The organism is Prosthecobacter sp. (genome assembly GCF_046154365.1).
In the GTDB taxonomy this organism is placed as follows: Bacteria; Verrucomicrobiota; Verrucomicrobiia; order Verrucomicrobiales; family Verrucomicrobiaceae; genus Prosthecobacter.
In genome coordinates this window covers 1-57,671 of sequence record NZ_JBJXFV010000028.1, presented here as the reverse complement: position 1 = coordinate 57,671, position 57,671 = coordinate 1, and the positions used below count along the sequence as shown (strand labels likewise).

Below are 57,671 nucleotides of genomic sequence, written 5' to 3'. Positions count from 1 at the left end.
GTAAAGTCCACTGGGACTACTATCCCTACTACGGACTTGTGAAGACCAAAGGCTGGTCGGTGGACCCGAAACCGAAAGGTCTGAAATGATGACGAACCCCCACCGACCCCGGGCCTTCAGCGGGCCAGTGATGCCGCGCTCACGACAACCTAACCAAGAACGAACCGATGAGACCCATACGCCACTTACTCACAGCAGTCATCGCTGCCCTGACACTCGCAGGAGTTTCCGCGCTGGCCGAGCAGCGCCCCAATGTTGCCTTCATCGACGATCCCCTCACCGACCCCGCAGGCGACTGGGCGACGTGGGTCACCCCGCGCGTCGTGCTGCGCTAAGATCGACGCCGCGCGTTCAGCCCCACTCCATTTGATTCAACCATGAAATCCACCTTTCGGCACCTCTTCGCCCTGCCGCTCGCGCCGCTGGCCGCATCAGCATGATCTTGGAGTCAAAACACAGCCCAAATATCCCGGACCGGTTGCCATGGCGCTTGCAGGAACTCCGGGCAGCGATGGGTTTGAGGAACGTCCACCCTGGCTGGTGAGCGTGACATCAGCCGGGAATCCATCGGCAGGATCAAAGGAGGATTCATCCGGTTGAGCATGATGTAGGCGGCTATGGCCTCGTCTTAGGCGGCGAGGTGCGGGGCCACGGTGCCGTGGAAGAGCACGTCGCACTCAGCCATGTGCTCGCGGAACTAGCTCTCCATCACGCAGGAGTCTATGAGGGCTGAAATCATATCAAAAGCGCATGAATGAAAACTTCGAGGCCTTGATGTCTCCGAGAAGATCGTGACCATTCCCTCGCAGTTCGGCTACTGTCCAAACTTGATAAATCAGAAGCCAAAATGCGTCCTGATCTCTCGGCTCCAGACCTTTGAGGTTGTTGGCCCGTTTAGTAACTGCCTGAGCGAGTTTCTTCAACTTTCTCCGCTTCGCGTATTCGAGGAGCAAGACATCACAGATACAGTCGTCGATGGTCACCACTCGTTTGAGCAATGCTTCCGGTATTGGGAGGGTCAGATCGTGCTGTATGGCGTAAAATAGCGCATGTGCGATTGCGTCGGGATAAATTCGACGAATGCCGATCTGGAGAAGCTCTGTGGAAAAGGTGTTGATGTAAGACTCAATGCCCTCGTGCTTGTGCTTCGTGAAAACGTGCTTTCCGAGCAGTGGTGCGAGATAGGGATAGGAAAGAGCGAGATTCACGGCTTCGGCTACGAAGAGCCGTTTTGCGCGTTCATTGAGCCTCGCCGGAACCATTTTGATCGCGTAGTTGAGTGTGGCCGAAGTTCCGCCTCGTTGGGCGAGGTCGAGTGCGAGATCGAGAAAAGACCGGACGGCTGAAAAACGGACAGGACCGGGAGGAAACTGGAAATCGTTCAGTTCGCGCACCCAGTTTTCCACCTGCGGACGAGGGAGTGGCAGAATCTTGGTCTTCTTCTCGTTCAGGGAAAGTTCATATTCGCGTAGCGCCATGCCCAGATCGCGAATGAAATTCTCCGCCTGCTCGTGGGTGCGGGCATAGAATCGGTAGTCGTCGATGTGCCTCGTCAGTCTTGTGTGGCCGCGCTTCAGCAGAGCGGAATCCACGGAAGTCAGCACCAATTCGGCGATGATATTTGAAGCGTGTGGCCCAATCAGCAGCCCGTTGGTCTGACCATCCCGCAGCGCCTGAGTTGCTTTATCCAGAATGTTCCCTTCCAATGACAGGTCGCCACGAGCCTTCTTCGCTTTTCTCCGGCCGTGTAAAGCCCAGGGAATAGAATGGGTGTAAATGCTTGGGAAACAGGTCGAGATGTCCGCGTGAACGACATAGCAGGCACCTGTGGCGAAGTTAATCTCCTGCTCCTCTACTTCAAAGCGCTCCTGCCCTTTGTAGTTCATGACGAACACCCGGTCGGTTCCGGTGTCTCGGACAAAGATTCGGCTGATTGGCTGCGCAGGCTTCGCACAATGTTTCTTGATGCTTTCCCAGCATCGCCAGATTGCATTGCACTGGGCGAAGTAGCTCTGCGGGTGGGGTATTCCAAGTTGCCGTGGGATATTGGTGTCGCGAAGCGTCTGATAGCGGATGTATCCCCGCGTCTGCTTAGCGATGAGCTTCCCAAGCTTTTCGGAATCCTGTTCATAGGCGACCTTTTCCATCGCGGCAGGCAAGCTGGCGGCGAGCCCCTCGGATGTGAAGCAAGGCGGGACTTTCTCCGCAAAAAGACCGAAATCCACCAAACCTACAAACGCTGAATCGGCATCTAATCCAGCACCGGTAGTTTCCCGGCGGCTCATTTGGCGGTGCCCTCCACGATGGCGATTTCCTCCGGCGTCAGGCCGTAGAGGGCGTAAACCTGTTGGTCGATCTCGCGCTCCAAGGCGCTCGTGTCGGCGGCGGGGTTCGCATGCTTGGCGGCGATGATGCGCTCCACCGCAGCGATAAGGCTTGTTTCATATGGCGCGAAGGAACGGGGTATCGGGAATATCGCCAGTTCATTGATTTTGAATTGGGGGAAAATGCCGCGCTGCATTTTGCCGAACTTGTGAACGAACCAATAAGTCATGACCCGTGAGTTAAGGACCGCCAGCACCAACTGCGGTTTGATCGCAATTTTGATGATGTTCATCGAATTGCGGTCGTTGAGAAATGTCTCCGCCGTAAAACACGCATTTATACAATAAGGCGGCGGCGAGGGGATTTGGCGGACCAGAATCCGTGGCGTGGAAAACAATTTCCAATCGTTGCGCGGCTCGCGGAGGTGTCTTCCCCATTTGAGATACTCTTCACGCAGCCATCCAAGGGCGTAGCGTTTCACGTCAACGCCTTCGACATACTTGAACCATTCTTCGCTAACTTGTGTCTTCGAGTGATAGACGCGCGATTTAATCATCTCATCAGTTTGCGGAGGGATTCCGTCGCCGCGGCCGTAAGCACCCAAGCCGCATTTCACGCTAGCGATTTCCTTCAATGGGCGTGTTCCTTTCTCGATTTTGGTCATCAAGTCGCCAGTATCCCCAGACTTTAGAGCCTCAATGTTAATGATGGCATCAGGTTGCGACAGGAACTGCGACTTTGGCGCATCGACGATTAGTTCGGGTTCCGTCGTCCACTCAAAAAGGCGGACGCTTTCAGTTTTCGACTGGGGGGTTCCAGATTGAAAAAGCACGATAGCGGCGTCCACGTCGGCGCTTGCGAAGACACGGGCGTAAAAGTTGAGAATCGAAACCTTGGACTGCGCTAATACAAACTGCCGGAGCTTGCGGTTGGTATTGATGGTGAGCCAATTGTTGGGGGTGATGAAGCAGAGGACTCCCTCTTTGGTCAAAGCGCGGCTGCCAGCTTCAATGAAAATGGGGTAGAGATTCACTTGATACTCGGCCAGCGAGTAGTTCGCGTAGTAGTAGTCTTTGGCGGCCTGAGTAATGCCTTTGGCAGCACTGTCCCGTGCGAAGACATAGGGCGGGTTGCCAATCACGATGTCGAAGCCCTCCGCGAGCGAACGACCGAACATCCAGTGTGGGTCGAAGAAGTCGGCTGAGGATTGCGGATCGAAGGGATCCCATTCGGCGATGTGCTCGGACTTTTTCCGAGACATGAGGCTCTGGGCAAGGAGGTCTGCCATTTCCTTGCGAAGGGCTTTTACTTTGCCCTGAACGGCGAGCTTCTGGTCGCGGCGCTGGATGGAGAAGTGGCTGTGGTAGAGGGTTTCGATGTCCGCTTCGATTTTGTAAACGCGAGGATCGACCAGCTCCATTTGATCCATCTCGGGCAGGCCAATCAGCGTGTTCGCGGCGACGAACTTGGTTTCCAGATTGGGCAGCGGGCGGATGCCGTGGTTGTCCTTTTTGTTGCGGTTGGTCTTCTGGTCGCAGACGAGGGAGATGAAGAAACGGAGTTTGGTGATCTGGATGGCGATGGGCTGGATGTCCACGCCGTAGAGACAGTTTTCGATGAGGTAGAGCTTGCGGCCGTAGTCGTCGTTGTTGTCGGCGAAGTTGCTCGCGATCTCAGAGAGTTTCCTCCGTCGCTCTTCGGTGTCGGTGATTTCCTGAACCTTTGCGATTTGCAGTTTCTCCCATTCGACGTTCTCGGGATCGAGTTTGCTGAGAAGATAGACGAGCTTGTGGAGGACGCCCATGGGAAAGGCACCGGAGCCGCAGGCGGGGTCGAGGATTTTCAGGGCGTCGATGGTGGCGATGAGGGTGTGTCTGGCTTCTTCAGGCAAGCCTAGGTCCTCGAAACGTTTTTCATTGTAGGCGAAGAGGAGGTCGAGGCCAGCGCGCGCGTCGGGTTCCTTCATGCGGGCCTTTTCCACAAGGACGCGGGTGAGGTGGGCTTTGAGGGACTCGTCCACCATGTAGTCCACGATGGGGCGCGGGGTGTAGAAGGAGCCGGTCTGCTTGCGGGCGGTGGTCTTGGTTTCTTCGTTGTAGGAGGCGAGGAGGTTTTCGAAGACTTTGCCGAGCAGTTCGGGGTCGAGGGCGATTTCCTGATCGATGGGGGTGTTTTCGACAATGGTGAACTTGTAGCGGTTCAGGATGGTGATGAGGCCGGTGACGCGCTCGGCCTTGCGCTTGGTGTCGCCGTAAGCGGTGGAGAGGTCGGCGGTTTCTCCACTGTCGAAGAAGAGGCGGTCGGGAACGTGGGGACGCTTTTTGGCGTTGCGGGAGAAGCCGTCGAGGTAGCGCTTTTTCTCGGTGCCGTCCTCGGTGCGGTCGAGGCACTCGAAGAGGCCGCCATTGAGGAAGGGGATGTCGGCGAAGTGGGCTAGCGCGGCGTCGGACTCTTCGTGGAAGAGGGCTTCGTAGCGGTAGAGGTTGTTGACGTCGTAGGTGGCCTTGTTTTTTGGAAAGCCTTCGTCCTTGGCGAAGACGCGGTAGGGTTTGCCGTTGCCGTCCTTGCCCATGCGCTGATTCAGCGTGGCGAAGAAGAGGTTTTGCAGGATGGCCTGATAGTAGGTGGAGCTGGTCTCGCTCTCGGGATCGAAGCCTTTGAGGAGTTTGGCGAGGTCGGCGGGATGGAAGAGCTTCTCGGGGATGAGGCCCTTTTCCTTGAGGAACCAGCAGAAGATGAGGCGGGTGAGCAGCCGGATGAGGCCGGTGGCGCGGCGTTTCTCTTCGTCGGGTTCGAGGTCGGCGGGGAACTCGACCTGCGGGAGGGCCCAGAAATACCAGTTGGCCAGCTCGCGGTAGAAGCGTTCGTTGAGCAGCTCGACGTTGAAGATTTGCTCCCACGCGGCGTGGAGGGTGTCGAAGTCGGTGATGGACTTCTTTTGTGGGTGGACGAGAGCGGGCAGCGCGAGCGAGGCTAGGATGTCGAGGTGGCCGCGGTGGGGCTGGGCGAAGGTGATGTCCCGGATGAGCGTGGCTTTTTCGAGGACGTCCTTGCTGTCGTCGAGTTTGTTCCGTCGCCGGTTGATGACGGCGATGGTGAGCCGCTCCCCGTGTTTGAAGATCACCATGACAGGCATGGGGAAGAGGCGGTTGATCTGCCGGGCGATGGCGGAGAATTTGCCACGGGCGTAGTCGGTGCCTTTCAACTCGATGGCGATGAAGATGTAAGACTTGAGCAGGCCGCGCTGGACGGAGTCGTCGGTGAAGAGGCTGGATTCGCGGCTGAGTTCCTGATCGGTAAGCTGGAAGAGGAGATCAGCGGATTTCCACTCAGGGACGAGGGCCTTGGCTTGGTCGAACGCGTGGCCAGTGGCGAAGTCGCCGAGGAAGTCCTGCGGCTTGGAGCCTGCGCCGACGAGGAACTTGTCGCTCTTGTAGCCGAGCTTCGCGAGAAGCTGGCGGGCGGCGTCCTTCAGCGGGAGGGTTTGAAAGTTGGCGAGGGCGGATTTCATGGTGCTTTGATGACGAGCCAGGTGACGAGTTCGAGGTCGGTCTTTTCGTGGACCTGTTCCTTGGCATTCGGAAGGACGAAGCCGCGACCGGATTGGAGCCCGGAGGCGGCGCGTTTGCGGAAAGTGACAGCGAGGGAGTCCACAGCTTTTTGCAGGAGGGTGTCGTAAGCCTTCATGTCACTGCCGTGATTGGTCTCTTGATCGAAGAGATTGCAGAGCTGGCCGTGGGCTTCCGCTTTGCCGGAGCAAAGGATGCGGTAGATGTCGAGAATCTGCTTCGGGTGGGCGAAACTGAACCGGACATTGCCGTCGTCGAGGACGTAAACGAGGAAGTAGGGATGGAGGGGGTTGATGGACTGCGGAGCAGGCATTCCTGTCTGCTTGCCGGAATCACTGACAGGAATGTCTGTGCCACCTTGACGAAAACAGAAGATGACGCCGGGGCCGATGACCTTGTAATCGGGGTGCGGGGGGACGCAGGTGTAGAGGCCGAAGGGGGCGTCTTCGAGGGCGGCTTTGTTGGCCTCGATGTATTTCAGGAGTTCGAGGCGAAAGTCGTCGAGGGTGAACTCGGTGAGGGAGACGCTGCCTTCGTTGAGTTCATCCATATCGAGCACTTCTTGCTGGAGTCGCTTGAGCTGGCGGTCGCGATAAGTGAGGTCGCCTTCGACAAGTTCTGCGAGCGATTCATCGCCGAGAATGCCGTCATTAGCAGCGGCGGTGATGTCCACCAAGGCCATGCGCGCTTCGACGCGGTGCTTGAGGTTGATGTATTTGTTGAGGTCGGGCGTGGGCCAGAAGTTGATGAGGCGGACTTCGGTGTTGGGGCTTTTCAAACGATCAACGCGCCCGAAACGCTGGATGATGCGGACGGGGTTCCAATGGATGTCGTAGTTGATTACGGTGTCGCAATCCTGGAGGTTCTGGCCTTCGGAGATGCAATCGGTGGCGATGAGTAGCTCGATTTGCTCGGTCTGCGGCATGTTGGGGATGCGGGCGCGGTTCTTTGCTTCCGGCGAAAAGTTGGTGAGGATTTGATTGAATTCCGCACTGCCGAGGGAGGCTTGGTTGGGGCCGCTGCCGGTGACGAGGGCGAGGTGGATTTTGAGTTCGTCGCGCACCCAGTTTTGCAAGGCATCGTGCAGGTAGGTGGCGGTATCGGAGAAGGCGGTAAAGACGATGAGCTTGCGATTGGGCAGGCCATCTTTGCGGCTGCTGGGCTGGCTGACTTTTTCGCGGATCAATTGTTTCAGCTTTGCCAGCTTGCCATCGCGTTGGACGCCGATGTCTTTGGCGGCGAGATAGATGGCATGGAGTTGTTTGCGGTCTTCATGCAGCGCGGCGATCCATTTATCCAAGTCGATATGGGCGAGTTTGAAGGTGAGCTTTTTGCCCACTTCGAGGGCGTCGCGCATGTCTTCATCTTCGAGGTCTTCGGGGGCGATGGAGGCGAGGTCGATGTCGGGATTGTCGCCTTGGAATTGGCGGAATTTTTCGAGGCGTTCCTCCAGTGATTTGATTTTTTCGAGGGTGCGCTGGAGCGTGAGGGTGAAGGAATGGACTGAGCTTTCGAGGCGCTTGAGGAAACCGACCTTCATCATGCCGATGAGGAAGCCTTCCCGTTGCAACTGGTTAAAATTGCCCACCTTGCGCTCGTATTCAGCGCGGTGCTCGGGCTTGAGAAACTGCGATGGCGTGTAGAGCGAGAGCTTGTAGGCGCTGATCTCTGTGTTCAGTTTGTCATAGGACATGAAGAGGTTCTCCGTGTCCAATTCGGGGTAAATGGAGATGGGCTTGGCGCGTTTTGGAAAGCCGCCCATGGCGGCAAGACTGGACTTGTAATAGCGCTCGATGTGGCGGCGCGACCGCGAGATGGTGAGCGCATCGAGGAGCTTGAAGAAGTCGGCCCCGAGGTCTTCGAGCAGCTTGGCGACGGTGCGCTCGTCGGGCTTTTTTTTGGCCCAGCTCGCAAAGTGGGTTTGGGCTTGGCGCAGGGTTTCCTTCAAGCTCGCGATGCCGAGGCTGTGCTGGAAGGTGGCATTGGCGGCCTCGTTCTGCACGACATCGCCGCCCGCGATGATGGAGATTTGGTTGCGAATGTCGGAGAGGGTGTTGTTGACGGGCGTGGCGGAAAGCAGCAGCACCTTGGTGCGCACGCCGGACTGGATGATGTCCTGCATGAGGCGTTCGTAGCGGCTGAGGCGGACGACTTCACCGCTATCATCTCGCTTGCCCTTGGTGTTGTTGCGAAAGTTGTGGGACTCATCAATGACGACGAGATCGTAAGCGCCCCAATTGAAGTTCTGGAGGTTGATGCCATTGGCGTCTCCCCTGTCTCGACTGAGGTCGCTGTGGTGCAGCAATGAATAGGCGAAACGATCCTCTGGAAATGGGTTGAGAGTGTTGTTGGCGTGAGCCTGATAAACGGCCCAATTCTCGCGCAATTTTTTCGGGCACAGGACAAGGACGCGCTCGTTGCGAGTTTCAAAAAACTTGATGACGGCGAGGGCCTCGTAAGTCTTCCCCAAGCCCACGCTGTCGGCGAGAATGCAGCCGTTGTGGGCGAGGATTTTGTTGATGACGCCTTTGGCTCCATCCTTTTGAAAATCAAAGAGGGTCTTCCAAACTTGGCTTTCGAAGAGGCTGGTCTTGCCCAATTCGTCATCGGTTTTTCCCAGCTCGCCGAGGAACTTTTCGAAGATGTGGAAGAGCGTCTTGTAATAGATGAACTCGGGGCTGTGGTTCTCGTAGAGTTGCTTGAGGTAGGCGAGAACGTCCTGCTTCACGTCCTTCACGAGTTCGTTGTTGCCCCAAAGCTCGTCGAACCATTGCTTGAGTTCCTGACGGTCGCGGTTGCCGTCCACGATGAGGTTCAGCTCGATGTTGTTGCCCGCGCTGCCAAGACCAAGGCCGCGCACGGTGAAGTTGGAACTGCCAAGGATGGCGTCCTCCACGCCAGCGGTGGCGACGTGATACATCTTCCCGTGGAGAAGATTGGACTGCTTGATGGTCTTGATGTCCACCTTGCGGTCGATCCAATCCGCACACTCCCTGGCAACGCGTTTTTGCTGGAGCTTGTTTGAGAGTTCCAACCCGGCGGCATCAATGAGGAACGCTTTTTTCTCGGTCTTGCTCGGGTCGAGCCGGTTCACGAATGACGGCTCACCGAAGAGGAAGTCGAGGTGTTCAATGCGTTCGAGTTCCTCCTTGAGCGCGTCGAAGGCGTAAATGGTGAAGTAGGCCGAGACGATCGAGAGGTTCGAGCCGCTCTGCGTTTTCGCCCGTAGGAAGTCGGCGACCGTTCCCCGTGTGTGGTTGTCGCGCAGGCCGGAGTTGTTGGTTGGCGTGGGCATTTAGTTGAGGGGGGCGATGTAAGTGCCGATGAAGCCGCATTCCCGGACCACCAAAGCGGGAGCGTCGGAGGGCATGGCGTAGGTGATCTGGGACGGAGGCATCCCGCAACGTGAAGCACTTCTGAGCCGCTGTCACAATTTTTACCTTCGTAAGTGCGCATCCCCCGAAAAAAACCATTGCCAAAAACGGGGGTGATCATGCAAAATCCAGCCCCATGCCGCAATCATTGTCATACGACTCTGGGTTGGCGTGGGATGACCTCACGCCGGGGATCGCATGGGATGGTTTCGTCACAACACCTCAACCGAAACGACCTATGGCCTCAGACAACCGCATCTCATTGGAAATCACGGCAGCCCAAAAAGCTGCCATCGTCAGCGCCGTCGGCGCGCTGAAGACTGCCCTCGAAGGCATCACCATCAACCTGACGGTGGATGAAAAACAAAGCCTGCCCCGCATCTCGGATGGCACTCTGGCCTTTGATGAAAAGTGCGCGGCCTACATGGCCTCCCGCGCTGATCTGGTGCCGAGCTTCCTCGATGTGGCTGAGATGGCGAAGGACCGCAAGCTGGTGGCGGACCTGCTGCCCTGCCTGCGTGAGATCGCCCCGATCTGCGAAGGCCTGGAAGACACCATCATGCTGGCGAACTCCGACAACTATGTCGGCGACCTAGCCTTTTACCAAAACGTGCGCCAAGCGGCCAAGCGCGGCGTCTCTGGCGCGGACACGATCTACAACGACCTCAAAACCCGTTTCCCAGGCCGCCCGAAGAAGGACACGCCAACCCCACCGACCCCCTAAACTGAGCCAAAAGTGCCATTTTCCATAAAAAAGGGCGCTTTCTGGACGAAAAAACACTCTCGGGCATGGAAAAAGGTCGGTTTGACCCATTAAAAGGTCCCTCGGACTGACCTTTTTCCTCCCCGGAGATACTTTGAAAGTATCCGCAACCCACCTTTTAGACGGTCCAACCCCCTAAAAGGTGCCTCTGAGGGACAAAAAGGTCCGGCTGACCCACTAAAAGGTGCCTGAGAGGGAGATTCAAAGTGCGGCTGACCCAGTTAAAAGTCCCTCTGACCGTCTAAAAATACCCTCCGACCGTGTAAAAGGTGCCTCTGACCGAGATTCACGAACCTGTCACCGAGCAAGCCGAGCCTCCGACCGAGCTTTTTCCACCTCTCAAGGAGAACCAAGAACCCCGACCAAGGAACTAGGAACCCAGAACCCAACCTGCCATGCCCTTCGACCCCTCACTCCCACTGCCGAACTCGCCGCTGGAATCCCAAGTGATCCGCGACCAGCTCCAGGCGCTCTTTGTGCTCATCAACAACATCGTGACCGTGACCGCTGCGCAGGTGGACAGCACGAACACGCTGCCCCAGGGCAGCCCGGCGAACGTGAATGTGAGCGTGAGCGGTGGCACCCTGCATTTCAGCTTCGACATCCCGCAGGGGCAGGAAGGACTCGTCGGCCCCGCAGGTCCACCCTTTGCACAAGCGGTGGTGGATAGCGTGAACACCGTGGAGCCGGGCACACCTTCCGCCGTGAATGTGGGCTTCGATGGAACGAACGTGCGCTTCACCTTCGACATCCCGCGTGGCAACGACGGCAACCAAGGGCCGCAAGGCAATGACGGCGGGCAGGGCCCACCCGGCAATGACGGTGCGCAAGGCCCACCCTTTGCCCAAGCCGTGGTGGATGGCGTGACCACGCTCGATCCCGGCCAGCAAGCCACGGTGCAGACCAGCTTCGACGGCAGCAACGTGCGCTTCACCTTCGGCATCCCACGCGGCAATGATGGCACCAACGGCAGCGACGGCTCCCAAGGCCCACCCTTTGCCCAAGCCGTGGTGGACAGCGTCACCACGCTCGATCCCGGCCAGCAAGCCACGGTGCAGACCAGCTTCGACGGCAGCAACGTGCGCTTCACCTTCGGCATCCCACGCGGCAGTGATGGCAGCAACGGCAGCGATGGCTCCCAAGGCCCACCCGGCGAGATCAGCCAAGCTCAACTCGATAGCGCCATCAGCGGAACCAGTGCGAACACGAACGGCGTGAGCACGCTGGACACTGGCTTTGCCGATCCCGACATGGAGGCGCTGCGGCAGAAGGTGAATGAGATGATTCTGAACGGGCGGAGGTAGATTCTGAGAATCTTAGGCGTAAAGAATCGTCACTCACGACGATTGCTGCCTTCCATGCTGAAACACTCCCTGCTCACTACTCTGCTCCTCACGCCGCTGGCTGCTTTACACGGCCAAGAGCCTTCCTCATTGCCACCACGCGAGCGGCCAGATTTGAAGTTTAGCTTCGATGCGCCTGCTGGCCCGCAGTTCACCGACGCGGAGAAGCAAGCCCAGCATGGGCGCGGCAAAGAAGTGATGCCGATGGTGCGGAAGGCTTTCGAGGCGGGCGCGGAGTCGGTGACGATTCCGCCGGGGGATTATCGCTTTGGCAAGGGAACGTGGGACAAGGACGGGCCGGTGTATGCGCTGGATTTTCGCGACCTTAAGCGAGAGGCGGCGAAGCCGTTCCGCATTCTAGCACAGGGCGTCACGTTTTGGTTCGAGCTGCCGCCGGATCAGGCCCCGAGCGCGCATTTCGTGCTGGGGTTTGTGAATTGCAGTAACCTTTCGCTGGAGGGAGCCACGCTGGATCGTGATCCGCGGGGTTGTATGGAGGGCCGGATCACGCAGCTCGATGAAGCAGGGAATCGCATCGAGATCGAGGCGACGAAGGGCACGCTGATCCTCACGAGCTTCAACGGCAAACTGGAGGAGCGACTCGTGCCCTTCAATGCGGACGGCACCTTCTGCTCGGCGTTGTATGCCTTGCAGCTTCGTGGACCGGCGCGGCTGGCTTTTCGAAGCGTGGAACCCGGCACGCAGCCGGGGCGTTACTGGGTTCATCTGACGGAGAAATCGGAACTGCTGAGCATGAATCGCGACCCCGCGTGGATTCGCGCGTATGGCGATGCGGGCACGCTGCAAGTCGGTGACGGCCTGTGCCTGCTGCACACGACGACGATTGCCATCGGCGTGATCCAGTGCACCGGCATGAAGTTCATCGGCGTGCGCAACTACATCACGAAAGGCGGCCTGGTCGAAGCCCATGGCGGAGGCGGCCACCTTTGGAAGAACTGCTACTTTGGCCCAAGGCCGGGCACCTGTCACTGGCAGGGCTCCGATGGCTTCCTCAGCGGCTGCATGGAGCGCGGCAGCACGCTCGATGGCTGCACGATGCTGCACACCACCGATGACCTGATCAATTTCAACGGCCTGTGGGGTTACGTCGAGAAGGTCTCGGGTCGGAACATCACGCTGCATCCCGATTCGCACATGCCCGCGCAGCCGGGCGATACGCTAAACTTCTTAGACAAGCAAACCGGCGCACCACTCGGCACCGCGAAGGTCGAGTCCGCGAATAAACTGTCGATCACGCTGGATCGCGACGCGGCCCCGTTGGCGAATGCCGTGGCGGAGAATCCACGCTGGCAGAACGACGGCTGGGAAATCCGAAATTGCGACTTCCGCGACAGCTACCAGCGCTTGCTCATCCAGGGCGGCAATGGCGGCACCTTGCGCGGCTGCCGATTCACCCGCATCGGCTCGGGCATCTGCCTCGACAGCAACTTCTTCACCCACAACGAAGGTGGTATCTGCCGTCGCATCCGCATTGAGAACAATGTTTTCGAAGACATGGCCATTCATCCCGATGGCGTGACCTTGTATGCTGGTTTTCAATCGCTCAACCATGCGGCCAGCACGCCGCTGCTGAGCGACCTCACGGTGCGTGGCAACCGCTTCATCAACTCTGGCCGACGCGCCATCGAGTTCAGCCTCGTGTCCGGCGGAGCAATCTCCGGCAACACCTTCGTCAACTCCGGCCAGCCTCGCATTCTCTCTGGCAAGGGATCGACTCAGGATGATCAACAGGCAGTGCAACTCAAACAGTGCACAGACATCACTGTGAAGGACAATCGGCCATGAGGGGACTTATGGCCCTGCACCTGGGCGGGGCCAAACCGCGGACAGCAGCTACAACCAGAGTCAGATACAGGACCTCATCAACAAGGTGGATGAGCTGATCAATGCGCTGAGGCGGTAAGAAGTGACAGATTTTCGCGAGTCGCGTCAACACGCTGGACACTGGCTTTGCCGATCCCGACATGGAGGCCCTGCGCCAGAAGATGAATGAGATGATCCTGAACGGGCGGCGGTAGTTTCCGAACCTCGGGTGGCATGGCAGGATGATGACAACTTTTGGCAGACCTAGGCCATGTATTCCCGAATGGTGGGGCGTTCTACTTTCACCATGAAATGCCGCCGTTTGTTCTGCCTCCTCTCTTTGCTGCTCGCGCCGCTCGGCGTTCAGACTTCATCACTCGCTGCCGAGCAGCGCCCCAACGTCATCTTCATCGTCGTTGACGATCTCGGTTACGGCGAACTCGGCTGCTACGGCGGGAAAGACATCCCGACACCGCAGATCGATGCACTCGCGGCGAGTGGGGCGCGATTCACGAGCGGCTATGTCACCGCACCGTTTTGCGCGGCCTCGCGTGCGGCGTTGCTGACGGGGCGTTTCCAGACGCGCTTCGGTTTTGAGTTCAATCCCATCGGCGCGAAGAACGCTGCGCCAGGCATTGGCTTGCCAGTCGCGGAGAAAACCATCGCAGATCGTCTGCGTGACTCGGGCTATGCGACGGGATTGGTGGGCAAGTGGCATCTCGGAGGCACGGCCGAGTTTCATCCGCAGCGGCGTGGCTTTGATGAATTCTTCGGCTTTTTGCACGAGGGTCATTTCTACGTGCCTCCGCCGTGGCAGGGCGTCACGACCTGGCTGCGCCGAAAGACACTGCCCGATAACGGAAAGGGCCGCTGGACGTCACCCGATGGCCGCATGGTATGGAGCACGCATCTCGGCTCAAACGAACCCGAATACGACACCGACAACCCGCTGTTGCGCAGCAGCCAGCCGACCGATGAGAAGGCGAACCTCACCGACGCCTTCACGCGCGAAGCCTGCGATTTCATCGGCCGGCATCGCGCGCAGCCGTTCTTCCTCTACCTCGCCTACAATGCCGTCCACAGCCCCATGCAGGGCGCGGACGACTACATGAAGAAGTTCGCACACATCGGGGACATCCATCGTCGCATCTTCGCCGCGATGCTCGCCCATCTCGATGACAGCGTGGGCAAGGTGCTCGCTCAACTCCGTGACAGCGGCATCGAAGAGAACACGCTCATCGTTTTCCTGAGCGACAACGGCGGCCCCACCAAAGAACTCACCTCAAGCAATGCTCCGTTGCGCGGTGGCAAAGGCGAACTCTGGGATGGCGGCATTCGCGTGCCCTTCATTGCGTCGTGGAAGAATCACATCAACACCGGTCAGGTGGTGGATGCACCTGTGGCTTCCATCGACGCCACCGCGACCGCGCTGAAAGTGGCTGGTGCTTTAGCTCCAGAGCATTCGACTCAAGCCGAAGCCACGTTGGACGGCATCAACCTCATGCCCCTGCTCACGGGCAAGACCACGCAACTGCCCGAGCGTCCACTGTTTTGGCGCGTTGGCAAAAAGAACGCCCTGCGTCTTGGCGACTGGAAACTCATTCGCGATGGCAAGCAGTGGCAACTCTACGATCTCACGCAAGACATCAGCGAGACCCGGAATCTCGCCACCCAGGAACCCGCCCGCGTGCAGCAAATGTCAGCGCTATGGGATAAGTGGAACGCCGAACAAATCGACCCCCTGTGGAAATAAGGAGCCCTATTCAATGAAGCTCACACTCAAAATCCTCACCACCCTGCTGCTCGCGCCGCTGGCATACTCGATTGCTGAATGCGACACAACTGTTGCCGAGTGATCTCGCGCCCACATGCGTTTATCTTTCTGTTACCCCCCCCCAACCACAATGCTCCAACACTTCTTCTCTCTACTCGTCCTCGCCTCCATCGCAGGCGCTGCTGAACGCAAACTCGAAATCAACGATGGCGACCGGGTGTTGCTCATTGGCGACGTGCTCGTCGAGCGCGAGAACAACTACGGCTACATCGAATCAAAGATGCGGCGGGAGTTTGCGGGTAAGAGTTTTGCGGTGCGAAATCTTGGTTATAGCGGTGACAGTCCGCTGGGGGCTTCACGAGCGAGTTTTGATCCGGTGGAAAAGGGTCTGGATGCACTGAAGGAGCAGCTCGCGGTGGTGAAGCCGACGGTGGCGATCCTGGGCTACGGCATGGCGGCGAGCCTCGATGAACTGACGTATCGGAAGAATGATCCGGTGCTGAATCCCGACCCGGTGCGCTATGGCGTGGAGCACAGCCCGGCGAAGTTTCGGCGCGAAGTGCTCGCTCTGATGGATCTGATCACGGCGGCGAGCCCGGATGGCAAGGTGCGCTTTGTTTTCGTGGGGCCGATCAAGCACGAGGATCTGCGCGCGACACGGCCCGGGCTGCCGGATCCAGCGGAGCACAATGCGCTGCTGGCAGAGTATGAGAAGGTGATGGAGCAGCTCGCGGCGGAGAAGAGTTCGCCCTTTGTGCGGGGCGAGTGGCAGAAGTCGGCGGGCGTTGATCTGGCGCAGGGCACGGACAATGGCATCCACCTTACGCCGCGCGGATTCCGCGCACTGTCGGAGAGTTTTGCGGCACAGCTCGGCTGGAAGACGGATGCGGCGAAGTGGGACGGCGAGACGACGGAGCAGCGCACGCTGCGTGAGGCGATCCTGCGGAAGAACTCGCTATTTTTCCACCGCAGCCGGCCGGCGAACTACACCTACATCTTCGGCTTTCGGAAACACGAGCAGGGGCGCAATGCGGTGGAGATCCCGAAGTTCGACCCGCTCGTGGAAAAGGCCGAGGCGAATGTGATCGGCATCGCGGCCGGCAAGCCGAGCACGCTGCCACCCGAGCCGCCGAGCGAGACGAAGCTCACCGCGCTGCCCTCTTTGCCCCGGCCTGAGTTCACCTTGGACAGCGGCCTTAAGATGACGCTCTTCGCCGAGAATCCGCTGCTCGAAAAACCCGTCGGCATGAACTGGGACACGTCGGGCCGCCTGTGGGTCGCGACGTCGAACACCTATCCGCAGGTGAACCCCGACGACCTCGGCGCGCAGATGGAGGGCAACAGCGCGAAGTTCGGCCCCTCGACTGGCAATGACCGCATCATCCTTCTCGAAGACACGAACCGTGATGGCGTGGCCGATGTCTCGCGCATCGTCGCGGACAGGCTGCTCATCCCCTGCGGTGTCGCCCCGGACAATCACGGCGGCTGCTTCGTCGGCGCGAGCACGGAACTGCTCCAACTCAGCAACCCCGGCGCGGATGGCCTGCTCGGCGAGCGCCGCATCGTGCTCAGTGGTTTCGGCACGGAAGACACGCATCACATCATCCACGGGCTGCATTGGGGCATCGATGGCCGGCTGTATTTCCAGCAGACGATCTACATCCACTCGCACATCGAGACGCCGTGGGGACTCGTGCGCGCGAACAGCGGTGTGGCCTTCGCGTATGACCCGAACACCGAGCGGCTCGAAGTCCACTCGAAGGGTCTCGTGAACTGCTGGGGTCAGCAGGAGGACCTCAAGGGCCAGACCTTCCTCACCTCCGGCGCGGATGGAAATGGCATCACCTGGAGCTTCCCCGGCGCGGTGCTGCCGCCGAGCGAAGGCGCGCGCCGCACGATCACGAGCATCAGCCCCGGCTCGTATCCGAAGTTCGCCGGACTCGAACTCGTGAACAGCCCGCTCTTCGGCCCGGAGTGGCAGGGCAATGCAATCACCAACGACTTCCGCGCGCATCGCATCGTGCGCTTCAGCTTCACCGATTTCACGCAGTCCGAGCGCAAAGACGGCTCCGACGTGAAGTCTGGCTACGTCACACAGACGCAGGCCGACGTCGTACGCACGAGTGACGCGGCCTTCCGCCCAATCGCGCTGAAAATGGGACCTGACGGCGGCCTGTATGTCGCCGACTGGACGAATCCGATCATCAATCACGGCGAGGTGGATTTCCGCGATCCGCGTCGCGACAAGCAGCACGGTCGCATCTGGCGAATCGCGCCGCAGGACAGCAAGCCCATCGCGTGGGAGCCGGTTGCGGGCAAGCCGGTTGATGTCTTGCTTGCAAAACTGCTCTCGCCGAGCCGCTGGGAGTTCGAGCAGGCGCGCCGCGAACTTGCGAAGGCGCCGGTCGCCGAATTGCAGAAGGCGCTCGCGGGATGGGTGAGGGATGAAGTCACTCGCCGCCACGCCGCGTGGCTGCTGAGTGGCCGCAGCGCGGATGTCTCTCATCTCGTCGCCATGCTGAAGGCCAGCCCTTGGGACGACACGAGCGTGCAGGTCGCGCTGCGCGAGATCGGCAAGGCATATGGCAATCGCGGCATCACCGACATCAGCACCATCGCGCCGTGGGTCGAGGCTGGCCGCAATCCTCGCACGCGCCTGGAGGCCTACCGCGCGCTCGGTCGCATCAGCACATTTGAGAGCGCCGATACGGTCCTGAGCAACATGCCCGCCGATGCGAGCGACAGCTTCCTCGACTTCGCCGCATGGACCACGGTGAACGAACTCGCGCGCCCGTGGCTGGAGGAACTTGCCGCGCATCCGGGAAAAATCGCGGGCCGCGAAAACCAACTCACAACGCTTGCAAACATAGCCGATCCCGTAATCGCCGCCCCATACATGCAGCGCCTCTTTGTGGGGCGCACCATCGACGCCGCAGGCAGCGGCCCGTGGATCGAACTCATCGGCAAATCCGGCGGCCAGGCCGAGGTGGATTCGCTCTTCAAAGTCTTCGTCGCCGAGGGTGGGCTGCAACCCGCAGCGCGCCTCCGCGCCGCGAAGGCTCTCGGCGATGCCGCGAAAATGCGGCGCATCCGTCCGCAGGGCGACCTCGGCGCGATTGCGCCAATTTTGAAGACGAGCGACCGGCCGCTACTCCTCGCCGGCATCCGCCTCGCGGGCGAATGGCAGCAGGGCAAACTCGTGCCGGAACTCGCAGCATTTGCTGGCAATGAGAAGGACGGCGCGCTGCGCTTTGAGGCGCTCACCGCGCTGCGCAACATCGGTGGTGGCGCGACGCTGGAAGCGCTGAAGAAACTCGTCGCCGAAGATCGCCCGGTCGAGGTTCGCCGCGCGGCGCTCATCCCCCTCGCCGTGCATGGACGCGACGCCGCACTCGCCGCGTTGCCTTCCATCCTGAAGCAAACTCCGTCGCAGCCGGAAGCGCGCGCGCTTTGGCAGCAGTTGTTCCAGCTAGCGCCGTTCGCCGCCCACTTTGCGAAACAGATGCCGAAAGATCTCCCCGCATCGGCGTACTCCGATGCGCTGCAAGTCGCCCGCGGCATGGGACGCAGCGGCACCGCACTCGTCACCGCGCTCTCGCCGCTGGCCGGTGCAAAGCCAGCGCAGCGCGACTTCGCCGCAGAGATTGCGGACTTTGTGAGATCCGTCCCTGAAGGCGGCAACAGCGCCGATGGCGAAGTCGTCTATCGCCGCGCAGGTTGTGTCGCGTGCCACGCCATCGGCGGCATCGGTGGGAATTTTGGCCCCGACTTTTCCAGCATCGGTGCGAGCGCGCCGCTCGACTACATCATCGAGAGCACCGTCAACCCCGCCGCGAAAGTGAAGGAAGGCTACCACGGTTTCGCATTAACGATGAAGGACGGCAGCGTGATGAACGGCATCCCGGTGCGCGAGACCGCCACCGAGGCCATCATCCGCCCCGGCCCAGGCGTCGAGATGCCGCTCGTGAAGGCCAACATCGTGAAGAAGGAAATCATCGGCAGCCTGATGCCTGCCGGCCTCGTGGACGCATTGAGCCCCGGCGAGAAGCGCAACCTGTACGCCTTCCTGAGCCAGATCGGCCGCCCCGGCCCGTTCGATGCGAGCAAGCTGAACGTTGCACGCAGTTGGAGCTTCCATGTCAACGCCCCCGGCGAGCCGCCGGCGCAGGAAGCTGCCGTCATTGCCATGACGCTCGTTAGCGGCGACCTGCGCGCCGAGGACCGTCCCGACAAACCATTCGCCACCGCGAGCTTCACCGCCGCCAAGTCCACCACGCAGCCCCTCATCCTCACCGGCATCGAAACCGCCTGGCTCGACGGCAAGCCGCTCGAACTCAAGGACGGCCGCTGCACCACATCCATCCCCGCTGGTGACCACCAACTCACCGTGCGCCCGGATCCCAAGGCGCCGCTCATGAAGGCGCAATGCGATGACGTTTCGTTTGTTTCCGGCACGAAGTGACAACGCACGGCCCCTCATCACTCCCGCGCCCCTGAATCTGAGCAAACGAATCACAGTCGGAAACCGATGAATCGAATCGCGCCAACCTCGACTACATCCTCGCACAGATCCTCAACCCCAGCGAGGTCATGCAGGAGAGCTATCAACTCGTCATCGTCACCACTCGCGATGGCCGCACCCTCTCCGGCATGGTCGCCGCCGAAGACAACCAACAGCTCACTCTCCGCCTTGTGGGCCAAGACAGCATCGTTACCCAATCCGAGATCCTCTCTCGCGAGAAATCCCCCATCTTCATGATGCCTGAAGGCTTGCTCAAAACCCTCAAAGACGACGAAGTCCGCGACCTCATCGCCTACCTCCGCACCACCGCGCAGGTGTCCTTGCCGAAACACTGAATCCCCCAAGGCCGAAGAGGCACTCGACGTGATCCCCGACATCTCATTCGATGCCGCTGATCACCGAAACGAGGTCAGGTGAAAAATCCAACAAACGACCCTCATTGCGGCGTGAACGGTGAGGATCGCAGTCACGCTCGCCTTCGATCATCCGCTGTGTTGCAATGCGGCACTAGCAGCAGCGTTGGAAGATATGCCGCATCCAATAGCCCCTACGAGATCGCCATCAATCCCGCCGGCACCGTGTTGGAAAGCGACCACGGCAAGGACGGCAAAGGCGTGAAGTGGACCTCCGGCGCACAGTTCGCCGTGCATCGCGGCGACAAGGAATGGAGCATCGAAATGCGCCTCCCCATCACCGGCGAAGGCTCCCGCATGATCGACCCGCTCAAAGGCAGCGACGGCGCCATGCCGAAGGATTTGTTCCCCTGGCACTTCAACGTCTGCCGCCAACGCGTGCGTCGCACGAGCATCGAACGCACCGCGTATTCACCCACGGGAAAGGACGACTTCTATGTGCCGGAGAAGTTCGCGAAGCTTTGGGGGAAGTAGTGGGAGCAGGTCATCGCGCACGATTCACCTTTAGGCTTTCAATCCTCTGCAGCGTCGCGCTGCTGCATTGTGCGGAGATGTTTAATTGGCCTTCTGCGGAGGGAGAATGCCTTCGAGCTTTGAATCGAAAGGGTTGGGCGAGGGGATGGCCAGGTCGCGTTTGAGGAATTGGAAGAACTCAATCATGCGGTCGAATTTGGCTTTGAGGATCTTGTCGGTTTGCAACTTGGCCAGGAACGGCTGGTCGCCACGCCCTTCATCGGCGACCCGCGCCGTCATCATGCGACCGAAGAGCGTGGCTCGGTCGTCGGTGGCGATGTTCATGCCGTAGGGTTCGGCAAAGCCCTGCCACTTCGTGTTGTCCTTGTAGAACGTCGTTTGGTTGGGAGCATTCGGGCTACCAGGCGCGTTGCCAGTCAGTGCATTGATCCGGCCTATCTTATAGGCGAATCCCTTTTCGTTGAGGCTGTCCCAGTTCGCTCCGAAGATGGGGCCTCCTTCCTTCGAGAACTCTTTGTCGATCAGGTGCAGCACTTCGTGATGAATGGTGCGCCGGTAGAAATCCCGCGATGTCACTTTCGCCGGATCAAAGGTGCGGAGGCCATAGGCGAACGACACCTGCGGCAACCAGCTCATCCCTTGCCCGGCCACGCCGGAGCCGCGAAAGGTGAAGTCATTGAGGATGTAGAGATTCTTCACCTGGAGCCGCTTCGTGATCTGCTCGGGATAAATCTCCAACTCCTCGCGGACCATGCGAATGAACTCCTTGAACTCATGCAGCTTCTTGTCGGTGAAATAGGAGTATTCCAGCCGCACTTTCGCCGGCATGGGCGGGACGGGCGAGCCGGGTTCCCAGAGCACCTTGAAGCCCCATTGTTTCTCCAGCATGCGGATGTCGTCTTGAATCTCGGCGTCGGCCTTGATCTGGTCCGCGCTGTGCGGGTCGATGGGATCGTTCAGGCAAATGGTCCGCTGATGCTCGGGAATGATCGCGAGAGTTTTCCAAAAGGCATCGTCAAACCGCGGCTCGAGCGTGCGCAGATAGGACTGCACGATTTCGATGCGCTGCTTCAGCTTGGCGTCCGTCTTTGCGAGCGTGGTCAGTTCGCCAAACTCGAACGGCTCCCACAGCATCTTGTAAAGCCCCTCCCTCCCGTTGCTCGCCTTGGTGAGCCTCTTGTCGCTCTCCGTCTCGCGGGTCGCGTCATCCGACTCCAGCGTCTTCCAATGCGCCGGCGCGAGGGGCGAATCGGGCGACTTCACGTCCGCGAGCAGGTAGGAGAAGAGCGTGTAATGGAGGTAGCCCCGGCCGAGGACCTCGATCGTCGGAGTCATGGTGCCCGGCACCGTCACGAGGATCGAATCGCCCGCCCGCTCCGCGATGAACGTCGGCGAGTAAGCCGGCGTGGTGCTTTTCGCTGCCTTGGCCGCCTTGGAAACATAGGCATTCGCGAGCACGAGATTCTTCGCGCCATGCTTCTTCACAAATCCCGCCGGGTATCGCTTCAACTCCGCCTCCACCCAAGCGAGCACCGAGAGCGCGTTCGCCAAGTGTTCCGCCTTCAAGGTGGTCACGTCATAGTTCTTGGCCGTCACCGCCTCGTCGGCCCGCGCCAGCGTGATGGTGACTCCGAAGTCCGTTTGGAACCGTTGCCCCACCGCACTGAATTCCGGATTCTGCTCGATGGGAGCACCCTCAGACGCTTGTCCGCCCTTCTCTGCGGTCTTCGGGATTTCGGGCGTCTGCGCAAATGCCGAAGCCGCGAGCGTCAGCGCAGTGACGAGTGCGAGGGGGGTCTTGAAGCGGTGCATGCGAAGTCGAACGTAACCGGGTCGTCGCGCCATGCGACGGCATTCTCGGGCAACTTCGCGCATCCCAGCGGCGGAAACGCGCTGCTGCCATCGCCAATCGCAGAACATTAGATGGGATTGGCCGCGCCACACTCGAACTCGCCGCTGCATTCCATCACCGGGCTACTGCCGAGCGGATGAGAAGCCTGCAGGGGTTTTCTAGTCGGTCAGTTTTCCTGAAACGCACCGCTTGCGACGATGTCGCCGATCATTTCCCGGAGACCGCAGCCGGGGGCGCGCATGTCTTTGGCAATGGCGTGCACATCGGCGCGGTCGGTGATGCTCGGTTCGCCGGCGACGACGGGGTGTGGCGTGTGTTCAGCGGATGGAAGGAGTCTGTTCAGTGTTCGCCCTTTTTTTGGCATCGGCCCTTCGGTCGGGGTCACGGGCAGCGGGAGGAAGTCGCGCTGGTGGATCATCCACTCCTGCATCGCTGCCTTGAGTTCGCGTTCGTAGCTCACAGGGAGTTCCCGCAGTTCTGACTATTCGGCGCCCTTTTTCTTGCCGGCTTTGCGCATGGCTTTTTTGTCATCCTTGTTGGTGGGTGAGTCCGGCTCGTTGTGCGCAGGCAGGAGTGCTTTGAACTTGGCCATGATTTCCTTGGATTCGGGATTCGCGGCCAGATTCTTGTGCTCCAGCGGGTCGGTGCTGTGGTCGTAGAGTTCCTCGGCGCCATTCGCTTTGCCGCCATACCAGGTGTAGCGGTAACGGCCATCGGTTAGGGAATGGTTGCTGAACTGGTAGGTGGTCAGGGTTGGGTGATTCCACACCCTTTTCGGGTCTTTCAGCAAAGGCACAAAGCTGCGTCCTTCGTTCTCCGCATTGGGCGGGAGGCCGCACAGTTCCACCAGCGTGGGATACATATCGAGCAGGTTGACGACTCCATCACATTGGAAATCGGCGGGAGTCATGCCGGGCACGCGAACCATGAACGGCATGCGGTCCGACTCTTCCCATAGGTCGGTTTTGCCGTATTTCGTTTTCTCGCCCAGATGCCAGCCGTGATCGCCCCAGAGCATGAGGACGGTGTTGTCAGCATGCTGGCTTTTCTTCAATGCATCGAACAGCAGACCCAGGCAGTGGTCCACGTAACTGATGTTGGCGAGGTAGGCGCGTTGCGCTTGCCTGTGCATGTTGGCTTTGTCGATCGCGTCAAACGAGCCAATCGAAGACTTGAACAGGCGTTTTCCATTCGCGTCCACGATGTCATCGAGATCGTCACGGAAGATTTCGACAGGCTTGATTGTTTCCAGCGGATAGAGGTCAAAAAACTGCTGTGGGACGAACCACGGCAGATGCGGTTTGGAGATGCCCAGGGCCATGAAGAACGGCTTGCCGTCGAAGTCGCGCTTGAGCTGATCTGCCGCCCATTGGCAGGCGACGTAGTCCTTGGTCTCTTCGACCGAGGCCTTGCACGCCCCCCACTTCGCCACTTCCTTTTCCTCGCCTTTCTCTTGGCCCTTTTCGTCGGCTTTTTCTTCGGATTTTTCGCCTAAAGCGGATGACGGGGATTCCTCCCAGAGCATGCCTTTGTTGCGCCCTCCGCCTTCAGCGAACTCTTGGAACGCCCATTGGCCCTCATCCATGCCCTCAGACGTCGGATGCTTGTGGAAGATCTTTCCCGTGGAGAGCGTGTGGTAGCCGTTCTTGGCGAAGTATTGAGGAAGGGTGACGACATCCTTGGCTTTGGGGGCCTTTTTCAGGTCTTGAGTGTTGCCGTAAATGCCCGTCGTGGAAGGGCGTTTGCCGGTCAGGATCGCCGAGCGGCTCGGGCAGCAGACCGTGGACGCGCAATAGGCTTTGTTCATCACCATGGCCTGCTCTTTGGCGAGCCGGTCAAGGTTAGGCGTGATCGCCTGCGAGTTGCCGCCGAAACATCCGATCCAGTCGTTCAGGTCGTCAACGGCGATGAACAAGACATTGTAGGGCTTAGTGGGTTGGTCAGGTTTGTCAGGGCTCGTTTGTGCGAACGCTGCTGTCGACAGCGAGAGTGTGGCGAGGAGGAGGATTGTTTTCATGAGTCGTCGTTACTTAGATTGTTGGGAGAATGGGTCACATCAGTCAGCTGCCTGAAATCACATGACCTCAAGGCCGCTGCTCACCACGGTGTCGGGTTTGTCTTTGCCGGCTTTGACGGTGTATTTACCCGGAGCATAGACGCGGGGTTTGAAGGACTCGGTTTGCGAGCGCACGGTGTAGAGGATCTCCCCCGTGGACTCGGCGATGACTTGGACGACGGGTTTGGTTACGCCATCGAGTTTCACGGCGGGGAGTTCGGCGTGGACTTTGCGGCCGTCGTTGGAGTCTTGAGTGATGGTGATGGGCCAACCGGGGAACTGGGCTTGGTTGCCATCGGCGACTTTGGCAAAGCGGGGCCAGCACTCGAAGGTGATCTTGCGGGTTTTCTTGTCGAAACGAATGAGGCCGTAGCCGTCGGCGCGTTTCTTCTCATCCTGGATGTCATCAGGGTTCGCGTAGGCGAGCATCGAGATGAGGTTCCCGAGGCCGTCTTTGAAATCGCCTGTCCACGGCAGCGGGCTGTTCGGCACAGGATTGGGGCCGGCCTTTTCGTCGAGCGGATGCCACCAGCGGCCGTAGATGGTATTCACGAGCGCGGGACTGGTGAAACTGAAGGGGCCATCGTGGAACTGCTCGATACCATGCTGCACGACGACGGCGAGATGCTGGTCGCCGCAGAGATGCGGAGCCCAGGCGCGGCGGATTTCAAGCAATGCCCGATTGCGCCCCGTCTGCGGCCAGCCATTGCAGTCGAGATCGGCGAGCAGGCGCTTATCCACGCCACCATGCATGTGCACGGCTCCGCAGAAGGCGGTGGCGGACAGAACACACTTCATCTCAGCACCGCCGCTGTAGTCCTGGCTCCACTCGCGGAGAAACTTTTCCTGGCGTTTGCCTAACAGCTCCAAACCGGGCAAATCGATGCTCTTCGGGTCATACGCGGGATCGTTGATGTGGTCGGGGCGCGGGCCCATCTGCGGGATTTTCCCGGCGGGACCACTCTTGAACTTCCGGTCTTCCAGAATGGCAAAATCAACGCCGCTGACGATCATGCGGGTGAAATAGACTTTCACATCGCGATCCACGTCGGCGGGATCAACGGGGTCCGGCAGGTGCCACGACTGCTGGCGCTGCACCTGATTCACATACGCCACGGGATAGCGGAAGCCGCCGTCCGCGTCGCCTTCAACGCTGGATTGCTTGCCGCTCTCGCCCCAAAGATTGCCATGGCCGACGTCATGATCATCGGGAATGCACACGCAGGGGCGATCACGAATGATGTCGCGGAACTGAAGGCCGAACTCGATCCAGCCGGCGGTGTGCTCCGTGTGGCGATACGTCTGATCGCCGCCGAAGAAAAGCACATCGGGGTCTTGTGCACGAAGGTTCTCGATGATCTCCGTGCGCGGACCAATCGTGCGGCTGGAGTTGCAGCTCATATTCGCGATCACGATCTCGCTCTTCTCCACCGGATCGCGGCGGATGAGGCCTTCAAACATCGCCTTCTCGCCATGGCGAACGCGGTAGGGCACGTTCTTCGAGCCATCCCAGCCTTCCACACGAAGCTGGGCATCCCATCCGGGATAGTGCACTTCCGCTTTGGCGATCTCCTTCCAGTCTTCGCCCTCGTGTTTTACTTCCAGCCGCGCCACACGCTCCTCGCCGGGTTTCAGCGGGAAGAGCTGGGCATTCACCTTCAGCACGCTTTTCTGCTGCGTGTATTGGGCAAAGCAGACGACCTGATCGCGCGGCACATCCATCGTAGGCGCAGGTGGCTGGCCTCCTTTGGCCTTGCCTTTGCCTTTCTGCTTGTCGTTGGATGCCGCAGCCAGCGTGCCCTTTGTCCACCACTCGCCCGTGGTGAGGGATTCGAGGTTGGGGAACTCTTCGCCAAATGGCTGTGGTGCATCAGCGGCGAGGCCGGAACTGCGAACGAAGAGGAGAGGCGTGGCTTTGAGGAGGTGTCTGCGGGTGATGTTCATGATCGTGAATAAGTGGAGGTTTCGGTTACAGCGTCTTTAAATAGGCCGCGAGATCGGCGATGTCCTGGGCGGTGAGGCCGAGTTGATCGGCGGAGAGCATGAGGGATTTGTTTTTGAAGACCTTCATCTGCTTGATGCGGTCGCGGGGAATGAGTTGGCTGATGCCGCCCATGGAATCGAGCATGACCGGATCGCCGATGCTGCGGGCGATGCCGTCGATCTGACCGCCGTCTTTCAGCTCCACATGGGTGAACTCGTAACCATGGGCGATACCCTGCGACGGATCCGTGACCGCAACCGCAAAAGCTTCTGCTCCTTGATCCTTCACCCAATCAGCGAGATCGGGGCCAAACGAAATGCCGACGCCTTCGATCTGATGACACATGACGCAGCGGGCGGAGGCGGCTTTGCCGCGCGCGACATCACCGGCGAGTTTGTTGATCTCGGCAGGTGGGGGCAGCTTCGATCCCTTCATCGCGGGAGGTGCGATGATGTTCTGGAGCACGATCTTTTCGGGATCGTAGATGCCGCGTGTTTTCAGAAGCTCCTTCGTGCCGAAGTCCTTCCACTGATCCATGCCACGATTGAAGAGCCACCACTTGGCTTGCGTCGCCAGCGGAACATCCGTCCCACCCGCGATGTCCACGATGGCCATCACAGCGTCTTTGTTGCCGATGAAGGCGAGCGTATCGAAGGCGAGGCGGCGGGCTTCAGCGCTGAGTGAGCTGGCTTTCGCGCGCTCGATCAATGCGGGCACCGCGGCGGGAGCGAGAAGGCGCCACGTGATGCGGGCAAAGGCCGGCGACCATTGCAGTGCTGCGGTTTGGGTCTTGGAAAGTTCGGCCCACATGTCGGCTTCGATGCCGTCCGCAGCCATGCCGCAGGCTTCGAGATAAGTGCGATCGGTGGCGTCTGCGAACTTGGCGAAGAGTTGCAAAACAAGGTCGCGTTTGTCCGCGCCTTTGATGTCGCGCAGCAGAATGGCAATCTCGCGGCGCACGGCGGCGCTCGGGTCGGCGATGAGTTCGCGGATCATCGGCAGCACTTCGGTCCCTGCATTGCGCAGAGAGCGGAGGGCGAGCAGGCGTTGTTCGGCATCGGTGTGCTTCAGGCGATCGCGGCAGAGCGTGGAGCCTTTTTCACCAAGCAATGGCAGCAGCCAAACGGCGCGAGCACTGATCCAGCGATCCTTGTCGGCGAGCACGGCTGCCACTGCGGGCAACGATTTCGCACCCGCCGTTTTCAGCGCGTTGAAGCCAGTGTTGCGCACATGCACAGCGGGACTTTTCAGCAGCGTGATGGAATCGGCAATGGCGTCGCCGGTTGGCTTGGCCATGCTCGGTTTGAATCCCTTCGGCGCAATGCGGTAGATGGTGCCGGAAGTGCTTTCGTCCGTGTCGTTGTGCCCGCCTACGCCTTTGTCGAACCAATCGGCGACGTAGAGCGCTCCATCCGCGCCCACCACGATATCGGAGGGGCGGAAAAGATCATCGTTTGGGGAGGCAAGGATTTCGGAACGCTTACCAAGTTCCACTGCGGCCCCGCTACCGAGCTTGGGTTGATAGCTCAACACGACGCGCTGACGCGCCTCACAACTGAGCAACGATCCCGCATATTTTTCTGGAAGCGCACCATTCTCATAGACCGCGATCCCCGTCGGCGAGCCATTGCCATAGATGTCACCGGCAGGCAGCGAGCCTGGATCTTCCTGCCGCCAATGGGCGATGGGAACCGTTTGTCCGGGACGTTTGTCGGCCTGCCAACTGCGCAGTCCATCCTTTGAGAAATAACCCATGAAGCCGCCTTCCATCAGCCAGGTGACGCGACAGGCTGGCGGATCGTCGTTGTCATTCTGAAACATGTCGCCAAACGACGACAGGCATTCCTCGTAGCTGTTGCGGAAACCGTGGCCGACGATCTGCATGCCTGATCCATCAGGATTGAAGCGCCCAATGGCACCGCTGATCCAGACGCGACCGTCATCGCTGGCTTTGCCGGCATATTCCTCGGGGTTGTTGAACCACTCGGGAGTGCCACCGCCACTCTTGTAATAGGGACCACCGAGACGAAACGTTTTGCCATCTTTGTCCGTGACCTGAGCGCCCGTGTTGCCTTGATTGAAATACCATTTCCCGTCCGGCCCGGCGATGACGGCATGAAGGCTGTGATCATGATTTCGTGCATTGAAGCCCGTGAGGATCTCCTCGCGAGTGTCCACCGCGGGATCGAACTTCTGGTCGCGGTTCACATCCGTGTAAACGATGATGCTCGGCGGCTGCGCGACGACGATCTTGTTATCAAACACGCTCACGCCGAGCGGAGAGATGAGTGCCTTTTCCTGCACGAAAGCATGCGACTTGTCCGCCTTGCCATCGCCATCGGTGTCCTCGAGCACCATGATGCGATCTCCCTCAGGACGACGCGTCACGTGCTTGCGATAATTCACGCCCTCCGCGACCCAGATTCGCCCGGCAGCATCAGTGTCCATATTGGTGGGATTGAAAAGCATCGGCGTCGTGGCCCAGACGGTGACTTCGAGATCGTCCGGCACCTTGAGGTGATCGACGGGAACGCTAGCGGGCGGCGCTTGAGCGAGCGCGTGAGTTACCGGAGCCAGCAAGAGCATGGCGAGGGTGAGAGTGTGTTTGATCATTGAATTCAATTAGGGCTTGGCGTTGGGCGTTGATTTTTCCTCATTCAACAGCTCCGGGAGTGATGCTTTTTTCTTCTTCGCTTTGGGTCCGCCCGCGCTGCCTTGCTCGGGTGCGTCGTAATGTGGAGAGGGAGTATGCTCGGCGGTCATGATGGCTTCGATCTTTTGAACGATGTCTGGGTGAGCGGTGGCAATGTTTTTCGCTTCGGCAGGATCGGCTTTGAGGTCATAGAGTTCGAGTGGGGCTTTGGTGCCTAGCCGGTAGCCTTTCCAATCGCCCATGCACACGGCCTGCTGGAAGTAGGGCTCATAGATTTCGAAGTAGAGCGATTCGCGCGGCTCTTGCTGACCTTTCCCGAGCATCGTTGGCGCGATGGAATGACCATCGATGCCTCGGGGCGCGGGAACTCCGCAGAGGTCTGCGGCTGTCGGTAAAAAATCCATGAACGAGGTGAGCACGTTACTGGTGCTGCTGGGCTGAATCTTCCCCGGCCAGCGTGCGATGAACGGTGTTCGCATGCCGCCCTCGTAAAGCATCCGCTTGTAGCCGCGCAGGCCGCCAGTGCTGCCGAACGGCTCAACGAACTCAGGGTTCGCACCATTGTCGGAACTGAAAATCACCAGCGTCTTGTCATCAATGCCGAGGTCGCGCAGCTTCTGCATCACACGACCGACGTCCTTATCGACGAGTGCGACCATCGCGGCGTAATTCCTGATCTCCTCCGGCCATTGTTTCTCGCCAAAGACTGGATTCTCAGGGATGACGAAATCGCCATGTGGCGGCGTCCACGCGGCATAACAAAAGAACGGCCGGTCTTTTTGTTGCTCGATGAACTTCAGCGTCTCATTGACAATGCGGGTGTGAGAATAGTCTTCCCACGTGTGCTTGCCGGATTGCTGGTAAGGCACATCGACACTGTTTCGCACCAGATGATCGGTGTAGTAGTCGTGCGCGTGTTTTTGGTCGTAGTAGCCGAAGAACACATCAAAGCCTTGCTTCTCCGCCACGCCGGTTGTGTCAGGATTGCCGAGCCCCCATTTGCCGAAGCCGCCCGTGGCGTAACCAGCGTCGTGCAGCACCCGGGCCACAGTCGGTTGTTCAAGTGGGAGCGATAGCAGGCCGTCCTTGCTTTGATTGGCACGACGCAAGCCATGCCCCGTGTGCTGACCGGTCATCAGCACACAACGTGATGGCGCACAGACCGCACTGCCACTGTAGGCCCGGGTGAACTTCATCCCCTCCGTGGCCAGACGATCAATGTTCGGCGTAACGCCATACTTGCAGCCGTATGCCGAGAAGTCCCCAATGCCCGCGTCATCGACGAGAATGAAGACGATGTTGGGGTTGCCTTCGGCTGTCTTTACTTCTTTACGGCTGTCGGCAGCGTCCAGTGCGGCCAGCGGAGCGAGCAGCAGAGCGGTGACCAGTGAGAGTGTGTGTTTCATGATGGGTTTACTTTTCGGTCGCTGCCGCTGAAGCGAAGACCCTGACATCATCCACCCAGGCCTGTCGGCCTACTGAGAGGCGGATCATCCGTTTGGTTGGATGTGCAACGCCTGCGGCCGTGACCGATGCCACAACCTTCCCGTCAATGGACACGCTGACGGTGTCGCCGACGACCTTAATGAGCAGACTATGCCATTTGCCCGTCTCCAAGGTGCCGGGGAACGTCCTCTTCTGCGCTGCAATGAACGCCAACTGTTTCGGTGTCAGTGTTTTTGCTTTCCGCGCCTCATAGAACTTCATGTTCATCACTCCGGTCTTCTTGTCGTCCACGACCACTTGTTTTGTGCCGACATCAATTTTGAACAGGTGGCCTGAGTGAACTTCTTTGCACTGCGGGTCCGCGATATCCACGCCGAGGACATCCTGCGCATCCTCCAGCATGAATCGCATCTCGACCGTGCCATCGCGGAACTCGGCATCATGTCCGACGCCCACCGCATGATCCGCGTCGGCATGCATAGTGATGTGCATGGCCCCGTCCTTCAGGTCCACCTGCTTGTTGCCACCTGCGCGGGTCTTGCTGTTCGTGGACCAGTCATTGCCGATTTCCTCCGTAGTTTCCTGCGACTCGTTGCGGTCAAACTTGTCTTCAAAGACGAGCTTGCCGCGATCCTCCCCAAAGACGGATGGAAGGATGGCGAGAGCGAGTGTGGCGATGAGGATGTATTTCATGAGTTACGGGGTGATTGCCAATGGATGACGTGGAGGCTACCTGACCGCTCGGTAGAGGCGTTTCCCTCTCGAATCGAAATGCTCGAAGTTGAGTTCTTCTCCGGCGGTGATTTGCAGGAAGCCGCCATTGGGTGTGGGCGAGGTGTATTTCTGCTTGATCAGCGCCTGCGGATCTGAGCCCTTTTTGTCGCCCGGTGCGACGCCCATGCGGGAGTTCTCATCATTCAGCGCACCGCAGGCGAACTCTTCGAGGCCCGATGGATGAATGCTGTGATACTGCCAGTGGCGGTCGCCGCAGATGAGTTTGAGGTTGTCGATCTTGTTCTCCTTCAGCCAGACGAAGAAGGCATCGGCCTCATGGCGGAAGCCGCTGAGATCGGCGTGATTGTCGATCTTCTTCAGGTCGTCGGGGCCAACCATCGGCGTGGGCGAGATGAGGATCTTCCATTTGGCATCACTGGCCTTCAGAGTCGTCTTCAACCATTCGCGCTGCTCCGCGCCCCAGAGCGATTTTCCGGGGCCGTCCGGCATTTCATTGGGTGAGCGGTAATCGCGCCCCTCGGTGAGCCAGATTTGCAGAGCCTTGCTGACTCGATGCGTGCGGTAGGTCGGCTTCTCGCTGTCTGCGGCCAGCATGGGCAATTGCTCGCGAAACATGTCGATGCCGGTTTTCGGCAGCGGCAGTTTGTCGGTTAGATTGTCCGATTCGTTGTAGCGAAAGTCGTGGTCATCCTTTGACCAATAAGCGGGGACGCTGCGGAAGAACTCGATCATGCGCGGAAACCGAAACTGCTCATGCCAGCATTGGCGCAACTGCGGGACCGTCTCGGCCACGCGTAACGGGTTGTCATAATAAACAATGTCGCCCGTGCCCACGAAGAAGTCCGGGCGCAGTTTCAGCATCGACTCGAAGGACGGGTAGCCGAGGCGTTTGTCCTCCTCCGTGGCAGTCAGAGGTCCGCCCGCTTTGCCCTTCTTGCCGTGCAGGAACTTGTTGTAGTTCATGCAACTGCCCACGATGAAGCGCACGGGCGTGTCGATGCCTCCACCTGCCAAGGTCTTGAACGAACAACTCGATCCTGCCTGAGCAGTCGCCTCCGTGGCACCATAGCTGGCGCGGTAATGGTAAGTGGTGTTGGGCTTCAGGCCACTGAGTTCAGCGCGCACGATAAAGTCGTGCTTGTCAGCAGCCGGCTGAAACGGAGTGCGTTGCACATCGCGGAAGTCCGGGTGCGTGCTCCATTCAAAACACGCCACGCCAGCAGCACCCGGCAGGTCACCGTCGGCATCGAGCTGCGCAGCGAGGGTCAGACGCGTTTGCAGCAACGCGGTGGCGTCGGTGACTTCCCCAGACATCGTTCCTTGTCCGAGGAACAGCGCCTCCGGCTTGGATTTGGCGGCGTGCAGGTCAGGGGCACGCCACACCAGCAGCGGAGATAGCTTTAACAACAAACGGCGGGTAATGTTCATGAATGTGAATGTGTAAAGTTTGAGGTCACAGCGTCATCAAATAGGCCGCGAGATCCTGAGTGGTGATCATCAAGGAAGCGGCTGCGGCTCGATGAACGACACCTGCACGTCATCGATGTAGTGCGCCGCCTTCGGCAAAGTCTTGTCCGGTGTGCGGGCTCCAAAGAAGAGCACGAGGTTGCGGGCCGCGTGCGGCACCTGAATCCTCAAGCCAAAGGTCTGCCAGCCATGGGCTCCAGGCAAGACATCCAGACCTCTCGTGGCCGAAGCGATGGCCTCATCTCGGTGCTCGAACCACGCGGCATCGAGATTCTCACGGGTTTCCGAAGCTGCAAAGGCACGCAGCATGTAGCGCACCGATGTAGCAGCATCCGCCGCAGCGAATGATGCCGTGATCTCGATCTCACGCATCTCGTTGCTCCCGCTCGAAGGTAGCGATGTCAAATCGAGCACCTGATAGACGATGCGTGGTGAACCTTTGGGCGACGCATCCAGACGCAGCATGAATCTACCTTCCTTGGCTTGGATTCCATTCTCCGCCATCACTACCCGCGCCTCATCACCACCCCAATGGGCGGAAGCATCTGGAAAGCCCTTCGCAAAGGGCATTTGAGTATCTTCAAAGCTCGGCTGAAACATTGCCAGCGGCGTCTTCTTTTCCAAGCCACGCTGCACCACATATCCGAATACGACCGAAGTGCAGAACATCCCAAACACAATCCCCGCCGCGGCTGCGGTGAGTGGACGCCAAGAGAGCCAGCGTGCGGGTTTCAGCGCGGCCGCCCGAGTCGGCATCGGTTGTGCTGAGGCTTCTTGTCTGAGCGCTGCATCCACGTTACAACGCAGCCGATAGGCCTCACGCGCGTCACGGCTCGATGCCAAAACGGCTTCCAGCTCGATGGCATCATCTTTGGAAATCGTGCCCAGCAAATGCTGGTCAATCAGTTCGCACCAACGGGCGCGATTGGGTGTGTTGGAGGATGATTCACTCATGACAGGATGGGGTTGCCGATTTTGTTTTGGACGCACTGCGCCAGCTTTTCGCGCAGGCGTCCGAGGAGCTTGTAGAGACTGTTGATCGTGCGCCCAGTTTCCTCAGCGAGCCGTGTCACACGCCCTTCGCCCGCATACGGAGCCAGCACCAACTCGCGATGATGCGCCGCCATTTGGGCCAGACATCCGCGCAAAGCATCACGCTCCTGCTCCCAGACATCCTCATCCACCTCAGCCGCTTCATTCGCCAGCAGTTCGATCACCGCATCACCAAACACATGCCGGTCCCGCGCATGATCCCGTCTCAGCCTCAGCGCCTCAAAGCGCACGATCATCTTCGCCCAGGGCAGGAAGTTGTCCGTCGCATCGAGTTGCGAGAGCTTCTTCCACATCACCACACTGGATTCCTGCATCACCTCATCCACCGATTCCCAAGTCGGCAGCATCACCCGCGCAAATGCCCGCAGCGCCTGCTCATGCTTCACAAAGAGCCGCAGGAAGTCGCTTTCGGGGATGGGGGTGGGCTCAGGCATGACGTATTCATCACCTTAACTCCCGCAGTGTCTGCACCCTGCCGAAAAATGCCCAAAAAGGTCGATTGCCTGTGAGTGCTGGGCGCTCAGACTGAAATCACATGGGAAGCTACGACATCATCATCCTCACCGACGAACGCTACGAGACACCCGACGAGTCGCACTGGTATCAGGCGCAGTTGCTCGGCGAGGAGCGGCTTTTGATGGCAGGACTTGAGGCGCGAGGGCTGCGCACAACGCGGGTCGCTTGGTCGAATCCTGATTTTGACTGGAGTCGCGCTCGTGCGGCGGTGTTTCGCTCGACGTGGGATTACTTCGAGCGGTTCGCGGAGTTTTCGGCCTGGATGGAGCGTGTTGCAGACTCGATACCGCTTTTCAATGCACCAGAGCTGGTGCGCTGGAATGTGGACAAGCACTACCTGCGCGGCCTCGCGGAGCGTGGGGTGAATGTGCCGATGACACGATTCATCGAGCCCGGGGAAACGACAACACTTCGAGAGGTGTTTGCGGTCTGCGGAAGGAACGAGGCGATTTTGAAACCGGCAGTCTCGGGCGCTGCGCGGCACACCTATCGACTGAACGCGACGAATCTGGAGGCGCATGAATCAGTCTTGCGTGAGTTGCTGCACGCGGAGGCGATGATGGTTCAACCGTTTCTCGGCAGCGTGCTGACGGAGGGGGAACTTTCTCTCACGGTGATCGGTGGTCGCTGCACTCATGCGGTGCGGAAGATTGCAAAGCCGGGCGACTTCCGCGTGCAGGATGATCACGGCGGCACGGTGCATCATCACACTCCGACAGCAGAGGAGGTAGCCTTTGCGGAGGCGGCAGTCGCAGCCTGCCCGCAGTCACCGCTCTATGCCCGCGTGGACGCCGTGCGGGATGAGTCGGGTGAGCTTTCCCTGATGGAACTGGAACTCGTCGAACCCGAACTGTTCTTCCGTTTCCATCCGCCTGCTGCGGATGCGCTTGCGGCGGCGATCGCTGAAAGACTGTGAGCTTTGTGAGGTTCCAAGTCACTCTACTGCGATATCCGGCCGCCCTTTCATCGTGCCGTAGTTGTAGAGGGCGGCAAAGAGGCAGTCGGGATCGTTGGCGAAATGCTCCGTGAACCAGCCATAACACAGGGTGGTCAAATCTCGCTCATCGTCCCCGTGCTGCTGGCAAACTTGTCAGACTCAATGCCCATTCGCTGCAGCATCGTGACGAAGAGATTCGCGAGCGGCTTGTTGTTCTTTTTGTCGAATGCCAGGTGCTGGCCGTGCTTGAAGCCGCCACCGGCGAAGATGATGGGCAGGTTCGTCGTGTCGTGGGAGTTCGCGTTCGAGAGGTTCGAGCCGTAGAGGAGCATCGTGTTGTCGAGCAGGGTGCCATTGGCTTCCTTCACGCTGGTGAGTCCATCGAGCAGGCGCGCGAGGCTACGGAACTGCGCTTCCTCGATCTTCTTCAGCTCGGCGATTTTCGACTCGTCGTTACCGTGATGCGTTAGCGCGTGCGTCTGGTTTTTCACGCCGGGGATGTTCGGCGTGATGAGCAGCGGGCCGAGGTAAATGGTGATGATGCGCGTGCTGTCCGTCTCCAGCGCGAGGCGCATGGTGTCATACATGAGGTTCGTTTGCGTCTCGACTTCGGTGTCACTCGGGATGTCCTTTGGCATCGGTGCTTGCACGATGGGCTTGGGTTTGCGCTCCCATGACTCGGCGTGTTGCAAGCGCTGCTCCAGTTCGCGCACCGAGGTGAAATATTGGTCGAGCCGCTCCTTGTCGCGCGCGGGCAATCCCTTTTCCAAACTCCGCGCCTCATCTCGCACGAAGTCGAGGATGCTGCCGCCGTTGCGCAAGTCATCAATGCTTCGTTCGATCTCCTGCGGCGTGCCCTGCACGAAGAGCCGACGATACAACGCCGAGGGATTGCGCTCTGCCGGAAGCTGCACGCCATCGCGCGTGGTGGACGGCGTGCCCATGTGGTCGCGCCCCACGCTGAGCACGAGCGAGCCGAAGCGCGTCTGCGCGCCGATTTGCTCGGCGGCGAACTGGTCGAGCGAGATGCTGTTCTTGAAATTGCTCGCGCCCGGATGAGGCGCGCAGCTCAGGAAACTGCGCTCGGACGAATGGTTCCCATCCACGCCCGGATGCGACACGCCGCTGAACACGGTGAAGCGATCTCGATGTGCTTTGATCAAATCGAGATACGGCGTGCTCCCGTAATCGGGTCCCGACTTCTCGGGGAAAAAGTAGCGCGGCATCACGCCCATGTTCGTCATGATGGCGAGCATCCGTCTCGGCGGCACCGGCGCAGCAGCGCGGGCGAGTGATTCGAGAAAAGGCAGCGCTAGCGTGGCTCCAGTGGCGCGGAGGAAATGGCGACGGGTGATGGAGGTTTTCATGACTCTATTTGTTCTGGAAAAGCGGGCTCTCGGCCATCGTGTGAATCAGTGAACGGAGGCCAAACTTCCCCGCCTTTGTCTCCGAGAGAATGCGCTCGATCTCGTTGCGGTCGGAGTAGCTCGGCTCCGCACCTGTCGCATACGTCAGCATCTGCGTGACGAAGGCTCGGGTGATAAGTTCGGGCTTGGCGAGCGCGAGTTCTTGAAATGAAGCGAGGTCCGCGAAGGGCTCGCCTTGTGCGGTTTCGCCGCTGGCATCGACGGCGGGGCCGGCCTTGTAGCGGACGCCGGTGCCGTCGGGGAACTTGAGCGCGACGGGCGTGCCTTTTTCCAACGAACGATACTGCGCGCGCCAGCCGCCGATGACGTCGTAGCTCTCCAAAGCGAAGCCGGGCGGGTCCATCTTGCGATGGCACCCGGCGCAGCTTGCATCAGCGCGATGCTTGTCGAGTTGCTCGCGGATGGTGGTCGCGCCGCGCGTGTCGGGATCGATCGCGGACACGCCGGGCGGCGGCGGTGGCACGGGCTGGCCGAGGAAACGTTCGGTGACGAAGACGCCGCGCACGACGGGTGATGACACGGTGCCATTGGCGGTGACTTTCAAAACCGCGCCCTGCGTGAGGAAGCCGCCGCGATGGCTGCCGGGCGGGAGTGGCACGCGGCGGATGTCGGGACCGGTGACGCCTGAAATGCCGTAGTGCTCGGCGAGGCGCTGATTGAGCATGGCAAAGTCCGACGCGAGGATGCTCGACGCGGGCAGGTCTTTGGCGATGAGTTCGCGGAAAAAGGCGCGCGACTCGGCGAGCATGGACTCCTTCAAATAGAGATGAAACTCGGGGTAGAGTGCGCGGTCGGGATCGGTGGCGTCGATGTCGCGGAGCTTGAGCCACTGGTCGAGGAAGTCGGTGGTGAAGCGCTCGCTGCGCGTGTCGGTGAGCAGACGCTCGACTTGCGCGCGCATGATTTGCGGGTCGTGGAGCTTGCTGTGCAGCAGCGCGTCGTCGGGCGGCGAGTTCCAGAGCCAGAAGGCGAGGCGTGTGGCGAGTGCGAGGTCGTCGAGTTGGCCGGGCGTTTCCTTGCGGAATAGGAGATGCGTGGAAGTCAGCGCGGCCTTGTAGGCGTGGCGCATCGCCAGCTCGAAGCAGGCTTTCTTTTCCAAACGCTGCTGCACGAGGCCGACATACTTCATCACCTCGGCGTCGCTCACATCGCGACGAAACGCGCGTGGGAGAAAACTCGCGAGCAAGCGCTTCGCATCATCGAGCGGCGCTGCGCTGGCGACGGTGACGAGCGGCTGCGGCTTTGAGTCACCGGGTGGAATCTCCCACGGCTTCGGCCAGCCGTAGCCGACCTTCTGCACGGGCTGCGGGTGCGTCGGCGGCGTGAGTCCGCTCGCGGCATCGAAGGGCTTCAGCGGCAAATCGCCGAACACGCGGCGATGACTCTCCGGCGGCCATTGCTCGTAGAGCGGGCCTTCGACTTCGAGCCAGTCGCACACAATCGCCAGACCGACATGCAGCCCGCCGCCGCCCTTGTGCTGATGAATCTGCAAGCCCGTCCAAAAGAACGACACGGGATCGAAGATGACCTCGTCGCCCATCTCCAACCACGGCGTGAGTTCGTGGACCTTCGGCGTGAGCGATGGTGCCTCGAAGTAGCCGAGCGTGCGCGGATGCACATAGAGCCGCACCGTCTGCGGCACCGGCGCGGGCTCCAGCTTGCCCGCGTTCCAATGCGCGCTCCACGTCGAGAGCCGCAGCCGATACTTGCCCGCGAACATCGGCGCGAAGGTCATGCTCTTGAGCCAGCCTTCGAGGTTCGGCGTGAGCAGCGCGACGGATTGCTTCAGTTTGAAAAAGTCCGGCGTCTTGATGTCGTCACCCGGCTCGTGCTTCACCGTCGCCACCGGCCACAGCGGATCGGGCTGCCCATCCTTCAGCAGCACCGCGCTGCCGAGCTTGAGGTTCGCGTGCCACTTGAACGAATCCGTCGGATACAGCCGCCGCTTCACCACCGGCGGCGGCGTGTCGCGCGTGGCAATCGCGGCATCCAACGCGCGATCCGCAGCCTCCAGATACTTCGCGATCTGCACATGCGAGAGGTCGAGCGCCTCACCGACTTTGTCGAAGCCGTGCCGTGAGCCATCCGCGGGCAACAGCTCCTGCACATGCAATTCCGGCAGTGCCAACAAATCGCGCAACGCATTCTCATACTCCACGCGCGTGAGCCGACGAAGCACCGCCCGCCCGTCCCTCGCGACGCGTGCCTCATCCGCCGCGATGAGCTTTGTATCCAAGTCCGCGAGCAACGCCTTCGTCTCCGCAGCCGGCGGCCGCGCCTTCTTCTTCGGCGGCATCTCACCATTCGCGATGGCGTCGTGGACTTTCACCCACGTCTCGAAGTTCGCGCGGTCGTCGAGCTTCAGCGCGAGCGAAGTCAAATCGAGGTCGCCCTTTTTCTCATCCGCATCGTGGCAGTCGTAGCAATGCTGCTCGAAGAAAGCCGCCTTGTCCGCAGCGTGCAACGCTGCCAGCGGCGCGAGCAGTAGGGCGAGGAGTGCGAATGAGTTCTTCATGTGTTGAGGGCGGAAACCATCGCGATCGCGACGGACTTGAGGAGCAGGCGGGCACTTGTCATGGCGCTTCGGAGATTAACGGGTGGCCGTGCCCATGAGTTTCTCCACTGCAGGCTTCAGCTTGCCGGCAAAGGCCTCGTAGCCCGCAGGGCCGAGATGCAGATACTGGTCGGAATAGAGCGCCGACTTCAGCGTGCCGTCGCCGTTGGTGAAATCACTCCACAGATCGAGGACGTGGACATTCGCATCGGCATCGAGCTTCAGCGTGTCGAGCATGGCATTGATCTCGCGCACCTTCGCGCCGACTTCCTTGCTGGGATTGAAGGCGGGCAGAATCTTCACCAGGATGATCTGCGACTGCGGGCAGCGGAGGCGGAGGTTTTCGACGCAGAGCTTGATGCCGTGCGCAGCGGCGGTGACGGGGACGCCGTTACCGAAGACGAGCGGGGCGTTGTTCACGCCGATCATGAGCACGATCACTTTCGGCGAGGCACCATCGAGTGCGCCATGGTCGAGTCGCCAGAGGATGTGCTCCATGCGATCTCCGCCGATGCCGAGGTTTACGGTCTTCATCGTGCCGAAGTGCTTTTGCCATGCCGCATTGAACGGCTCACCATCCCAGCCGCCGCCCCAGTGCTGCGTGATGCTGTCGCCGAGCAGCGCGATGTCGATGTTGCCACCTGCGGCTTTCACGTTCGCGATGTTGGCCGCATGGTGCTCGATCCACGGATTGCTCGCGCTGCCTTCCTTCGACTTCCAACGGCCCGCCGTCGGCGTGACGAACCACATCTCGGGAAGATGCTTTTTCACTTCGTGGCCGGGCTTCCGCTCGTATTCGCCTTTCGTGGCCCATGCCATTTCCGCATCCGTCAAAGGCCAGCCGGTGAGCTGCGGGTCGAGTTTGCCTTCGTTATACGGCGCGTAAGGATAGACGAGCGATTTGCCATCGGCGGTCTTCGGCGTGGGCTTGAGCAGACTTTCGAGAGGAGAAGCGTTTGCAGTCGTTGGCGCTGCCGATGATGACGTCGCCGCGGGAGTGGCAGCACCGGTCTTCTTCGCGGGAATGATCACATCTCCGCCGAGGCCTTTGCCACCGAGAAACTTGTCGAGCAGTGGCTTCAGGCGCTCAGCATACACACCGTAGCCTTCGAGCGAGAGATGGATGTTGTCCGGCCCGAAGAGGGGCTTCTTGATGGTGCCGTCGGCATTCGCGAAATCGCTCCAGAGATCGAGCACATGCACCTTCGGATCGCTGCCAAGATTCAGGGCATCGAGCGCGGCGTTGGTCTTCTTGATGTTCTCATAGAAGGCATTGCCCGGCGCATGACAGGGCAGGATTCTCGCCGCGATGACCTCGGCCTGCGGAAACTTCTCGCGCACATTCGCCACGACCAACTGCGCACCTTTCGCCGCAGCCTCCACGCCGGTCTCGGGCGCGAAGAACATGTTGTTATTGCCGATCATCACGACCACGACCTTCGGCTGCAAACCTTCGACGCCGCCGTGATCGAGCCGCCACAAGACGTTCTGAGCCTTGTCGCCGCCGATGCCGATGTTGATCGTCTTGTAGCCGCTGAAGTGCTTCTTCCACGCATCATTCAGCACCCCCTTGTCCAGCGGACTGCCCCACTGCTGCGTGATGCTGTCCCCGACGAGCAGCACATCGATCGGGCCGGCGTTTGCTTTCACATACTCGACGAGCCGCTCATGTGTATCGAGCCACGACGTGCCACCCCAGTTCCCCGCACTCGGCACCACCGGCCACATCTGCGGCAGATGTTTGCTCGCCTCGCGACCTGGGCGTCGCTCAAACTCTGGCTTCAGGACATAGGCGCGTTCCTCCTCGGTCAGCGGCCAGCCGGTCTTCTGCGGCTCGGCGGTGACGTATGGATAGTCAAGGGCGTGAGAAGTCGTGACGAGGAGTGTGAGAAGTAGAATGGGTTTCATGAGATCAGCGTTGGACGATGCGGATGGGGAGTTCGGGCGAGGTCTTGAGTGTGAGCTTCACGTCATCGACAAAGAGGCCTTGGAGTTTCGCGGGGCGAAGATTGGGCCGCGCGGCGATCTGGATGACGGCGAAATCGGCCTCGGTGGGGACAAGGCATTTCGCGGTGATAGGTTTCCAATCCGTGCTAAGACTGCCGAGTGTGGTGAGTTGAGCGCTGCCACTGGCAAGGGCGTCAGCGATGCACTGCGGCCAGGTTTGATGCAGCGTCATCGGATCGCCTTGGAAGAGGTAGAGCTGGCAGAAAAAGGTGATCGAGGGATTCGTGTTATAGGGGCGGGCGTCTAGGAAGTTTGCGCTGAGTTCGAGCACTGCGTCGCCATCCTGCCGAGGCGAATGGCGCAGCGGACGCAGATCGACGAGCTGGAAGACATCGCAGGATATGGCACGGGCGCTGCGGTCGTTCGAATCGCCGCCAGGGGAGACAAAGCTCAATCTCTCGTCATTCGTGATCGCTGCTTCGTCACCGCTCCAGCGTCGGGTCTGGCGGGGAAAGCCGCGCTCCAGTCCCTTTTCGTCAAAGTTGCCGTTTTGCAGCGAAAAGAGGCGTTCCTTGCTTACTCGCGGCGTGGAGGTGGCCCATACAATCGACGCACTGAAGAGCCCGATGACCAAACCTGCCGCAGCCGCCGCGAGTGGACGCCAGGAGAGCCATGCAAAGCCGTGCCTTGTCTCTGGTAAAATTGCAGCAGTAAGCAGTTCGCGCGTCGCTTCCGCTGATGCCGCCGAGGCCTCCAGAGCCACATCCAGCTCCATGTGGCGGAGGTAGAGGTCCGCCAGAGCGTCATCCGCTTTCAGCGCTGTTTCGAGTCGGTGCGTCTCCTCCGCCGTCGTATGTCCAGCGATGTAGCGCTGAATGAGATCATTCCAGTCCGTGTTCATGTGTGTGCCTCCTCGGCGAGTGTGCGCTCCACACAGTCCAGCAAGGCGAGCCGGATGCGGTGGAGCAGTTTGTAGAGCGACATCGGCGTCTGGCCGCGCCGGGCCGCGAGATCATCCATGCGCGTGCCCTTCGTGTAGGCGCTGAGCGCCAGCTCCCGCTGCGCTGTTGGCAGCTTTTGCAGACAGCCCTCCAGCACTTCCCGGCGAGTCATCACGCCCTGTTCGTGAAGGGCAGCCCTGTCCGCGAGACGGTTCACCAGCTCGTCATCGAAGACATGCCGGTCGCGCTTTCGTGCTTGCAGGAACTTCAACACCTCCAGCCGGGCCACCCCGAATGCCCACTTCTTAAAGTCCTGCGCCAAATCAAACTTCTGCCACAGCACCACGATCACATCCTGCAACACCTCAGCAGCCTCCTCCCGGCTTGGCAGCATCGACCGCACAAAAGTGTGCAACGCCGCCTCATGCTCCGCATACAGGCGGAGAAATGGCTCGTGCTGGGGGCTTTCAGGAGGCTGCGACATGCGTGGCTGATACATAGCCACAGCAACCGGCCTCATTTGCCGAAAAAAATACGAGAACATCGTCGAGCATCATGCCGCCACAGGTCCATGACGTTTTGGAGGGGGAACGTGACATGGATACGGGAAGTGCGCGCAAGTGTGTCGTCTTCATTTCTCAATGGTCTTCGCAAACTCTGCCGCGACACGGTCTTCATACTTCTCCAACGCGCCGGGCTCCTGATGCTCCGCGAGGAAGCGGAAAATCTGCCGCGTGCGCTCGGCGAAGGGCCGCCATTCTTCCTCGGCGGCACCGTTCGTCTTCAAGAGATAGGTCGCGTAGTAGTGCGCCTTGCCGAGCATCTCGCGCACGGCGCGGGTGATCGTCGCGTCCTCGCCATGCGTCTGCGCCGCTTCGCGCAGCAGGCCGGTCAGTTCTTCGATGGAACCTGCGACATCGAGCAGCTCCAACTGCGCCTTCGATTTCGCCAGACGAATCTGATGATGCACGAGCGGCGCTTCAGTCTTCGGCAGCTCAGCGCTGAGTTTGTCATACTCCTCGATGATGACCGCCCAGTCGGGCTCCTTCGCATGCTCCAACTCGCGGATTTGCACCACATGCTTGCGTGCTTGAACGCGGGCGAGTTCGTTTTGCCCTTCATTAAAATGGTAATACAAGGCCGCGACGGGACAGAGGAGCCAGAGCAGCGTGAAAAACTTCCTCATTGAGCCAGCACGGCCTCCTTTCTGATTGAGCGCACTTTCCAATCACTGCCGAAGAACTCGAGTGCGAGCGGGATGAGCGCATTCATGATCGCGCCCAGCGTCATCGCCAGCACGGCCCACTGCGTGAGCGTGAGACCCGTGTGCGGCATGGCGAGCGGCACCACGAGATCGCCCAGCGCCTCGGTCGCGAGATGCCTGTCATTCACATCATGATAAACGCCGAGTAACGAGGTGGCGATGCGTTGCAGCGTGTCTGCTTCCTGGCGCGATTGATGCCCGTCGATGAAGCTGCCTTTGCGCGGATTGCCGATGCCGAGCACGAGCAGTTCGCGAATCGACGCGGGCCGCGGATTGATCGGCGCGAGCGGCACCGAATCGCCGTCGGTGAGGATAATCATGCGCGTGCTGCCCTTCGGGAAGTCCGCCACGAGTTCCAGCGAACGATTCACCGCCGTGCCGAGATCGGTTTGGCCGACCGGCATCGCATACGTCAGCGGCAGGCCATTGAACACATTCCGCACGAGTTCAGGGTCACGCGCCTCCATCACCACGGGCAATGAGTCGGTGTAAAAACCGATCACGCCGAAGCGCAGGTTCCCGCTCACACGTTGCAAGATGCCTTCGACGACCTCACGCATCCTCGCGTGCCTCGTCATCGTGCCGTCCGGTCCCGCGTCCGGCAGATACATGCTCGGCGACAAATCCGCGACAAACACCAAGCGCGTCGCCTCCGCATCGTGCCGCTCCTTCGCCGTCGCATCATCCGGCGCTTCGAGTTTCAGCATCAGCAAGGTCACCACGCCCCATGTGAAGGCCGTGAGGCCCGCCACGCGCAGCCACGGCACTGTATTCGTCCACGCAGCCGCTCCACCCGGCCCAAACGCCAGCCGCGCCGCCACACGAATGCGCCGCGTGTGCAGCCATTCGGCCAACGACACGACCAGCAAAACAGCGAGGGCAGCAATCAGCGGAGTCATGCGAAATTGCGTGCGCCGGAGGCCTGCGTAGCGGGAAGGGGTGATGGCATGTGACCGATACGATGCTGCGTCAGCATTTGTTCAGTCTGAAAACGAATGCCTCAAAAAGCGGGCACATCCTGCGCGTGGATCGCGTCGCAGATCAGGCGCAGGGAGGCTTCGAGATTGCCATCGGCGGTTTTGAAGGCGTCGGCGTCGATGGTGAGCGGTGCGCCGAGCACGACGAGCGGCGCGCCATACTTCGGACATTGGATCGCCTGTTCCAAACTGAGTCCGCCGACGGCCTGCACGGGAATTTTGACCGCGTTGACGACTTCACGGAGCTGGTCGAGCGGGCTAGGCATACGCTTGCCAGCGGCGGCGATGCCACGGCGTTCGTCGTAGCCGATGTGATGAATGACGTAGTCGCAGCCGAGGTCTTCGAGGAACTTTGCACCGTCGATCATGCTCTCGCAGATCATGTTGTCGCCCATGACCTTGCAGCCGAAGTCTTGGCCGGCTTTGACGACACATTTGATCGTTTCGGCATGCGCACGGGCCATGACGACGACGTGTGTCGCACCCGCTTTGGCCATCATTTCGGCTTCCAAGTAGCCACCATCCATCGTTTTGAGGTCGGCGACGATGGGGGTGTTCGGAAAGGCTTTTCTCAAAGCACGGACGCCATGCAGGCCTTCGGCGAGGATGAGCGGTGTGCCCGCTTCCAGCCAGTCAACACCAGCGCGCATCGCCAGCGCGGCGGTTTCGAGCGCTTCGTCGATGTTGGTGAGGTCGAGGGAGATTTGGACGATGGGTTTCATGATTGCACAGCAAAGCAAAGCCACGCACTCTCGTCACGACAAAGATGATGCGAAATGCGACACCTCTCAAACCCCGCGAGCGCCCCATGCGCCCGGTGGCGGAAATTGCGCGCTGGCGCAGGGATCGCAATGCCTGGATGGCCGCGCTGGAGCCGACGCTGCTGTTTCAGCGGCTGTTTGACCACATCCCCGGTGTTTACTTCTTTGCGAAGAACAAGGCGGGGCATCTCATGTTCGCCAGCGACGGGCTGATGCGGCGCTACCAGATGCGCGACGACTCCGAGATCATCGGCCGCACGGACTTCGATCTGAATCCCGACACGATGGCGCAGGCCTATGTGGATGACGACAAACGCATCCTCGCTGGGAAAGTGGAGGTGATCGAGCGCATCGAGCTGTGGTGGGACTCGCAGGGCATCCCGGACTGGTTTCTGGTGACGAAGCTGCCGCTCTTTGACAAGCGCCGCCGCGTGCAAGGCGTGATGGGCACGTTACGCCGACCCGACGAGGCTGAAAGGAGGCTGCCGGTGTTTCAAACGGTGGCGCAGGCCGTGGAGATCATCCGCCGTGATTTCGCGAAGCCGCTGTTGATCGAAGACGTGGCTAAATCCTGCGGGCAATCGCTGCGGCAGCTTCAGCGGCGCTTTCAGTCGGCCTTTGGCATCACACCGCAGGAGTTTTTGCTCAAGACACGGGTTTTGGCGGCTGTGCGCTTGTTGGAGGAGACGAGTCTGACGGCCAGCGAGGTCGCGCAGCAGTGCGGGTTCGTCGATGCGAGCAGTTTCACGCAGCATTTTCGCAAACGCATGGGCGAATCGCCTGCGGTGTATCGGAGAATGCGGCGGTGAGTGTTATTTGATCTCGCCGCAGAGCGCGAGGGCTTTCAGGGCCTCACAGGTCGCGATGTAGGTGATGTAGTGGTAGTTGCCACGATAGAGGGACTGCATCCACCAGCGACCGGAGACGCGCTGCTCCTGCTTCAGCCAGGCAATGCCGCGTTGGATGCGTTTATCCGTGGCGGGGATGTCGCTTTGACGCATGAGCACGATGGCGAGCGCAGTCATGTAGGCGTCGCTCTCCGGTTTCGCGGCGTCAGGGAGGTTTGTGATGAGGTCTCTCACATAGTCGCTGATCTCGAAGTGCCAGTCGTTCAGCGCGGAGAAATCCCGCGTGCTCCAGCCGCCGTCGGCATGCTGCTTGGAGGAAAGGAGTGTCAATGCGGCATCACGCTCGGCCGGTGGGACGAGATCAGGCATGTAGTGGGCCAGTTGCAGGCGCAGCACGCGGTCGAAGTCGTTTTTGAGCACCGGCTGTCTCAGCCAGGCTTTGAGCTTTGCGATCTTTGCGGCCAGTTTTTCGTCTTTAAGTCCGGACAGCCAGCCCGGTGCCGCCGTGATGGCCCGCGCGGCTTGCAGTGAAAGCTCGAAGTCGGTCGTGATGTGCGGGATTTCCACCTCGCCGTGGCTCACGAAGGCTCCAGCGGCCGACTGGCGCTCAAACATGTCCCGCAGCGACTTTTCTGTGTGCTCGGAGGTTTTGCCGGTGACGTGCTTGTCCCATTCCGCGAGGCCCAGTGAGCGCCACACGCTGGTGAAGGCGGCCGGGTAGTGCTTGTGGCCGCTCTTCGTGGCCGTCTCCTTCACCTCTTTGACCTCCTTCGGCACGAAGTCGATAAAGTCGGCCACGATCTCCTCGTTGGCCTGGCCGAGCAGCGGGATGAGCGCGGGCCGCTCCGTGAGGTAGGGGCCAGTGGTGTGGCAGTTGATGCAGGATTTCTCACGCACCCATGAGACCGCGCCGTCGTCGAGGTATTTGGCGGCGGCTTTGACCGTGGCGGCGTTGAAGGCGGCGACTCTGGGTTCGTCAGCCGTGGGTATGCTCACTTCAATGCCTGCGGACTTGTATTGGAACTCTGGTTTCGGTTTGGGCTTCGGTGTCTCAGCGGCGGAAACAAGGGACGCAGCTAGGAGGATGAAGAGGGCGGATTTCATGCGCGGATGAGTACGCTGCTGCCGTCGCCGATTATTCGTGCCAGCGAGATTGAATCATCCTCATACAGCCAGCGCTGCATCGCCGCACCGATGCGCGGCCATTCGTGATCGAGCATGGCGAACCACGCGGTATCACGGTTTTCGCCCTTGATGATCATGTGCTGGCGAAAGATGCCCTCGAAGGTGAAGCCGAGGCGCAGCGCGGCGCGGCGGCTGCGTTCGTTGCGCGTATCGCACTTCCATTCCATGCGGCGGTAGCGCAGGTTTTCAAAACAGTGCCGCAGCAGCATGAAGCAGGCTTCGGTGTTGGCCTTGGTGCGTTGCGCGGCGGGCGCATACCAGATGTTGCCAAGTTCAGCCACACCGTGCTCGGCACGGATGCTCATCAGCGAGATGCTGCCGAGACAGCACTGCGTGTGCGCATCACGCACCGTGAAGGCGATCACATCGTTTCGTGCCGTCCATTCGCGCAGAAACGTCACCTGCTCCGCGACATCGGCAAACGGACCGCGTGGCATGTGGCGCCACAACTGCCGCGCCTCGTCGTCTGCATGCGAAATGGCGAAGAGTTCCGCCACATCCCGCACCACATCGAGCGGCGTGAGCGTGATGAACTGGCCGGTGAAGGTCTGCGGCGATGGATGCAGGCGTGGCGATTCGTGGCTCATGTCAGTCGCGAGGCTGCACGTTGATTTCAGTCTTGATCGAGTTCGCGATGAAGCACTGCTGATGCGCGAGATGATGCAGATGCTCCACCTCCGCCGCTGCGGGCTGTTTTGCACCGCCCCAGACGATGTGCGGCTGCAAGGTGATCCGGCTGATCCAGAGCGCACCACGTTCGTTCTTCGTCATCACGCCTTCGGCTTCATCATCGTAGCTTTCGGCGATAAAACCCGCGTCGCAGGCCACGTGCAGGAACCAGAGCATGTGGCAGCTCGAAACTGCGGCCACAAACGCCTCCTCAGGATCAACGCTGGCGGCATTCGACCACGGTGCAGGCACGATTTGCGGCGATGGCGATCCCGGCACGACAGCACCGCCGTCAAAGTGCAGCGTGTGCTCGCGTGAATACTGGCGCTTTAGAAAATCAGGACCGTTGTTCTTCCAGCGAATGATGGCGGTGTGTTTCGACATGAGGACGGCATCATGGAAGGAGCAGCTTCTCAAAACCCGCGAACGCGCCTTTGCGCATCATGGCGGTGCCGGTGCGGCGATAGCCAAGGCGTGGATAAAGCGCCATGGCGGCGGGGTTTTGCAGGAAGGTGTCGAGGCGGATGCTGCGGCAGTCATGCTGCCGGGCCACGGTTTCCGCGTGCTGCATGAGCAGCCTGGCAAAGCCGCGTCCTTGCTGTGAGGGATGCACCATGAGGCGATGCACGGCGATGGCGGGTTCGCTGTCGGCGCTCCAGGCCAGGTTTTGCCACAGCGGGTCCATGGTTTGGTCGATGGTGATGCTGGCGATGATCATCTCACCATCGCAGAGGACGTGCAGCGTGCCTGCCTCGATGTCGCGGGCGATGGTTTCGGCGTTGGGATAGACGTCGTCCCATTGCTCGATGCCTGCGGCGCGCATTCCGGCCACGCAGCCGCGCACGAGTTGCAGCAGTGCTGCTGCGTCGGCGGAAGTGGCTTTGCGGACGGCGGTGTTCATGGTGCGAGCCGTTTTGTCATGCGCACCACGGGCAAGGTCAAGCCGCCGCTCATTGGCACTTCGTAGCGCTCGACCTCGCTGTATCCACAGGCGAGATAAAGCGGCTCACCCGCGAGTGTGGCGACGAGTTCGGCCTGCGGAAAATCTGAGGCGATGATGGCGGACTCGCAGGCGGTGAGAATGGCTTTGCCGATGCCGCGACGTGCCCAGTCGGGATGAATGAAGAATGCGCGGATGCGTGCGGGGTCAGTCACAGGATCGAGCATGGCGTCTTCCTCATCGCGTGCGGTGTCAGCACCGAAGAGTGATTTGCGCCGGCTCCAGCCGCCGCAGCCGATGATGACACCTGCGTTCTCCACGACGAAGTAGGTGCCATCGCTGATCAACTGACGATCCACGCCAAAGACCGGACCCATGGCTGCCGCCATCTGTGCGGCGGAGTAATGCGGAGCCTGAAGCGTGCGCACGGACAGCGGGATGAGTTCCTCCAGCGTGGGAACATCATTCCAAGTGGCGAGGCGAGGCGTCCAGTTCATGCGTCATTGCTTCCTTTGCATCATCTTCGCAGTACCATCCAGTCATCTGGTCTGCTCACCGGGTCAACGACAGGTAGAAAGCCCAGCGGGGCATAAACCGTGTGCGCATCACGGGTGGCGAGCGTCCAGGTTCGGACGGTGGCAAACTCGGGATGCTCTAGCAGATGCCGCACCATCGCTCGTCCGATCCCCTCGCCGCGATGCGCGTCATCGACGATGACATCGCACAGATAGGCGAAGCGGGTGTTGTCGGAAACGAGGCGTGCGTAGCCGATCTGTGTTCCGTCCGCGTCGAATGCGCCGATCACCATCGCGGAATGCTGCGCGGCACGTTCCACGGTCTCGCGTGCGATGCCGGGTGTCCAATACGTGGCCGCTAGCCACGCATGGACACGCGCAAAATCCATGTGGTCGAATCCCTCACGGATGGTGAATGCTCTGATCATTTTTTCTTCGGCGGCTCCGGCAGCGCTTGGATGGGCGTGGTGTCGATGGTGGACTCGATGCCGCGCAAGATTTTATCGGTGAACAGCTGTCCGCGCACTTTCACCTCGGGATGACCGACGGAACCGTGCCCGCCATCGGTGATTGGCACCAGCAGCGATGGCACTTCCGCTTTCTTGAGCGCCGCATGAATCGTCTCGGCATGCAGAAAGGCCACGCGCTGATCTTTGGTGCCGTGGAAGCTGATGAAGGGCGGATCATCCTTGGTCACGTAAGTCACAGGTGATGCTGCGACGGCCTCCGCGTGCTGTTCCTCCGCGTTGCCACCGAGTAGGCCGCTCACGGCGTCGTCTTTCCAGTTGGGGCTGCCTTCCTTGTCGAACATCAGCGCCTTGGTGAAGTCTTCTGGACCGCAAAGGTTCACCACGCACTGAACGCGGCTGCTGAAGCCTGTGTTCGGGCCGAGATCGCCCTCCAGCTCCTTCACATCGCCGCTGGTGCCGAGCAGCGATGACAGATGACCGCCCGCCGAACTTCCCCACACGGCGATCTTGTCGGCGTCGAGGTTGTATTCCTTCGCATGCGCCCGAATCCAGCGGATGGCGGCCTTGCAATCATAAACCTGTGCCGGCCAGTGTGCCTCTTTGCTGAGACGGTAGCCGACGCCGATGGCCGCGTAGTCGCCTGTGCGTGCGAGTTGGATGCCCAGCGCCGCGTAGCCGATGCGGTCGCCGTTTACCCAGCCGCCGCCGTGGATCAGCGCGATGACCGGCAGCGGTTTGTCGCTGTTGCGTTTCTTTGGCAGATAGACATCCACCATCTGCTTCGGGTTGGTGTTTCCGGCATAGGGTTGATCGAGTTTCACCTCGACCTGGCTTTTTTCAGCGGTGCTGAGGACGTTCTGTTTCTGCGCTGGCAATTCCTGGCCGAAGGCCGGAGGTACGACGAGAAGGAGAAGAAGCGGGAGCAGTTTGTTCATGGCGCGGAGAAAACGCAGGAAGCGCCGCAATCTGGCAGGAGCCGCCAATCATTGTCGCTGCACATGCAGACGCAGAAAGCGGCGTGGGGCCGCGTCCATGCGCACGGTGTCGCGCACATGCACGGTGTCGCTGATGATGATGGGCGTGGAGCCAAAGCCGCCGGCAACGGAGATAATCTGCTCATCCATGAAACCGGGTCCGCTGGGAGAACCTCCTGGCGGGATCGTTGCGAGCGTATCCCACGGGCCGGCAGGGCTGTCTGCGGCCTGCACCTCGTAGGTGACATCGAGCGCGTTCGGATTGCGCGGGAAGCTCAGGCCGAGGTAACGCGCGCCGTTGTGCGTGATCGCCGTCGGCGGTGGCTGCGCGCCGGGCTGTGTGGGATTCATCCACATCGCATATTTCATGAGGTTGGGGATGCCATCGCCAGCAGGATTGGCGGCGTCTGCGGCGTCGCCGGTGTTGGCGCTGGAGCCAAAGTGCTGCTGACGCCAGGCCTCAACCGCTGCGGGAGTGGTGAAGGTGGCATCGGTACCGGGGAAGCTGTTGCCATAACTGTCGGTGAGGCGAAGACGGAAGTGGTAGGTCTTCTGCGGCTGTACGGCGGCGGTGGCGTTCACATTGCTGGGACCACCGCCGATGATGATGATGCCACCAAGGCCGCCGCCGCCGATGATAATGCCGCCCCCTAAACCTCCGAGACCACCCCCACCACCCAGTGTGATGGTCAGGCCACTTGGTGTTGCGGTGAGTCCATACGCGATTGTCTCGCCGTAATCGAAGACCCGCGTGTAAGTGCCACCTTGGGCCTGGTAGGTGCCGCCGAGCGTGGCGGATGTGGGTTGGATGTTGCTGGCGGTGCCGGTGGTGACGGTGGGCAGCGCGGGCGTGGTGAAGGAGACATCCGCACCTGTGTTGCTGCCTTCGTTGTTGGTTACGACGACACGATAATGATAGGTGGTCGATGGCGTGAGGCCAGAGAGAGAGTCGCTGATGAGCTCATACTGACTGGTGGCCAGTGGGGTCGCGTGAGTGATCTGCGAGCCATAGCTCGTCGTGGTGCCGTATTCGAAGACGATGGTAGCCGGTGAGCTGCCGCTGGAGACATAAGCCTTCAGCTTGGCGCCATAAGCAGACAGAGAGTCCGGAGTGGCGGTGTTTCCGGTGGGCGGGGTGTTCGGAGGGCCGGTGGTGAAGCTCATGTCCGAGCCGCTGTAAACATTGCCGTCGAGGTCGCGCACATTGAGACGGTAGTGGTAGGTCGTGTTGGGCAGCAGCCCGACGACGTATTCGAAGACAGGTGTGCTGGTGGCGCTGCTGATGGTGGGTGAGCCGGGATTGACGATGGTGCCGTAGCTCGTGGTGGGGCCGAAATCGAAAAATGCAGTGAGATCGCCCACCGTGGTGGAGGCGCTGCCGTTGAGAGTGGCGGAGAGATCCGTCACACTCGTGGCAGCGGTGGTGATCGGTGCGGGCGGGCCATTCCCGGTGGTGAAGGTGCCATTCGCGCTCGTGGCGCTGCCATCCGTGCTCGTCGCACGACAGCGGTAATGGTAGGTCGTGTTAGCTTGCAGGCCGCTGAGCAGGCCGGTGACTGTGCCCGTGGTGTCCGTCGTCATTGTGGCCGGACTCGCCGCCGCTGTGGTGCCGTAAGCCGTGGTGAGGCCGTAGTCCCACACGAGGGTGGCATCAGCGCTGCCGGCACTCACATTCAGCGCCTGTACCTGCGCGGCGGTGGTGCGCACCTGCTGCGTGGAGATGGTGCCGATGGACGGTGGCGTGGCGGCGGCGGTGGTGAAGGTGATGTCGCTGCCTGTGCCAGAGCCCTCGCCATTCGTTGCCACGACACGCGCATGATACGTCGTGTCGGGGGTGAGGCCGACCAGTGTCACGGCAATCGAATGCGTGTTCATGTTGATTGGCAAAATGGAGGGGTAGATAGCAGAACTGCCATAGGCGAGGCTGGTGCCGTATTGGAAGACGACCGTCGTCGCTGAGCTGCCGGAGTAAACGGCTGCGCATTGAAGCTGTGCGGAGCGCGTGAGCACGTTCGAGGCGCTGAGCACCCCCACCGCAGGCGCGGTCGTCGCCGCTGCAGCCGTGAAGGTAGCGTCAGCACTGTAGAAGACCTCCAGCGGCTGCCAGTTGTTCACCGCCTTGAGCCGGTAGTGATACGTCGTGCTTGGCTGCAGGTAGGCCAAGTTCACCGTCACGGGCGCAGCACTCTTGTTTTGCTGGAAAAGCGGCACCGGCTCCGAGTAGCCGTAGGACGTGCTGGTGCCGTATTCGAAGGACACTTCCAGCCGCAGTGAGTTGGTGTTCACAGAGCCGTTCAGCGTCGCCGCGAGATCGGTGACATTGGTGGCAGACCCAGTGGTCAACACAGGACCCGCCGCCGTGGTGAAGGTCTGGTCATTGGTGTAAACCGTGCCCTGCGCGTTCACCGCCTTGCCACGAAAATGATACGTCGTGCCCGGCGTGAGGCCCGTGAGCTGCACCGGCGCCACATAGAATTCCTGGAAGGTGTTGACCGGCCCCGGCGTCGGATGCGTGGCCACGCTGCCATAGCTCGTGGTGGGTCCGTATTCGTAACTGACCGTGGTGGCTGAGCTCCCAGTCTTCAGCCAGGTCAGAAACAGCTCCGCAAGCGTCGGAGTTTGAAACACCCCCGGACGCATGGGATTTTGCGCCATGCCTTTGATGCCAAAGGCCTGCACCTCCGGCGGCGTGTTTGCCGCTGTGGTGGTGAAGGTGGCATCCGCGCCATAATAGGTGGCATCAAGGCCGACGGCGATGAGCCGGTAGTGGTAGGTCGTGTTCGGTAGGAGGTCCGTCGGATTCGCAGAGCACGGTTGCTCGCCCGTGATGAAGCCGGAAATGCTGTCACCATTTCGCGACTGGCCGTAAGCCGTGGTGGTGCCGTATTGCGCGTAGATGGTGTAACTGCCGCCCTTGGGATCGATGGTGCCGTTGAGCACCGCAGAAAGGTCGGTCACCGGTGCCGCCGCTCCAGTGGTGATGACGGGTGCTTCCAGCGTGGTGAAGGTCGCATCCGCGCTGTAGCTCGTGCCCTCGTTGTTCACTGCCTTGAAGCGGTAATGATACATCGTGCCCGGCTGCAGGCCGGTGATCCCCGCCTGCTTGCTCCCCAAGCTCGTGCCAATCTGCGCTGTGGGGCTTTGCAGCGTCGCGACCGATCCATAACTCGTCGTGGGGCCGTATTCGACTGTGACCGTCGCCTCAGAGCTGCCACCGCTCACCCCGCAATCGACTTGTACCGCTGTGGAGTAAACGGAGTGCGTCACAGGCGTGCCTGCACTCGGCGGCGTGGCCGGCGGCCCCGTGGTGAAGGTCATGTCCGCGCCGTAACGGCTGGCCATGCCTGCGGGATCAGTCGCCATGCGGAAGTGGTAGGTCGTGTTCGGCAGCAGCCACGACAGCACGACGGACACCGGCACATCGGCAGGACCCGTGATCGAGGCCGGCACTGCCTGAATGGCCTGCCCATAGCTCGTGCTGGTGCCGTATTGAAAGTACACCCAGTTGCTCACGCCGCCCGGATTCACCACGCCGTTCAGCGTCACCGAGAGATCACCCACATTCGTCGCCGCATTGGTGGTCGCCGACTGCGCCCGCAGCAGTGTGTACGGAAAAAAACTGCCATCGCTAGGATGGCAGTGCGCAGCTTGAGAGCGGGCACGAGTGACATGTTCGGGGTAGTCTTCCCGAACCGCTGACGCTTTGACAAGCTTGAATCTGACTTTCTGGCGGGAGATGCCTGCCGACGAAAGATCAGGCCCATGCCAAAGCCTTGGCTTCGTGTTCTTTGATGAACGCGTCCTTCCCATCCATGTAGGCTTCGAAGTCATCGGGATGCTGCTGCGCCAGCCGCTCCTTCAGCGCGCCATACGCCTGTGCCGCTGCGGGATGGGCGATCATGTAGCCCCGGAACGCCAGATGCCGCAAAGCGCCGGGGCTTCCAGTTTCAAATGCATGAATCTGGTGTGTGCGGATGCCGAAGGCGTCGTTCTTGCGGAAGTAGCGACGCCCGGGAATGCCAAACTCGCCCATCGCCTCATAACCGAGCTGCTCCATCGCGGATGAGCGTGCGTCGAGCTCGCGGAGATCATCAATCTCGATCAAGATGTCGATGATTGGCTTCGCGGCGATGTCGGAAATGGCTGTGCTGCCGATGTGATGAAGCTTCGCTGCCATGTCGTTCAACGCACTCGTGATCAGCTCCGCCTCGCGGGCATACTGCTGCTTCCAAACCGGATCGTGCGGGACAACTTGGTAGCGCATGGCTTATGATGCCGTTTCAGTGACCAGATGTACTACGGCGGCCGGATTCTTGATCCAAAATGCAGCCATGCCGTCTGGCAGCGCCTCCACTTCGTCACAGCGTTCTACTCCCTTTGCCGCGAGATAGGAGGACGCGGCGGCAAGGTTGTGAGTGGCGACCTCAAGCCACACCTCTGCCTTTTCGATCGTCTCCACGCGATCTATCCACAGGTGCTTACCCCCAAAGTCGATCACCACGCTTGATGCGTCGCGGCTTTCGACACGGAATCCGAGTGTCTCGGTATAAAACGCCACCGTGGCCTCAAATGCCGCCGCTGGCACTTTCATAGCGATGTTGGCACCGGGTTGGAATAGACGAGTGGTGCTCATGGTCAGTCATGGTTGAGCTGCAACAACCTCTCCCACGCCCCATCCACCCAGAAGAACTGCGAGTAATAGAGCTTCGCGTAGTCGTAGTGGGAGATCACCTTCTCCACCTCGGCGCGGCGTTGTTTCAAGATGGCGGCATCAGGCGCGAGCGTGACGACCCAGGCGGCGGCGGTGGGTTCGCGGACGAACTCGGTCTCCTTCGCACGACGTGGCGAGACCTTCAGGAAGTTGCGCAACTGCAAATGCGCCAGGTCCTGCGCCTCCAGCTCCGTCTGCTGCGGTTTCCAGTCCTTGTTCATCACGCGCCAGTCCATCTCGAAGTGACTGGTGTCGGCGTTGTCGAACTGCTGCGCCATAGGCAGGCTCTTGAAGGCGAGATCGGCGCTGGCTTGCAGGCCTTTGGCATACGCGGCGCGGATCGTTTTGTCCTTCTCCATCTCCCACAGCGCGCGCACGGCTGCCACGCAGGTGCAGGAGGTCCAAGTGTGATACCTCGCATACTCGAAGACCATGCCATGCTCGCAGACTTCGAGCCGCGTGCGGTTCTCTTTGCCGCCGCGCTCGACAAGCGCATCGCGGTAGAGCTTGTCCCACTTCGCCTCGCCCGTGACGACATGGAGCAGCTTGCAGACGAAGAGCATGCGCGGCGCACTGTCGAACGAGAAGCCGCCGAACCCGCCACGCCTGCCAAAGGGCTGCTCGGCAGGCATCGACCACTTCATGGCAACGATGGCGTCGGTGGTCTCGACAAGATGCTTCGCGATTCGCGCGCGTTCTTCATCCGTCGCCAAACCAGAGTCGAGATAACGCCACAACCCCAAGAACCACGGCGAAGTCTGGTCATTCGAGCCCATCGGGTAATGTGACTTCCCATCCGTGCTCACCCCGCGACCGACGAAGCCCTTCACCTCGCTGATCGAATTCAGCAGTAGCAGCCCCTCCATCAGCTTGCGGGCCTTGGTGGCGTCTTCGTCGGACTTTGTGCGCTTCCAGCGATTCACCGCTGCATCCATGTAGAGCCCGTTGAACATCGCCCCGTTTTCAATCGGCGCCCACCAGCCCAGCGCGTTCGGTTTGCCCGCCTTGCACTCCTCCGGCGTTGGCAGCGAAACCTTGCCGTCCATGTCGGCGAAGTCGATCATGATGCCATGCTTGTCGATGAAGCGCCGCCACAGCTCACGATGCGCTTGCTCCGCGGCCTTGGAAGCATCAGCGGCGACGATTGGCACCGCAGAGATGGGGAGAACGCAGAGGAGGATGAATGAGAGGCGGTTCATGACGCTGAGTAGATTCGATTGGTAATCGAATCAAATCCGGGAAGGCTTCGATTCATTCACCTACTCACCTTAGCTTTTCAACCAACCGATACACCCACGACGCTTGTTCAACAGGCCACTTGGCATCGGGTGTCATATTCAGCTCCTTGGCGCTCTCACAGGCCCTGAGCACATGCGGCATGAGCAGCGCGGCATCGTAGTCGCCTTTGGCAAACTCAGGCCACTCGCGGCAGAAGCTGCGCTGGCAGTCGTGGCGGTCGGCGAAGGGGCGGTTCGGCTTCAGGTGCAGCCAGAGCCAGAGTTCAAAGCAGGGATTGCTCAGCGCCAGATGGTAGTCCTCGCGCTTCGCGATCTCGCGGCTCACCTCGTCGAGTTCGGCGGCGCTCCAGGCATCACGGTCGATCACGGCCCAGTATTCGGTGTTTGGTCCGGGCCTTTCACGGCGCTCGTAGTCGATCAGGCGTTGCAGCACGTCCAGCGGTCGAGATTTGTGGTTCGGATTACCCAGCAGCTTGAGGCGGAAGCCACCATCGCGACCCGGATGGAACTCCGAGAAGTAGATCGGCTCCGTCACCGCGCCTTCCATCGGGATCACATAGAGCCGCTTCGTCTTCTTGAAGCCCGCCCGTCGGCCCCTCATGCCTTCTTCCTCCGCGTGGCCTTGTAGGTGGTGGACTCTTCATTCAGGCGAAACGACTCCGCCTCAGGCGTCGGCTCCGTCGCCATCCGCCGGAGGAAGGGCTTGATCCTTGGCACGCCGGAGAAGCGGCCTTCGAGATAGGCCTTCCGCACGTCCTTGTCATAGCGCACCTCCTTGTAGTCAGAGAGGCACTCCAGCAGCGTCTCGCCGTGTTTGCCGCGCTCGATGAACCACATCTCGTCCCGCCGCAGCAGCGCCTGATCCATGAGCAAAACGTCATGCGTCGTGAAAATGAGCTGCGTGCGCGTGTCCGTGCTCCGCGTGCCGTTGTAGTGCTCCAGCAGCGCCTCGGTGAGCTGCGTGTGCATCGAGCGGTCCAGCTCGTCGATCACATACACGCGGCGGCAGCCCGGCGTGGCCAGGTCATGAAACACTGGCGACAGGGTGCATCGCCGGAATGATGTTCTTTATAGGCAGTCGCGGGTGGGTTTGTTGTTCTGAGTCCAGAAGTGTTTCCAAAGTGAGGGCGTCAGGTATAGGGCACGCAAAGTGATGAGCGCATCACTCGC

The 57,671-nt window shown here is 60.3% G+C and carries 44 protein-coding genes and 1 pseudogene (1 of these 45 running past the window's edge); 11 read left to right on the top strand and 34 right to left on the bottom strand.

Translation table 11 applies throughout. The annotated features are described in order from the left end of the window. Nucleotides 1–89, top strand: partial view of a sulfatase gene (locus ACKVY0_RS03910; protein ID WP_409213484.1) — the final stretch only. Its footprint begins 1,432 nt before the window's first position; 89 of the gene's 1,521 nt are visible here — the last part of the coding sequence; its start codon lies beyond the left edge, outside the window; it ends in the stop codon at nucleotides 87–89. A 78-nt stretch (nucleotides 90–167) separates the two neighbouring features. After that, entirely contained in the window at nucleotides 168–335 is a 168-nt protein-coding gene (locus tag ACKVY0_RS03905; protein ID WP_409213483.1) for a hypothetical protein, read from the top strand. 405 nt (nucleotides 336–740) lie between these two features. Here ACKVY0_RS03905 and ACKVY0_RS03900 read toward each other — a convergent pair whose 3' ends face one another. From ACKVY0_RS03900 to ACKVY0_RS03890, 3 genes are read right to left on the bottom strand one after another with little or no spacing between them, the layout of a single operon-like run. Further along, nucleotides 741–2,285, bottom strand: coding sequence for an RNA-directed DNA polymerase (locus ACKVY0_RS03900; RefSeq protein ID WP_409213482.1), 1,545 nt, complete (start codon nucleotides 2,283–2,285; stop codon nucleotides 741–743). Beyond that, on the bottom strand, nucleotides 2,282–5,836 hold the full coding sequence (locus ACKVY0_RS03895; protein ID WP_409213481.1) for an Eco57I restriction-modification methylase domain-containing protein: 3,555 nt from the start codon (nucleotides 5,834–5,836) through the stop codon (nucleotides 2,282–2,284). The genes ACKVY0_RS03900 and ACKVY0_RS03895 overlap by 4 nt, the downstream gene beginning before the upstream one ends. Beyond that, the gene (locus tag ACKVY0_RS03890) at nucleotides 5,833–9,189 is read right to left on the bottom strand and encodes a helicase-related protein (RefSeq protein ID WP_409213480.1); all 3,357 of its coding nucleotides are present in this window, start codon (nucleotides 9,187–9,189) and stop codon (nucleotides 5,833–5,835) included. Before ACKVY0_RS03890 ends, ACKVY0_RS03895 begins: the two co-directional genes overlap by 4 nt. A gap of 317 nt (nucleotides 9,190–9,506) precedes the next feature. Here ACKVY0_RS03890 and ACKVY0_RS03885 point away from each other — a divergent pair, with 317 nt between their 5' ends. From ACKVY0_RS03885 to ACKVY0_RS03855, 7 genes and pseudogenes are all read left to right on the top strand, one after another. Beyond that, a complete protein-coding gene (locus tag ACKVY0_RS03885; protein ID WP_409213479.1) occupies nucleotides 9,507–9,992 on the top strand; it encodes a hypothetical protein in 486 nt (161 codons plus the stop codon). A gap of 434 nt (nucleotides 9,993–10,426) precedes the next feature. Beyond that, nucleotides 10,427–11,335 carry a hypothetical protein gene (locus tag ACKVY0_RS03880; protein WP_409213478.1) on the top strand — a complete coding sequence of 303 codons (909 nt, stop codon included), beginning with the start codon at nucleotides 10,427–10,429 and terminating at the stop codon, nucleotides 11,333–11,335. A gap of 54 nt (nucleotides 11,336–11,389) precedes the next feature. Next, nucleotides 11,390–13,180, top strand: a complete 1,791-nt coding sequence (locus ACKVY0_RS03875; RefSeq protein WP_409213477.1) for a hypothetical protein — start codon at nucleotides 11,390–11,392, stop codon at nucleotides 13,178–13,180. 325 nt (nucleotides 13,181–13,505) lie between these two features. Further along, nucleotides 13,506–14,951 (top strand): sulfatase, encoded by a 1,446-nt coding sequence (locus tag ACKVY0_RS03870; RefSeq protein ID WP_409213476.1) that lies wholly within the window; start codon nucleotides 13,506–13,508, stop codon nucleotides 14,949–14,951. A gap of 151 nt (nucleotides 14,952–15,102) precedes the next feature. Next, complete coding sequence (locus ACKVY0_RS03865) at nucleotides 15,103–19,434, top strand: HEAT repeat domain-containing protein (protein ID WP_409213475.1); 4,332 nt, start codon at nucleotides 15,103–15,105, stop codon at nucleotides 19,432–19,434. A gap of 86 nt (nucleotides 19,435–19,520) precedes the next feature. Then, a pseudogene (locus tag ACKVY0_RS03860) lies at nucleotides 19,521–19,829 on the top strand (hypothetical protein); the annotation flags it as partial. 159 nt (nucleotides 19,830–19,988) lie between these two features. Then, nucleotides 19,989–20,381, top strand: coding sequence for a hypothetical protein (locus ACKVY0_RS03855; protein ID WP_409213474.1), 393 nt, complete (start codon nucleotides 19,989–19,991; stop codon nucleotides 20,379–20,381). An 81-nt stretch (nucleotides 20,382–20,462) separates the two neighbouring features. Here ACKVY0_RS03855 and ACKVY0_RS03850 read toward each other — a convergent pair whose 3' ends face one another. The 10 genes from ACKVY0_RS03850 to ACKVY0_RS03805 all read right to left on the bottom strand — a co-directional run bounded on the left by ACKVY0_RS03850 (nucleotide 20,463) and on the right by ACKVY0_RS03805 (nucleotide 34,061). Further along, nucleotides 20,463–22,193, bottom strand: coding sequence for a hypothetical protein (locus tag ACKVY0_RS03850; protein ID WP_409213473.1), 1,731 nt, complete (start codon nucleotides 22,191–22,193; stop codon nucleotides 20,463–20,465). A 206-nt stretch (nucleotides 22,194–22,399) separates the two neighbouring features. Next, entirely contained in the window at nucleotides 22,400–22,693 is a 294-nt protein-coding gene (locus ACKVY0_RS03845) for a hypothetical protein (RefSeq protein ID WP_409213472.1), read from the bottom strand. A gap of 21 nt (nucleotides 22,694–22,714) precedes the next feature. Then, nucleotides 22,715–24,250, bottom strand: coding sequence for a sulfatase (locus tag ACKVY0_RS03840; protein ID WP_409213471.1), 1,536 nt, complete (start codon nucleotides 24,248–24,250; stop codon nucleotides 22,715–22,717). 57 nt (nucleotides 24,251–24,307) lie between these two features. Beyond that, nucleotides 24,308–26,233: a metallophosphoesterase family protein gene (locus tag ACKVY0_RS03835; RefSeq protein ID WP_409213470.1), complete on the bottom strand. Its 1,926-nt coding sequence runs from the start codon at nucleotides 26,231–26,233 to the stop codon at nucleotides 24,308–24,310. A 25-nt stretch (nucleotides 26,234–26,258) separates the two neighbouring features. After that, nucleotides 26,259–28,886 carry a PVC-type heme-binding CxxCH protein gene (locus ACKVY0_RS03830; RefSeq protein WP_409213469.1) on the bottom strand — a complete coding sequence of 876 codons (2,628 nt, stop codon included), beginning with the start codon at nucleotides 28,884–28,886 and terminating at the stop codon, nucleotides 26,259–26,261. 9 nt (nucleotides 28,887–28,895) lie between these two features. Further along, nucleotides 28,896–30,332, bottom strand: a complete 1,437-nt coding sequence (locus tag ACKVY0_RS03825) for an arylsulfatase (RefSeq protein ID WP_409213468.1) — start codon at nucleotides 30,330–30,332, stop codon at nucleotides 28,896–28,898. A gap of 7 nt (nucleotides 30,333–30,339) precedes the next feature. Continuing rightward, nucleotides 30,340–31,065, bottom strand: a complete 726-nt coding sequence (locus ACKVY0_RS03820) for a family 16 glycoside hydrolase (protein ID WP_409213467.1) — start codon at nucleotides 31,063–31,065, stop codon at nucleotides 30,340–30,342. 36 nt (nucleotides 31,066–31,101) lie between these two features. After that, nucleotides 31,102–32,535: an alkaline phosphatase D family protein gene (locus ACKVY0_RS03815; RefSeq protein ID WP_409213466.1), complete on the bottom strand. Its 1,434-nt coding sequence runs from the start codon at nucleotides 32,533–32,535 to the stop codon at nucleotides 31,102–31,104. Nucleotides 32,536–32,604: 69 nt separating this feature from the next. Further along, on the bottom strand, nucleotides 32,605–33,528 hold the full coding sequence (locus ACKVY0_RS03810) for a hypothetical protein (protein ID WP_409213465.1): 924 nt from the start codon (nucleotides 33,526–33,528) through the stop codon (nucleotides 32,605–32,607). Further along, the gene (locus tag ACKVY0_RS03805; protein WP_409213464.1) at nucleotides 33,525–34,061 is read right to left on the bottom strand and encodes a sigma-70 family RNA polymerase sigma factor; all 537 of its coding nucleotides are present in this window, start codon (nucleotides 34,059–34,061) and stop codon (nucleotides 33,525–33,527) included. Before ACKVY0_RS03805 ends, ACKVY0_RS03810 begins: the two co-directional genes overlap by 4 nt. 101 nt (nucleotides 34,062–34,162) lie before the next feature. Between ACKVY0_RS03805 and ACKVY0_RS03800 the strand changes: the two genes are divergently transcribed. After that, nucleotides 34,163–35,059: a RimK family alpha-L-glutamate ligase gene (locus ACKVY0_RS03800; protein ID WP_409213463.1), complete on the top strand. Its 897-nt coding sequence runs from the start codon at nucleotides 34,163–34,165 to the stop codon at nucleotides 35,057–35,059. Between the two features lie 134 nt (nucleotides 35,060–35,193). On the opposite strand, the gene ACKVY0_RS03795 is transcribed toward ACKVY0_RS03800, so the two are convergent. The 8 genes from ACKVY0_RS03795 to ACKVY0_RS03760 all read right to left on the bottom strand — a co-directional run bounded on the left by ACKVY0_RS03795 (nucleotide 35,194) and on the right by ACKVY0_RS03760 (nucleotide 44,912). Continuing rightward, nucleotides 35,194–36,447 carry a DUF1552 domain-containing protein gene (locus ACKVY0_RS03795; protein WP_409213462.1) on the bottom strand — a complete coding sequence of 418 codons (1,254 nt, stop codon included), beginning with the start codon at nucleotides 36,445–36,447 and terminating at the stop codon, nucleotides 35,194–35,196. A 4-nt stretch (nucleotides 36,448–36,451) separates the two neighbouring features. After that, on the bottom strand, nucleotides 36,452–39,022 hold the full coding sequence (locus ACKVY0_RS03790) for a DUF1592 domain-containing protein (protein ID WP_409213461.1): 2,571 nt from the start codon (nucleotides 39,020–39,022) through the stop codon (nucleotides 36,452–36,454). Between the two features lie 75 nt (nucleotides 39,023–39,097). Further along, the gene (locus ACKVY0_RS03785) at nucleotides 39,098–40,969 is read right to left on the bottom strand and encodes a GDSL-type esterase/lipase family protein (protein WP_409213460.1); all 1,872 of its coding nucleotides are present in this window, start codon (nucleotides 40,967–40,969) and stop codon (nucleotides 39,098–39,100) included. 4 nt (nucleotides 40,970–40,973) lie between these two features. Continuing rightward, the gene (locus ACKVY0_RS03780; RefSeq protein WP_409213459.1) at nucleotides 40,974–41,909 is read right to left on the bottom strand and encodes a hypothetical protein; all 936 of its coding nucleotides are present in this window, start codon (nucleotides 41,907–41,909) and stop codon (nucleotides 40,974–40,976) included. Then, nucleotides 41,906–42,433 carry a sigma-70 family RNA polymerase sigma factor gene (locus tag ACKVY0_RS03775; RefSeq protein WP_409213458.1) on the bottom strand — a complete coding sequence of 176 codons (528 nt, stop codon included), beginning with the start codon at nucleotides 42,431–42,433 and terminating at the stop codon, nucleotides 41,906–41,908. The genes ACKVY0_RS03780 and ACKVY0_RS03775 overlap by 4 nt, the downstream gene beginning before the upstream one ends. Before the next feature lie 147 nt (nucleotides 42,434–42,580). After that, entirely contained in the window at nucleotides 42,581–43,135 is a 555-nt protein-coding gene (locus ACKVY0_RS03770; protein WP_409213457.1) for a hypothetical protein, read from the bottom strand. Continuing rightward, complete coding sequence (locus ACKVY0_RS03765) at nucleotides 43,132–44,112, bottom strand: vWA domain-containing protein (RefSeq protein WP_409213456.1); 981 nt, start codon at nucleotides 44,110–44,112, stop codon at nucleotides 43,132–43,134. The genes ACKVY0_RS03770 and ACKVY0_RS03765 overlap by 4 nt, the downstream gene beginning before the upstream one ends. Before the next feature lie 101 nt (nucleotides 44,113–44,213). Next, nucleotides 44,214–44,912, bottom strand: a complete 699-nt coding sequence (locus tag ACKVY0_RS03760; RefSeq protein WP_409213455.1) for an orotidine 5'-phosphate decarboxylase / HUMPS family protein — start codon at nucleotides 44,910–44,912, stop codon at nucleotides 44,214–44,216. Nucleotides 44,913–44,998: 86 nt separating this feature from the next. Here ACKVY0_RS03760 and ACKVY0_RS03755 point away from each other — a divergent pair, with 86 nt between their 5' ends. Further along, nucleotides 44,999–45,760, top strand: a complete 762-nt coding sequence (locus ACKVY0_RS03755; RefSeq protein ID WP_409213454.1) for a helix-turn-helix domain-containing protein — start codon at nucleotides 44,999–45,001, stop codon at nucleotides 45,758–45,760. Nucleotides 45,761–45,763: 3 nt separating this feature from the next. Here ACKVY0_RS03755 and ACKVY0_RS03750 read toward each other — a convergent pair whose 3' ends face one another. The 13 genes from ACKVY0_RS03750 to ACKVY0_RS03690 form a co-directional block, all read right to left on the bottom strand. After that, complete coding sequence (locus tag ACKVY0_RS03750; protein WP_409213453.1) at nucleotides 45,764–46,903, bottom strand: hypothetical protein; 1,140 nt, start codon at nucleotides 46,901–46,903, stop codon at nucleotides 45,764–45,766. Beyond that, nucleotides 46,900–47,571 (bottom strand): GNAT family N-acetyltransferase, encoded by a 672-nt coding sequence (locus ACKVY0_RS03745; protein ID WP_409213452.1) that lies wholly within the window; start codon nucleotides 47,569–47,571, stop codon nucleotides 46,900–46,902. Before ACKVY0_RS03745 ends, ACKVY0_RS03750 begins: the two co-directional genes overlap by 4 nt. Before the next feature lies 1 nt (nucleotide 47,572). After that, the gene (locus ACKVY0_RS03740) at nucleotides 47,573–48,037 is read right to left on the bottom strand and encodes an OsmC family protein (RefSeq protein ID WP_409213451.1); all 465 of its coding nucleotides are present in this window, start codon (nucleotides 48,035–48,037) and stop codon (nucleotides 47,573–47,575) included. Between the two features lie 10 nt (nucleotides 48,038–48,047). Beyond that, on the bottom strand, nucleotides 48,048–48,554 hold the full coding sequence (locus ACKVY0_RS03735; RefSeq protein WP_409213450.1) for a GNAT family N-acetyltransferase: 507 nt from the start codon (nucleotides 48,552–48,554) through the stop codon (nucleotides 48,048–48,050). Then, entirely contained in the window at nucleotides 48,551–49,090 is a 540-nt protein-coding gene (locus ACKVY0_RS03730) for a GNAT family N-acetyltransferase (RefSeq protein WP_409213449.1), read from the bottom strand. The genes ACKVY0_RS03735 and ACKVY0_RS03730 overlap by 4 nt, the downstream gene beginning before the upstream one ends. A 20-nt stretch (nucleotides 49,091–49,110) precedes the next feature. Then, nucleotides 49,111–49,497, bottom strand: a complete 387-nt coding sequence (locus ACKVY0_RS03725) for a GNAT family N-acetyltransferase (protein WP_409213448.1) — start codon at nucleotides 49,495–49,497, stop codon at nucleotides 49,111–49,113. A 35-nt stretch (nucleotides 49,498–49,532) separates the two neighbouring features. Beyond that, complete coding sequence (locus tag ACKVY0_RS03720) at nucleotides 49,533–50,513, bottom strand: alpha/beta hydrolase fold domain-containing protein (RefSeq protein WP_409213447.1); 981 nt, start codon at nucleotides 50,511–50,513, stop codon at nucleotides 49,533–49,535. 48 nt (nucleotides 50,514–50,561) lie between these two features. Continuing rightward, on the bottom strand, nucleotides 50,562–54,113 hold the full coding sequence (locus ACKVY0_RS03715; RefSeq protein ID WP_409213446.1) for a hypothetical protein: 3,552 nt from the start codon (nucleotides 54,111–54,113) through the stop codon (nucleotides 50,562–50,564). Between the two features lie 193 nt (nucleotides 54,114–54,306). Beyond that, the gene (locus ACKVY0_RS03710) at nucleotides 54,307–54,816 is read right to left on the bottom strand and encodes a GrpB family protein (RefSeq protein WP_409213445.1); all 510 of its coding nucleotides are present in this window, start codon (nucleotides 54,814–54,816) and stop codon (nucleotides 54,307–54,309) included. A gap of 3 nt (nucleotides 54,817–54,819) precedes the next feature. Beyond that, nucleotides 54,820–55,185 carry a VOC family protein gene (locus ACKVY0_RS03705; protein ID WP_409213444.1) on the bottom strand — a complete coding sequence of 122 codons (366 nt, stop codon included), beginning with the start codon at nucleotides 55,183–55,185 and terminating at the stop codon, nucleotides 54,820–54,822. A 2-nt stretch (nucleotides 55,186–55,187) separates the two neighbouring features. Then, nucleotides 55,188–56,462, bottom strand: a complete 1,275-nt coding sequence (locus ACKVY0_RS03700; protein ID WP_409213443.1) for a hypothetical protein — start codon at nucleotides 56,460–56,462, stop codon at nucleotides 55,188–55,190. Between the two features lie 64 nt (nucleotides 56,463–56,526). Continuing rightward, on the bottom strand, nucleotides 56,527–57,102 hold the full coding sequence (locus ACKVY0_RS03695) for an RloB family protein (RefSeq protein WP_409213442.1): 576 nt from the start codon (nucleotides 57,100–57,102) through the stop codon (nucleotides 56,527–56,529). Further along, nucleotides 57,099–57,545, bottom strand: a complete 447-nt coding sequence (locus ACKVY0_RS03690) for an AAA family ATPase (protein WP_409213485.1) — start codon at nucleotides 57,543–57,545, stop codon at nucleotides 57,099–57,101. The genes ACKVY0_RS03695 and ACKVY0_RS03690 overlap by 4 nt, the downstream gene beginning before the upstream one ends. Nucleotides 57,546–57,671 lie beyond the last annotated feature (126 nt).

Coding starts and splice junctions, on each gene's coding strand:
- ACKVY0_RS03700 (WP_409213443.1), bottom strand. CDS start 56,462: ATGAACCGCCTCTCATTCATCCTCCTCTGCGTTCTCCCCATCTCTGCG.
- ACKVY0_RS03800 (WP_409213463.1), top strand. CDS start 34,163: ATGGGAAGCTACGACATCATCATCCTCACCGACGAACGCTACGAGACA.
- ACKVY0_RS03745 (WP_409213452.1), bottom strand. CDS start 47,571: ATGAGCCACGAATCGCCACGCCTGCATCCATCGCCGCAGACCTTCACC.
- ACKVY0_RS03795 (WP_409213462.1), bottom strand. CDS start 36,447: ATGAAAACCTCCATCACCCGTCGCCATTTCCTCCGCGCCACTGGAGCC.
- ACKVY0_RS03835 (WP_409213470.1), bottom strand. CDS start 26,233: ATGAACATCACCCGCAGACACCTCCTCAAAGCCACGCCTCTCCTCTTC.
- ACKVY0_RS03735 (WP_409213450.1), bottom strand. CDS start 48,554: ATGAACACCGCCGTCCGCAAAGCCACTTCCGCCGACGCAGCAGCACTG.
- ACKVY0_RS03705 (WP_409213444.1), bottom strand. CDS start 55,185: ATGAGCACCACTCGTCTATTCCAACCCGGTGCCAACATCGCTATGAAA.
- ACKVY0_RS03765 (WP_409213456.1), bottom strand. CDS start 44,112: ATGACTCCGCTGATTGCTGCCCTCGCTGTTTTGCTGGTCGTGTCGTTG.
- ACKVY0_RS03750 (WP_409213453.1), bottom strand. CDS start 46,903: ATGAAATCCGCCCTCTTCATCCTCCTAGCTGCGTCCCTTGTTTCCGCC.
- ACKVY0_RS03900 (WP_409213482.1), bottom strand. CDS start 2,285: ATGAGCCGCCGGGAAACTACCGGTGCTGGATTAGATGCCGATTCAGCG.
- ACKVY0_RS03880 (WP_409213478.1), top strand. CDS start 10,427: ATGCCCTTCGACCCCTCACTCCCACTGCCGAACTCGCCGCTGGAATCC.
- ACKVY0_RS03760 (WP_409213455.1), bottom strand. CDS start 44,912: ATGAAACCCATCGTCCAAATCTCCCTCGACCTCACCAACATCGACGAA.
- ACKVY0_RS03840 (WP_409213471.1), bottom strand. CDS start 24,250: ATGAAAACAATCCTCCTCCTCGCCACACTCTCGCTGTCGACAGCAGCG.
- ACKVY0_RS03905 (WP_409213483.1), top strand. CDS start 168: ATGAGACCCATACGCCACTTACTCACAGCAGTCATCGCTGCCCTGACA.
- ACKVY0_RS03780 (WP_409213459.1), bottom strand. CDS start 41,909: ATGAACACGGACTGGAATGATCTCATTCAGCGCTACATCGCTGGACAT.
- ACKVY0_RS03875 (WP_409213477.1), top strand. CDS start 11,390: ATGCTGAAACACTCCCTGCTCACTACTCTGCTCCTCACGCCGCTGGCT.
- ACKVY0_RS03710 (WP_409213445.1), bottom strand. CDS start 54,816: ATGCGCTACCAAGTTGTCCCGCACGATCCGGTTTGGAAGCAGCAGTAT.
- ACKVY0_RS03850 (WP_409213473.1), bottom strand. CDS start 22,193: ATGCACCGCTTCAAGACCCCCCTCGCACTCGTCACTGCGCTGACGCTC.
- ACKVY0_RS03785 (WP_409213460.1), bottom strand. CDS start 40,969: ATGAAACCCATTCTACTTCTCACACTCCTCGTCACGACTTCTCACGCC.
- ACKVY0_RS03725 (WP_409213448.1), bottom strand. CDS start 49,497: ATGGATTTTGCGCGTGTCCATGCGTGGCTAGCGGCCACGTATTGGACA.
- ACKVY0_RS03805 (WP_409213464.1), bottom strand. CDS start 34,061: ATGCCTGAGCCCACCCCCATCCCCGAAAGCGACTTCCTGCGGCTCTTT.
- ACKVY0_RS03790 (WP_409213461.1), bottom strand. CDS start 39,022: ATGAAGAACTCATTCGCACTCCTCGCCCTACTGCTCGCGCCGCTGGCA.
- ACKVY0_RS03895 (WP_409213481.1), bottom strand. CDS start 5,836: ATGAAATCCGCCCTCGCCAACTTTCAAACCCTCCCGCTGAAGGACGCC.
- ACKVY0_RS03810 (WP_409213465.1), bottom strand. CDS start 33,528: ATGAGTGAATCATCCTCCAACACACCCAATCGCGCCCGTTGGTGCGAA.
- ACKVY0_RS03730 (WP_409213449.1), bottom strand. CDS start 49,090: ATGAACTGGACGCCTCGCCTCGCCACTTGGAATGATGTTCCCACGCTG.
- ACKVY0_RS03865 (WP_409213475.1), top strand. CDS start 15,103: ATGCTCCAACACTTCTTCTCTCTACTCGTCCTCGCCTCCATCGCAGGC.
- ACKVY0_RS03825 (WP_409213468.1), bottom strand. CDS start 30,332: ATGAAACACACACTCTCACTGGTCACCGCTCTGCTGCTCGCTCCGCTG.
- ACKVY0_RS03815 (WP_409213466.1), bottom strand. CDS start 32,535: ATGAACATTACCCGCCGTTTGTTGTTAAAGCTATCTCCGCTGCTGGTG.
- ACKVY0_RS03770 (WP_409213457.1), bottom strand. CDS start 43,135: ATGAGGAAGTTTTTCACGCTGCTCTGGCTCCTCTGTCCCGTCGCGGCC.
- ACKVY0_RS03740 (WP_409213451.1), bottom strand. CDS start 48,037: ATGTCGAAACACACCGCCATCATTCGCTGGAAGAACAACGGTCCTGAT.
- ACKVY0_RS03695 (WP_409213442.1), bottom strand. CDS start 57,102: ATGAGGGGCCGACGGGCGGGCTTCAAGAAGACGAAGCGGCTCTATGTG.
- ACKVY0_RS03775 (WP_409213458.1), bottom strand. CDS start 42,433: ATGTCGCAGCCTCCTGAAAGCCCCCAGCACGAGCCATTTCTCCGCCTG.
- ACKVY0_RS03890 (WP_409213480.1), bottom strand. CDS start 9,189: ATGCCCACGCCAACCAACAACTCCGGCCTGCGCGACAACCACACACGG.
- ACKVY0_RS03720 (WP_409213447.1), bottom strand. CDS start 50,513: ATGAACAAACTGCTCCCGCTTCTTCTCCTTCTCGTCGTACCTCCGGCC.
- ACKVY0_RS03885 (WP_409213479.1), top strand. CDS start 9,507: ATGGCCTCAGACAACCGCATCTCATTGGAAATCACGGCAGCCCAAAAA.
- ACKVY0_RS03820 (WP_409213467.1), bottom strand. CDS start 31,065: ATGAAATACATCCTCATCGCCACACTCGCTCTCGCCATCCTTCCATCC.
- ACKVY0_RS03755 (WP_409213454.1), top strand. CDS start 44,999: ATGCGCCCGGTGGCGGAAATTGCGCGCTGGCGCAGGGATCGCAATGCC.
- ACKVY0_RS03870 (WP_409213476.1), top strand. CDS start 13,506: ATGAAATGCCGCCGTTTGTTCTGCCTCCTCTCTTTGCTGCTCGCGCCG.
- ACKVY0_RS03830 (WP_409213469.1), bottom strand. CDS start 28,886: ATGATCAAACACACTCTCACCCTCGCCATGCTCTTGCTGGCTCCGGTA.